At 65.7% G+C, this 43,781-nt stretch carries 46 protein-coding genes and 1 pseudogene; 20 read left to right on the top strand and 27 right to left on the bottom strand.

From position 1 onward, the window contains the following. Positions 1-163: 163 nt before the first annotated feature. The 3 genes from ACLP4W_RS05045 to ACLP4W_RS05035 form a co-directional block, all read right to left on the bottom strand. A complete protein-coding gene (locus ACLP4W_RS05045; RefSeq protein ID WP_442384725.1) occupies positions 164-979 on the bottom strand; it encodes a lysophospholipid acyltransferase family protein in 816 nt (271 codons plus the stop codon). Positions 980-1,143: 164 nt separating this feature from the next. Further along, the gene (locus ACLP4W_RS05040; RefSeq protein ID WP_442384723.1) at positions 1,144-1,608 is read right to left on the bottom strand and encodes a YbjN domain-containing protein; all 465 of its coding nucleotides are present in this window, start codon (positions 1,606-1,608) and stop codon (positions 1,144-1,146) included. A 139-nt stretch (positions 1,609-1,747) separates the two neighbouring features. After that, on the bottom strand, positions 1,748-2,155 hold the full coding sequence (locus ACLP4W_RS05035; RefSeq protein WP_442384721.1) for a nitroreductase/quinone reductase family protein: 408 nt from the start codon (positions 2,153-2,155) through the stop codon (positions 1,748-1,750). Between the two features lie 59 nt (positions 2,156-2,214). On the opposite strand from ACLP4W_RS05035, the gene ACLP4W_RS05030 reads away from it, so the two are divergent. Then, positions 2,215-2,814, top strand: coding sequence for a TetR/AcrR family transcriptional regulator (locus tag ACLP4W_RS05030; RefSeq protein WP_442384719.1), 600 nt, complete (start codon positions 2,215-2,217; stop codon positions 2,812-2,814). Between the two features lie 2 nt (positions 2,815-2,816). After that, on the top strand, positions 2,817-3,215 hold the full coding sequence (locus tag ACLP4W_RS05025) for a VOC family protein (protein ID WP_442384717.1): 399 nt from the start codon (positions 2,817-2,819) through the stop codon (positions 3,213-3,215). Positions 3,216-3,220: 5 nt separating this feature from the next. Here ACLP4W_RS05025 and ACLP4W_RS05020 read toward each other — a convergent pair whose 3' ends face one another. The 4 genes from ACLP4W_RS05020 to ACLP4W_RS05005 all read right to left on the bottom strand — a co-directional run bounded on the left by ACLP4W_RS05020 (position 3,221) and on the right by ACLP4W_RS05005 (position 6,339). Further along, entirely contained in the window at positions 3,221-3,673 is a 453-nt protein-coding gene (locus ACLP4W_RS05020) for a cupin domain-containing protein (protein ID WP_442384715.1), read from the bottom strand. 257 nt (positions 3,674-3,930) lie between these two features. After that, positions 3,931-4,626, bottom strand: a complete 696-nt coding sequence (locus ACLP4W_RS05015) for a TetR/AcrR family transcriptional regulator (RefSeq protein ID WP_442384713.1) — start codon at positions 4,624-4,626, stop codon at positions 3,931-3,933. A gap of 35 nt (positions 4,627-4,661) precedes the next feature. Then, positions 4,662-5,357: a TetR/AcrR family transcriptional regulator gene (locus ACLP4W_RS05010; protein WP_442384711.1), complete on the bottom strand. Its 696-nt coding sequence runs from the start codon at positions 5,355-5,357 to the stop codon at positions 4,662-4,664. Positions 5,358-5,466: 109 nt separating this feature from the next. Beyond that, the gene (locus ACLP4W_RS05005; protein ID WP_442384709.1) at positions 5,467-6,339 is read right to left on the bottom strand and encodes an alpha/beta fold hydrolase; all 873 of its coding nucleotides are present in this window, start codon (positions 6,337-6,339) and stop codon (positions 5,467-5,469) included. A 314-nt stretch (positions 6,340-6,653) separates the two neighbouring features. Here ACLP4W_RS05005 and ACLP4W_RS05000 point away from each other — a divergent pair, with 314 nt between their 5' ends. Then, positions 6,654-7,370: an SDR family oxidoreductase gene (locus ACLP4W_RS05000; protein ID WP_442384707.1), complete on the top strand. Its 717-nt coding sequence runs from the start codon at positions 6,654-6,656 to the stop codon at positions 7,368-7,370. A 13-nt stretch (positions 7,371-7,383) separates the two neighbouring features. Next, a complete protein-coding gene (locus tag ACLP4W_RS04995) occupies positions 7,384-9,096 on the top strand; it encodes an MOSC domain-containing protein (RefSeq protein ID WP_442384705.1) in 1,713 nt (570 codons plus the stop codon). 18 nt (positions 9,097-9,114) lie between these two features. On the opposite strand, the gene ACLP4W_RS04990 is transcribed toward ACLP4W_RS04995, so the two are convergent. The 3 genes from ACLP4W_RS04990 to ACLP4W_RS04980 are packed head-to-tail and all read right to left on the bottom strand — an operon-like array spanning position 9,115 to position 11,781. Further along, complete coding sequence (locus ACLP4W_RS04990) at positions 9,115-9,858, bottom strand: SDR family NAD(P)-dependent oxidoreductase (RefSeq protein ID WP_442384703.1); 744 nt, start codon at positions 9,856-9,858, stop codon at positions 9,115-9,117. A gap of 58 nt (positions 9,859-9,916) precedes the next feature. Continuing rightward, positions 9,917-10,723, bottom strand: a complete 807-nt coding sequence (locus tag ACLP4W_RS04985; protein ID WP_442384701.1) for a family 1 encapsulin nanocompartment shell protein — start codon at positions 10,721-10,723, stop codon at positions 9,917-9,919. Continuing rightward, positions 10,720-11,781 (bottom strand): Dyp-type peroxidase, encoded by a 1,062-nt coding sequence (locus ACLP4W_RS04980; protein WP_442384733.1) that lies wholly within the window; start codon positions 11,779-11,781, stop codon positions 10,720-10,722. The genes ACLP4W_RS04985 and ACLP4W_RS04980 overlap by 4 nt, the downstream gene beginning before the upstream one ends. A gap of 10 nt (positions 11,782-11,791) precedes the next feature. On the opposite strand from ACLP4W_RS04980, the gene ACLP4W_RS04975 reads away from it, so the two are divergent. The 5 genes from ACLP4W_RS04975 (at position 11,792) to ACLP4W_RS04955 (ending at position 17,465) form a co-directional block, all read left to right on the top strand. Beyond that, positions 11,792-13,063, top strand: a complete 1,272-nt coding sequence (locus ACLP4W_RS04975) for a M18 family aminopeptidase (protein ID WP_442384699.1) — start codon at positions 11,792-11,794, stop codon at positions 13,061-13,063. A gap of 11 nt (positions 13,064-13,074) precedes the next feature. Next, positions 13,075-13,422: a VOC family protein gene (locus ACLP4W_RS04970; protein WP_442384697.1), complete on the top strand. Its 348-nt coding sequence runs from the start codon at positions 13,075-13,077 to the stop codon at positions 13,420-13,422. A 62-nt stretch (positions 13,423-13,484) separates the two neighbouring features. Next, positions 13,485-15,782 carry a phosphoribosylformylglycinamidine synthase subunit PurL gene (gene purL / locus ACLP4W_RS04965; protein ID WP_442384695.1) on the top strand — a complete coding sequence of 766 codons (2,298 nt, stop codon included), beginning with the start codon at positions 13,485-13,487 and terminating at the stop codon, positions 15,780-15,782. Positions 15,783-15,799: 17 nt separating this feature from the next. After that, a complete protein-coding gene (locus tag ACLP4W_RS04960) occupies positions 15,800-16,426 on the top strand; it encodes an Rv0804 family intramembrane glutamic endopeptidase (RefSeq protein WP_442384693.1) in 627 nt (208 codons plus the stop codon). An 85-nt stretch (positions 16,427-16,511) separates the two neighbouring features. Further along, positions 16,512-17,465 carry a phosphodiesterase gene (locus ACLP4W_RS04955; RefSeq protein WP_442384691.1) on the top strand — a complete coding sequence of 318 codons (954 nt, stop codon included), beginning with the start codon at positions 16,512-16,514 and terminating at the stop codon, positions 17,463-17,465. Here ACLP4W_RS04955 and ACLP4W_RS04950 read toward each other — a convergent pair. From ACLP4W_RS04950 to ACLP4W_RS04940, 3 genes are all read right to left on the bottom strand, one after another. After that, on the bottom strand, positions 17,410-19,008 hold the full coding sequence (locus tag ACLP4W_RS04950) for a stealth family protein (RefSeq protein WP_442384689.1): 1,599 nt from the start codon (positions 19,006-19,008) through the stop codon (positions 17,410-17,412). The two genes, ACLP4W_RS04955 and ACLP4W_RS04950, sit on opposite strands and share 56 nt — an antisense overlap. A gap of 200 nt (positions 19,009-19,208) precedes the next feature. After that, positions 19,209-19,487 carry a hypothetical protein gene (locus ACLP4W_RS04945; RefSeq protein WP_442384687.1) on the bottom strand — a complete coding sequence of 93 codons (279 nt, stop codon included), beginning with the start codon at positions 19,485-19,487 and terminating at the stop codon, positions 19,209-19,211. Positions 19,488-19,496: 9 nt separating this feature from the next. Then, on the bottom strand, positions 19,497-20,711 hold the full coding sequence (locus ACLP4W_RS04940) for an MCE family protein (protein WP_442384685.1): 1,215 nt from the start codon (positions 20,709-20,711) through the stop codon (positions 19,497-19,499). A 19-nt stretch (positions 20,712-20,730) separates the two neighbouring features. On the opposite strand from ACLP4W_RS04940, the gene ACLP4W_RS04935 reads away from it, so the two are divergent. Together ACLP4W_RS04935 and purF are read left to right on the top strand one after the other, a co-directional pair. Continuing rightward, positions 20,731-21,120: a sterol carrier family protein gene (locus ACLP4W_RS04935; RefSeq protein WP_442384683.1), complete on the top strand. Its 390-nt coding sequence runs from the start codon at positions 20,731-20,733 to the stop codon at positions 21,118-21,120. A 138-nt stretch (positions 21,121-21,258) separates the two neighbouring features. Continuing rightward, positions 21,259-22,785: an amidophosphoribosyltransferase gene (gene purF / locus ACLP4W_RS04930; RefSeq protein ID WP_442384681.1), complete on the top strand. Its 1,527-nt coding sequence runs from the start codon at positions 21,259-21,261 to the stop codon at positions 22,783-22,785. Positions 22,786-23,076: 291 nt separating this feature from the next. On the opposite strand, the pseudogene ACLP4W_RS04925 reads toward purF, so the two are convergent. Beyond that, positions 23,077-23,187 (bottom strand): annotated as a pseudogene (locus ACLP4W_RS04925) (IS200/IS605 family transposase); the annotation flags it as partial. A 114-nt stretch (positions 23,188-23,301) separates the two neighbouring features. On the opposite strand from ACLP4W_RS04925, the gene ACLP4W_RS04920 reads away from it, so the two are divergent. Together ACLP4W_RS04920 and purM are read left to right on the top strand one after the other, a co-directional pair. Then, a complete protein-coding gene (locus ACLP4W_RS04920) occupies positions 23,302-24,519 on the top strand; it encodes an RNA-guided endonuclease InsQ/TnpB family protein (protein ID WP_442384679.1) in 1,218 nt (405 codons plus the stop codon). Positions 24,520-24,620: 101 nt separating this feature from the next. Continuing rightward, positions 24,621-25,715 carry a phosphoribosylformylglycinamidine cyclo-ligase gene (purM, locus tag ACLP4W_RS04915; RefSeq protein WP_442384677.1) on the top strand — a complete coding sequence of 365 codons (1,095 nt, stop codon included), beginning with the start codon at positions 24,621-24,623 and terminating at the stop codon, positions 25,713-25,715. A gap of 76 nt (positions 25,716-25,791) precedes the next feature. Here purM and ACLP4W_RS04910 read toward each other — a convergent pair whose 3' ends face one another. Together ACLP4W_RS04910 and ygfZ are read right to left on the bottom strand one after the other, a co-directional pair. Continuing rightward, positions 25,792-25,986, bottom strand: a complete 195-nt coding sequence (locus tag ACLP4W_RS04910) for a DUF3073 domain-containing protein (RefSeq protein ID WP_442384675.1) — start codon at positions 25,984-25,986, stop codon at positions 25,792-25,794. A 147-nt stretch (positions 25,987-26,133) separates the two neighbouring features. Beyond that, a complete protein-coding gene (gene ygfZ / locus ACLP4W_RS04905; RefSeq protein ID WP_442384673.1) occupies positions 26,134-27,228 on the bottom strand; it encodes a CAF17-like 4Fe-4S cluster assembly/insertion protein YgfZ in 1,095 nt (364 codons plus the stop codon). 194 nt (positions 27,229-27,422) lie between these two features. Here ygfZ and ACLP4W_RS04900 point away from each other — a divergent pair, with 194 nt between their 5' ends. Then, on the top strand, positions 27,423-28,271 hold the full coding sequence (locus ACLP4W_RS04900) for an aminodeoxychorismate lyase (protein ID WP_442384731.1): 849 nt from the start codon (positions 27,423-27,425) through the stop codon (positions 28,269-28,271). Between the two features lie 255 nt (positions 28,272-28,526). Here the strand turns inward: ACLP4W_RS04900 and ACLP4W_RS04895 are convergent, their stop codons facing one another. From ACLP4W_RS04895 to lmeA, 7 genes are all read right to left on the bottom strand, one after another. After that, complete coding sequence (locus ACLP4W_RS04895; RefSeq protein ID WP_442384670.1) at positions 28,527-29,195, bottom strand: FABP family protein; 669 nt, start codon at positions 29,193-29,195, stop codon at positions 28,527-28,529. 147 nt (positions 29,196-29,342) lie between these two features. Further along, positions 29,343-29,645, bottom strand: coding sequence for a DUF1416 domain-containing protein (locus tag ACLP4W_RS04890; protein WP_442384668.1), 303 nt, complete (start codon positions 29,643-29,645; stop codon positions 29,343-29,345). A 1-nt stretch (position 29,646) separates the two neighbouring features. Next, a complete protein-coding gene (locus ACLP4W_RS04885; protein ID WP_442384666.1) occupies positions 29,647-30,480 on the bottom strand; it encodes a sulfurtransferase in 834 nt (277 codons plus the stop codon). Between the two features lie 38 nt (positions 30,481-30,518). After that, the gene (locus ACLP4W_RS04880; protein ID WP_442384664.1) at positions 30,519-30,989 is read right to left on the bottom strand and encodes a DUF4395 domain-containing protein; all 471 of its coding nucleotides are present in this window, start codon (positions 30,987-30,989) and stop codon (positions 30,519-30,521) included. Positions 30,990-31,087: 98 nt separating this feature from the next. Beyond that, positions 31,088-31,177, bottom strand: a complete 90-nt coding sequence (locus ACLP4W_RS04875; RefSeq protein WP_414686096.1) for an Ms5788A family Cys-rich leader peptide — start codon at positions 31,175-31,177, stop codon at positions 31,088-31,090. Between the two features lie 29 nt (positions 31,178-31,206). After that, on the bottom strand, positions 31,207-31,638 hold the full coding sequence (locus tag ACLP4W_RS04870) for a thioredoxin family protein (RefSeq protein ID WP_442384662.1): 432 nt from the start codon (positions 31,636-31,638) through the stop codon (positions 31,207-31,209). Between the two features lie 102 nt (positions 31,639-31,740). Continuing rightward, positions 31,741-32,547 (bottom strand): mannan chain length control protein LmeA, encoded by an 807-nt coding sequence (gene lmeA, locus ACLP4W_RS04865; protein ID WP_442384660.1) that lies wholly within the window; start codon positions 32,545-32,547, stop codon positions 31,741-31,743. A gap of 182 nt (positions 32,548-32,729) precedes the next feature. Between lmeA and ACLP4W_RS04860 the strand changes: the two genes are divergently transcribed. The 6 genes from ACLP4W_RS04860 (at position 32,730) to pstB (ending at position 38,503) form a co-directional block, all read left to right on the top strand. Continuing rightward, positions 32,730-33,500, top strand: a complete 771-nt coding sequence (locus ACLP4W_RS04860; RefSeq protein ID WP_442384729.1) for a winged helix-turn-helix transcriptional regulator — start codon at positions 32,730-32,732, stop codon at positions 33,498-33,500. After that, positions 33,497-34,447 carry a mycothiol synthase gene (mshD, locus tag ACLP4W_RS04855; protein ID WP_442384658.1) on the top strand — a complete coding sequence of 317 codons (951 nt, stop codon included), beginning with the start codon at positions 33,497-33,499 and terminating at the stop codon, positions 34,445-34,447. Before ACLP4W_RS04860 ends, mshD begins: the two co-directional genes overlap by 4 nt. Positions 34,448-34,642: 195 nt before the next feature. Beyond that, positions 34,643-35,719: a phosphate ABC transporter substrate-binding protein PstS gene (gene pstS / locus ACLP4W_RS04850; protein WP_442384727.1), complete on the top strand. Its 1,077-nt coding sequence runs from the start codon at positions 34,643-34,645 to the stop codon at positions 35,717-35,719. 44 nt (positions 35,720-35,763) lie between these two features. After that, entirely contained in the window at positions 35,764-36,801 is a 1,038-nt protein-coding gene (gene pstC / locus ACLP4W_RS04845; protein ID WP_442384656.1) for a phosphate ABC transporter permease subunit PstC, read from the top strand. Further along, positions 36,798-37,712, top strand: coding sequence for a phosphate ABC transporter permease PstA (gene pstA, locus ACLP4W_RS04840; protein WP_442384654.1), 915 nt, complete (start codon positions 36,798-36,800; stop codon positions 37,710-37,712). The genes pstC and pstA overlap by 4 nt, the downstream gene beginning before the upstream one ends. 14 nt (positions 37,713-37,726) lie before the next feature. Continuing rightward, positions 37,727-38,503, top strand: a complete 777-nt coding sequence (gene pstB, locus ACLP4W_RS04835) for a phosphate ABC transporter ATP-binding protein PstB (RefSeq protein WP_442384652.1) — start codon at positions 37,727-37,729, stop codon at positions 38,501-38,503. A gap of 6 nt (positions 38,504-38,509) precedes the next feature. Here the strand turns inward: pstB and phoU are convergent, their stop codons facing one another. The 4 genes from phoU to ACLP4W_RS04815 form a co-directional block, all read right to left on the bottom strand. Beyond that, positions 38,510-39,166, bottom strand: coding sequence for a phosphate signaling complex protein PhoU (phoU, locus tag ACLP4W_RS04830; RefSeq protein ID WP_442384650.1), 657 nt, complete (start codon positions 39,164-39,166; stop codon positions 38,510-38,512). 58 nt (positions 39,167-39,224) lie between these two features. Continuing rightward, positions 39,225-41,420, bottom strand: a complete 2,196-nt coding sequence (locus ACLP4W_RS04825; RefSeq protein WP_442384648.1) for an LCP family protein — start codon at positions 41,418-41,420, stop codon at positions 39,225-39,227. 228 nt (positions 41,421-41,648) lie between these two features. Then, complete coding sequence (gene dusB, locus ACLP4W_RS04820; protein ID WP_442384646.1) at positions 41,649-42,782, bottom strand: tRNA dihydrouridine synthase DusB; 1,134 nt, start codon at positions 42,780-42,782, stop codon at positions 41,649-41,651. A 7-nt stretch (positions 42,783-42,789) separates the two neighbouring features. Continuing rightward, a partial coding sequence (locus ACLP4W_RS04815; protein WP_442384644.1) for an acyl-ACP desaturase occupies positions 42,790-43,781 on the bottom strand: 992 nt, incomplete at its 5' end.

Genomic DNA, 43,781 nt, shown 5'->3' with positions numbered 1-43,781 from the left:
GCGTCGAAACCGAACTCGCCGTCTGCGCCGGAAGGGTCGATGACCGCCACCTTCAACGTGTGCGTGTGCAGGTTCGGCGCCTCGCTGTAGAGCAGCATGGCGTCCATGCCGTTGAGTCTTTTCACACGCCCACCTCGCCGTGCCGACGCGTCGGATGAAATCGTTAGCCCAGGATGGGCAGGCGGCGCTGACCGGCCAGCCGCTTGAGCGCGGCCTCCATCACCGCGCGCACGTGGGCGTCGACCGTGTCGATGTCGGGGTCGTTGCCGAAGCGGGCGGTGACGTCGATGGGCTCGAGCACGTCGGTGACGATCTTGGCCGGCAGCGGCAGGTTGGGCGGAAAGATCACACTCAGGCCGAACGGGAATCCAAAGCTGAGTGGCAGAATGTCCAGCCGCGCCTTCGTGAGCCCTAACTTGCGGGCCAGCCAGTTGCCGCGGGTCAGGAACAGCTGGGTCTCCTGGCCGCCGATCGACACCGTGGGCACAATCGGCACCCCGGCTTCGATGGCGGTCCTGACGTAGCCGGTGCGACCATTGAAGTCTATGGTGTTCGCACCCATCGTGGGCCGGTAGGAGTCGTAGTCACCGCCCGGGAATACCAGCACCACCGCGCCCGAATGCAGTGCGGCGGAGGCGTTTTCGCGACTGGCTTCGATGACCCCGATGCGACGCAACCACCCGTCCAACGGGCCCATGAACACCCCGTAATGGGCCAGGATGTAGACCGGCCGGTCGTAGCCGAATTCGTCGTAGAAGGCCGGCGAGAAGACCAACACGTCGGGCGTGAACATGCCGCCGGAGTGGTTGGACACCACCAATACCCCTCCGGCCGGCGGGATGTTGTCCAGGTTTCGCACTTCGGCCCGATACCAGCTTTTGACCAGTGGCCGGACCGCTTTCTTGACCTGTTCGGTGAAGGCCGGATCCCATTTGGCGGTTTCGTGATTGTCGGTCGCCGCGCCGGTGCTGCCCTGCATGGTTCGTCCTCGAGTATCGCCGGTCGTGTTGTTGCTGTCTCTTGTTGATTGCCGGCGAGACATGGGTTCCAAACCTCAGCGCTATGCGACATACGTTACTCTCGATTTAGGAGAATGCGATATCCGTTTGCTGTGGGCGGGCCACGGCGCTCCGCAGCAGAAGCTCAGCCGGCGTCGCGCACCAGCGCCTGTGCGCTCGACGGTAAGTCCGCAACCGGGGTCAACGCACCAAACAGGTCGATCGCGGCCGCGACAGCGCGGTCGACGAAGGAGGCGAATTCCTCGAAGGTGACGTGCCCTTGGATCCGCTGGGATCTGCGCGCGACGACACCAATGCGCTGTGGATCAGTCGAGTCGTGCACGATCGCGGTGACTTCGTGGTTCTGCCGGTTCCATTCGTCGGCGAAATGCATCAGCCGTGGGCGGCCGGTGGCGGGGAAGAAGCACGGGGGAGCGACCCGAATGATCAGCACGTCGCCGTGCGAGATCTCGAGGTGGACGTGCAGCCGCCGCGGCTGGGCGTTGGCGACGTAGAAGTACTCGGCGTCGTGCGCGCCGCGGAAGAACCGCCGCCCGCGGGTGCACAGGTAGCGTTCGATCATCGTCGCGCAGCGCGACTCACCGGTCATGAGATCGATGGTGAGACCAGCGGCTTTGCGGATCCTTGGAACCGAGCCAGCAAGGACCGAAGAATTTGTTGAGAATTTCCTGAGGGGTGGCCCGGAACGGCGCGACTGCGGGTCGGCGGTCAAGGTCGAGGTGATCGGCTCATTGCGGGTCGAGCTCGATCCGTAGGGTCAGCAAGTCGGTGCCCAACGCGCGCACCATCGAGCTGTTGAAGCGTGGCAACGCCGCCAACCGGGCGTACGGGTCGTCGCCTGGCAACAGCAATGCGGTTCCCGCGCGCCAGCGACCCCGAATTCGAAGTCGAACTCTGTTGTTTGCCTGGATGTTTCGAACGTAGTCCGACGCTTCGCCGTGGTCGGACACGAGCCAGAACGCGGCGCCGTCGAGCCGCCCACCTACCGGTGTGCGTCGCGGCTGCCCGCTGATGCGGCCGGTCGTCTCCAGCAGCACTTGGGTGGGTAGCCGCCGGGTAATGGGGTTGGCGATGTGTCGGTGGAAGAAGCTGGCTCGGCGGCGTTTGCGTTCATTCGCGGTGGCGTCGGCGGTCATGCCCGATAAGCATTGTCGAGACTAGCAGTCTCGTCAATGGGCACGCTAACCTTCAGGCTGTGACGCCGACCCAACAAAGGCCCCACACCGGCAGCCGGCGCAACGACGCGGCCGAGCAGGCAATCCTGCGTGCGGCGGCCGAGCTGCTCGCCGCCGGCGACGGTGCGCTGATCACCGTGGCCGCCATCGCGGAGCGGGCAGGGGTCGGCAAGCAAACGATCTACCGCTGGTGGCCGTCGAAAAGTGCGTTAATGCTCGACGCGATGATCCACCGGGCGCAGCAGGTCGCCCCGGCGCCCGATAGCGGTGATCTGCACACCGACCTGCGCGTGTTCCTGCGGTCGACGTTCGCGGCCGCACCCGAGAACCGCAGTCTGCTGCTGGGCGTGCTGCGCGAGGCATTGGGCGACGCCGCCGCAATGGATCGACTCGCAACTTTCACGGCGACGCGGCGCGACGAGTTGGCTCAGATCCTCGACCGAGCACGGGCCCGCGGACAGATCCGCATACTCGAACGGTCCGAAACCGTTGTCGTCGACCAAGCATTCGGATTACTTTGGTATCGAATGATTTTCGCCCATGAGCCGCTCGACGAACCGGCCGCCGACGACGTGGCGGCCGCGCTTACAATGCAGCTTCGCACCAATCGGGAGGGCTGAAGGTGGGATTCGCGGTGGAACGACTCGACCATATCGTGTTGAATTGCAACGACGTTGAGGCCACGGCGTCATGGTACGAGCGGGTCCTCGGCATGAGCCGGGAGACGTTTGGGCCTTCCGACAGAACTGCCCTGCGCTTCGGGGATCAGAAGATCAACCTGCGCCCCGTCGGCGCGCTGGCCGACGATCCTGACTGGGTCACGGGGTCGGTCGAAGCGGCCGGTTCCGAAGACTTGTGCTTCATCACGCGCTGCGGCCCGGGCGACGTTCGCGCCCAACTCGCCAGCTGTGGAGTGGAAATCATCTCGGGACCGGTAACCAAGATCGGCGCGTTGGGACCGATGACCTCGCACTACTGCCGTGACATCGACGGCAATCTCATCGAAATCGCCGTCTACTGAGCGCGTCAGAGCGGATACAGCGCCGGCAGGTTGACCACAATGGCCTCTTGGGTGCTGCGCGCGATCACGACTTCCGCGGGTGTGTCCGGGTCGGGGTTTTCCTCCCGGTGGGGCAGGTACGGCGGGACAAAGATGTAGTCGCCGGGCGCGGTGGAGATGCGAACCTCTTGGACGCCGTCGTGGAACACGAACTCCGGATGGCCGCTACGTACGTAGATCGCGGTTTCCGATTCGCCGTGATGGTGGTTGGCCGAGACGGCTTGGGGTGACACGTGCGTCTCGCCCATCCAGATCTTCTCCGTACCGACCGACCGGCCGCTGAGGGCGGCAAAACGCCGCATTCCCTCTGATTGTGCGGTGTCGGAACTGATTTCCGACGCCTTGATATGGTGCACGCGGTTGCGTGCGACTTCCGTCGTCTCGTCGAAATCGGGATGGAATCCATCCGAGGTTGCCATCAGCGCTCCTGTAATCAATCCACCGATAAATCTCTAAAGGCTACGAGCTTGGTGCTTGCACTTGCCATGGTCGAAGATCCTTCGGTGTTGCTCAAGGCCGCGGTCGCGCGGGCGCGCCGAGCGTGAACTCATGGCGAAATTCTTGCGGATTTTTCGCCCTCAGATCACGCTCGGCGAAAGAAAACCGATGTGACGCCATGACGCTCATGTGGGCTAGGGAACCCAAGAATGTCCAGGGTGCGGGGAGGAGCAATTGGTCACGCGGCCGATGTCGGCGCGGGTCCGGATTTGGGTCGGCGCCGCGGCGAGGGGGATCGGCCTTTGCGGGGCTCGGGACGCACCGCGAAGGAACGCACATAGTCGACGGCGGCGTTGACGGCCATTCGCAGCGGCTCCGGGTCGGCGGTGGCGTACGTGATCATCGCGCCCCCCTGGTGCGCGGTGACCAGTGCTACCGCCAAGTGTCGCGGATCGGCATCGGGGCGCAAATCGCCGCGGCGCAGCATCGCCGTAAGGCCGTTCTGGAAGAGCTCGAGCCACCGGTCGTAGCCGTCGGCGACGTCGTCGCGAACTTCGTCGTCGGCGTCGATCAGCTCGCCGGCCAGCGAACCATAAACGCATCCGCCCAGCCGGTACACGGTGTCGATGTCGGCTACGCACGCGTCGGCCCATGCCTGCAGGGCCTCGAGACTATCGAGCGCGCCGAGCCGCGGCTGGGTATGAAACGCTATGACATCGTCGCGGCGCGAGGCGATGACCTGGCGGGTCAGATCGCGTTTGTCTCGGAAGTAGTGCGAGATTTGCGATCCGCCTACCCCGGCGGTTTTACGCACGTCGTCGATGCTGGTGTTGGCAAGACCGCGCTCGAATATGAGCCGGGCGGCGGCGCCCACGATGCGCGCTCGAGTCGTCAGTCCCTTGCGGGTGAAGCGCGGTGCGCTGTTTTCATTCACGTTGCCGACCTTGGCGGAGGTGAGTCACAGATGAGTCAGCCCGCCTTCCTTGTCGCGCGCTGGCCGCGGGGGCGCCGCGCCGGACGCGGGACCCGTTCGGCGGGGTCGGTCGCGAACATGCGCAGATAGTTGACCGCGAAGCGGACCGCGTCAGCGTGCGGCCATTCCGCCCGATAGGTGAAGGCCAAGGTGGCGCCTCCCTGGTGAGCGCTGACAACGACCAATGCCAGCTGCCGGGGGTCGGCATCCGCGACTAGAACGCCGCCATCTTTCATCCGCTGGATCGCCTGTACAAGCAGGTCGATCCACTGCCAATAACCTGCCGCCAACGTTTCGCGCGTGCTGTCGTCGGACTTCGCCAGCTGCGCGGCGAGGGCATGGTAGGTGGGCGTGCCGAAGTATCCGATCCGTCTGAGGTAGCGCATGTTGAGGTCAATCCAGCGCTCGAAGTCGTCAAACGAATCCAGGCCCCGCAGCTTGGGCTGCCGGTGAAAGTCCAGAACCACGCCGATTTGGTGCCTGATGACTGCGCGGATCAGTGCGCTCTTGTCAGCGAAATAGTGGGCAAGCTGTGAGCCGCTGACCGACGCCGCTCTCCGCACGTTCTCCATGTTCGACGCCGACAGGCCCTCGGTGACGATCAGCTGGGCGGCGGCCTGCACGATCCGGTCGCGGGTGGCGCGCCCCTTGGCGGTCAACCGTTGTTCGTCCTGAACATCGGGATGGGCCATCGTGCCAGGCTAACCTGCGAGCGCCTCCAATTATGGGATATCCAGCCCATTAACAGACGCGCTCGAGAAGCGTGCGGGTTGGACTGGAATGTGCCGCCGGCGGGCCCCGTCAGGCGGGCACGTCAACCCTGGCAAGGAAGTTGCGGATCAGCCCGGTGACTTCGTCCAGTGCGGACTCCAGCAGGAAGTGCCCGCCGTCGAGCAGATGAATTTCGGCACCAGGCAGGTCGTCGGCGAACGCTTCAGCACCGGCGGGGCCGAAGATCTCGTCACCGCGGCCCCACACCGCCAGCAGCGGCACCCGGCTGGCGCGGAAGTACTCGTGCAGGCGCGGGTACAGCGGCGAGTTGGTGGCGTAGTCCCGCAGCAGCTTCAGCTGCACCAGGTCGTTGCCGGGCCGGGATATCAGCGCGAAGTCGTGATACCAGGACTCGGGGTCGACGAGCGTCTCGTCGGCTACGCCGGTGAGGTACTGCCACCGGGTGGCGTCCAGGGTGAGGAACTGCCGCACCGCGGCCTCCGTGTCGGCTGTCTGGTCACGTTGATAGGCCTGCACGACCTTCCAGAAGCTCTCCACGAACCCGGCGTCGTAACCGTTGCCGTTTTGGCTGATGATCGCGGTAATCGCGGACGGCTGGCGAAGCGCCAGCCGCCAGCCAATGGGGGCGCCGTAGTCCTGAACGTACATGGCGTACCGATCGATACCGAGGCTGCGGAGCAGGCCCGCGGTCAGGTCGGTCAGCGCGTCGAATGTGTAATCGAACTCGTCGACGGGGGGCGCGTCGGAGAGCCCAAAGCCCAGATGGTCCGGTGCGATCACGCGGTAACGGTCGGCGAGCGCCGGAACCAGGTTCCGAAACATGTAGGAGCTGGTCGGAAATCCATGCAACAGAACCACGGCGGGCGCGCCCGCGTCGCCGGCTTCACGGAAGAACAGCCGATGACCGTCGAGGGTGGCGTAACGATGATGAACAGCCGGCATGAGATTCCTCCTGCACCATGTGTTCCAGGGTCGCGACGGAGATGAGGCAGGACGGCGCCGTTCTCCGGGGCGCCGGCCCCAAGCACATTCTGGGATGCGTATCCCAGTATGCACTAAAACTAGCGGCCCGCAATAGTGTCCGTAGCAGTTGACGCTCAGGCCGCTTCGGAATATTATGGGTCGAACATCCCATTTTGGGGGGGAGTATTGATCAAGGCCACGGCAGCCCGCGTGAGTGTCGGATTGGGAGCGCGGCCCAGATGGGTCCGCCCGGTCGGTCGCTTACCGGCAACCGGAACGAAGGAGTGGCGTCGGTGGGTAACGCGTTGCAGGACAGGACGGTCGTAGTGGTCGGCCGCGGCAGCGGGATCGCGCGTGCCGTTGCTTTGCTGGCGCATTCGGAAGGTGCGCGGGTGGTCGCGGCGGGACGGGACAAGGCCAAGCTCGCCAGCGCCTATAGCGGGAGTGACATCACCGCCGAGGCCGTCGACGTAACCGACGATGAGTCGATTGCCGCCCTCGCCGACCGGGTGGGCGCCGTCGATCACGTGGTGTCCACCGCCTCGGCCCGTGCCCGCGGAAAACTGGCCGACCTGGAACGCCACAACCTCCAGCAATCGTTCGACACCAAGGTCATCGGCCCCACCATGCTGGCCAAATACTTTGCGTCGCAGATCAATCCGGGGGGCTCATTGGTGCTGTTCTCGGGGGTTCATGCCTTCAAGCTCAACGTCGGCTATCTCGGGGTGGGCATCACCAATGGCGCCGTCGACTTCCTCACCCGCTGGCTCGCCGTCGAACTCGCTCCGATACGGGTCAACGCGATTTCACCCGGAGTTATCGATACGGGCGCTTGGGACTCACTTGGCGAGGACGGCAAGCGGGATTACTTCGAGCACATCGCCGCCCACAACCCGGCCAGACGAATCGGAACCCCGGACGACATCGCGGGAGCCGTGCTGTTCGCGATGACAAACACGTTCCTGACTGGTATGACCTTGAAGGTCGACGGCGGCGAGCCGCTGATCTAGCCGAGGAGACCCAGTGGGCAGGCTTGTTTCGGTCAATGTGGGCATGCCCAAGAACGTGCAATGGCACGGGAAGACCGTGTACACGGGAGTTTGGAAGGAACCGGTCGAGGGACCGGTCATGGTGCGCCGCCTCAACATCGACGGTGACGGCCAGGGCGATCTCGCCGGCCACGGTGGCGAGCAACGCGCCGTCATGGTGTATCAGATGGAGTCCTACGACTTCTGGAAGAGCTACCTGCGTCGCGACGACCTTGAACCCGGCCACTTCGGCGAAAACTTCACCGTCACCGGACTGGCCGATGATCACGTGTGCATCGGTGACCGCTATCGCATCGGCAACGCCGAGTTCGAAGTCACCCAGCCACGCGTCACCTGCTTTAGGGTTGGCCTGCGGCTGAACGAACCGGAAATGCCTAACCTTCTTGTCGCCCAGCATCGTCCGGGCTTCTACTTCCGGGTCATTACCGAGGGACGGGTCCGTGCCGGTGACGACATCGTGCGAACCCGCCGCGGCCGCCACGAACTCAGCGTTGCCGACGTCGACGCGCTGTTGTATCTGCCTAACCGCAACATCGACCAACTCCGCAAGATCGTCGACGTTCCCGCGCTCAGCCCCGGCTGGCAGCAGTCCTTCCGGGACATGCTGACGGCGCACCAGAGCTCCGCGGCCGCCACTGCACCGCCAGTCGGAGTCGAGCCGGGGTGGAACGGATTTCGCCCGTTGCGGGTCGGCGCAATACGCCGGGAGAGCCCACAGGTGATGTCGATACGTCTGGAGGCCGACGACCACCGCGCACTACCACCGCCGCTTCCCGGCCAGTACCTGACGGTGAGAATCCCCGGCGCCGGCGAGCCGACGCCACTGCGCAGTTACTCCCTCTCCGGTGACCCCGCCGCGGGCGTGTACCGGATCAGCGTCAAGCGCGAAGATCACGGCATGGTGAGCCAATGGCTGCACGGCCACATCGAGCCGGGGTCGCTCATAGAGGCCGCCGCCCCGCGTGGCGACTTCTACCTCATCGACGACAGCAATCCAGTCGTCCTGATCTCGGCCGGAATCGGCGTCACCCCCGTCCTGGCGATGTTGCACACGCTGTCGGCGGTGCACAGCACCCGCGACATCCGTTGGCTGCACACGACCCGCAACCGCGAAACTCAGGCTTTTGCGACCGAAGTAACCGATCTGATCGAGTCGTTGCCCCGTGCTCGGCAGCTGGTCTTCTACACCGAAACGCAAGGCCGCCTGGACCAAAAGTCGATCGCAACATTGGGCCTGCCGACCGATGCCACCGTTTACCTGTGCGGTCCAACGCAATTCATGTCCGACATACGCGACTACCTCGCCACTATTGGCTTTGACCCCGCAAGCATCCACAGCGAACTGTTCGGTGCCTTGCCGCCCATCAACCCGGGCGTCGTGGAAGCGGGGGAGCGCAGGCCGCCTCACCCACCCGCCGGGGCACCGGGCACCGGACCATCGATTACCTTCGCGCGCAGCGGGCTGACGGTCAACTGGTCACCCGATTACGGAAGCATCCTCGATCTTGCCGAAGCATGTGATGTGCCAACCCGTTTCGCGTGTCGGAGCGGTGTATGTCACGTGTGCACCACCGGAATCGTCGCCGGCGCTACAGTTTACGTCCAGAGGCCGCTGGAGCCGCCCGAGCAGGGAACGGTGCTCATCTGCTCAGCGGCTCCGGAAAGCGAAGTCGTGCTGGACCTTTAGCGACGCAACAAGCCTCTGCTAGGGTGCGATCGCCAGTTGCCCGCCGGTAGCTTGCAAGACGGCGCCGTTGATGTAGCTGGCGTCCTGTGAACCCAGGAAGACGACGGCGTTGGCGATCTCGCGAGTTTCGGCCGGCCTGCCCAAGGCGGTGGTTGCCCCGAGCCCTTCGACCAAGCCCGGCGTGACTTTCGTTCCGGGTGTGTCGGTCGGCCCCGCGGCCACCGCGTTCACCCGCACTCCCGAGTTACCGAACTCGTCTGCCCACACGCGCGTGAGCTGTTCGAGGCCGGCCTTGCTGGCTCCGTAGATACCGGCTCCGCGGGCCGGCACCGACGCGGCGACGGTGCTCAGATTGACCACAGTGCCCCCACCGCGCTGGGCCATCGCCGGCACCAGTTGCTGGACCAGGATGAACGGCGCGCGCAGGTTGATGTTCACGTGCTCGTCGAAGGCAGCGTCATCGGTGTCGGTGGTTCCCCCGAACTTGTAGATGCCGGCGTTGTTGATCAAGATATCCACTCGTCCCGCCTCAGCGGCCAATCGGCGGACATCGTCGGCGTTGTTGAGATCTGCGGCGATGAAACGCGCTTTTCCACCGGAATTTTCGATCTCACGCACGACCTCCGCGCCGCGCTCGGCGCTGCGTCCGTGTACCACGACCTCGGCACCGCGATCCGCGAGTTGGAGTGCTATTTCGCGGCCGATCCCCGACGTGGCACCGGTGACCAATGCGGTGGAGCCGGCCAGAGTTGCTGCTATCAAACCCTGCCTTCGAGAGAGAAGTTCACTTGATTTTCCGAAAGCAGCGGCCCGGCGACTTTTATTCCGACGAGCCGAGTGCGACCGACGCCTCGGCGGTGTAGCACAGGAACGTCAGTGTCTCCTGCAGATAGAGCTGCACCGTGTCGGCGTCGTGGCTCGTGTACCCGATCGCGACGTCGGTGCCCAGCTGCAGGTCGAAGTCGCCGCCGCGGGTGGTCAGCACGAAGGCGCCGTCGATGGCCGGCGCCCAGATGATGTCGCCGTCGACGAGCCGGTTCAGGTGCTCGCGGATGGGATATCCGTGTTCGGTGGTCTCACTGACCTTGGTGTACACATCGGCGGACAGCAGCACCGAATAAGGGCCGTCGACGCCGGCCAGCCGCAGTTCAGTCAATGCCTGCGAGATGGCATCGGGCATGTCGCGAGGATCCTCGGGCAACGTCAGCGGCTTGTTCGAGCTGGCGCTGCGGATGCCCTCGATCGACGCGGCGGCGTAGCCCTCGAAGATGGTGCGGTCCTCGACGAACGCCAGCTTCTTGGCGGCAGCCTTGACCGGGTCCCAGTCGGAGTCCTGTGCGCCACGCTCGACGTCGTCGATCTCCGAACGCGACAGCGTGAACGGAACACGCAGCCGGACAAGGGGTTTACTTGCCCGTAGATGAGCCACCACGCCGTCGGAGGGGGCCTTCACGTGGACCAGCCGGCCGGTGCTGACCGCCGCGGTGACCGGCCCGCCGGGCTCGCTGACGTCGACCACCCGGCGACCGGCGATATGGCGTTTGAACGTGCGCGTCGCCTCCAATTCGATTTCGGTCCAGGCGACGTCGGTGATCGGTGCCAGATCGCGGTAGAGGTTGTTTTTCATTGGGTGGTTCCTTTCAGGCTGCCGATCGAAAGTGAGCCGTCATCCGCGGCGGGTATGGCCGGCCGCTCCGTGGCCAGCGGCGCGGGCAGTGGCGGTGGATCGTCGAGGAAGTCGATGGTGGGGGTGAAGAACAGACAACCGGTCAGCGCGGCGGAGAAGTCCAGGATGCGGTCCGTGTTGCCCGGCGGGTCGCCTAGGAACATGTTGCGCAGCAGTCGTTCGGTGACTTGCGGCGTCCGCGAATAGCCGATGTAGTACGTGCCGAACTCGCCGGTGCCGAGTTCGCCGAACGGCATGTTGGCCCGCACGATCTTTAGCTCGTTGCCGTCGTCGTCGGTGATGACATTGACGGCGATATGCGAGTTGGACGGCTTCACGTCGTCGTCGAGCTCGATGTCTTCCAGCTTGGTCCGGCCGATCACCCGTTCCTGCTCGGTGACCGACAGGGAATCCCACGACGACATGTCGTGCACGTACTTCTGCACGTGGACGTAGCACGAGCCGGTGAAGTCGGGATCCTCGTCGCCGATCGTGGTGGCGCTGACGGCGATTGGGCCGTCTGGGTTTTCGGTGCCGTCCACAAAGCCCAGCAGGTCGCGATTGTCGAAGTAGCGAAACCCATGCACCTCGTCGACGACGGTCACCGCACCCGCCATCGACTTCAGGATGCGGCCGGCCAACTCAAAACAGACGTCCATTGTCTCAGCCCGAATGTGAAACAACAGGTCGCCGGGCGTGGACGGGGCGGTGTGCCGCGGTCCGGCCAGCTCCATGAACGGATGCAGTTCGGCGGGCCGCGGCCCGCCGAACAACCGGTCCCAGGCGTCGGACCCGATCGAGGTGACCGCCGACAGATGCTTGCTCGGGTCGCGGAAGCCGATCGCGCGTACCAGCCCCGACAGGTCAGGCAGCGCGTCGTGCACGGTCGCTTCGCCGCCATCCTCGATGGTGAGTTCGAGGAATATCGCGGCGGGCGTCAACGGCGCGAGAATGGGTTGCGGCTGAACCGGAGGCACTCTGCCGACCCTAGCGTGAACTGCACGGCCGCGAACAGCCATGATGTTGAACATGTCGGCCAGCGCCGCGGGTCTCTGCGAATTCATCGACGCCTCACCGTCGCCGTTCCATGTCTGCGCGACGGTGGCGGCCCGGCTACTCGCCGCCGGCTACACCGAGCTCCGGGAAGCCGACCTCTGGCCCGGTCAACGCGGTCGCTACTTCACGGTCCGCGCGGGCTCCCTTGTCGCCTGGAATTCCGAGGTGCCCGACGGACCGTTCCGGATCATCGGGGCACACACCGACAGCCCCAACCTGCGGGTCAAGCAGCATCCGGACCGGCTCGTCGCCGGTTGGCGGGTGGTGGCGCTGGAGCCATACGGGGGCGCTTGGCTCAACTCCTGGCTGGACCGAGATCTCGGTATCAGTGGGCGCCTGTCGGTGCGGGACGCCGCTGGGATCACCCACCGGCTCATCCGGATCGACGACCCGATCCTGCGGGTGCCGCAGTTGGCGATCCATCTGGCCGAGGATCGCAAGTCGCTGACGCTGGACCCGCAGCGACACGTCAACGCGGTGTGGGGCGTCGGCCAACAAACGGGTTCATTTGTGGATTACGTCGCCGAGCGCGCCGGGGTGAAGGGGGCCGACGTGCTGGCCGCGGATCTGATGACACACGATCTGACCCCGTCGACGGTGATCGGCGCCGACACCAGCCTGCTGAGCGCGCCCCGGCTGGACAACCAGGCCAGTTGCTACGCCGGGATGGAGGCATTGCTGGCCTCGGAACCGGCCGCGGCGCCGCGTGGCTTCTTGCCCGTGCTGGTGCTCTTCGACCACGAGGAGGTCGGTTCGTCCTCCGACCACGGTGCGCAGTCCAATCTGCTGAGCACCGTGCTGGAGCGGATCGTGCTCGCGGCCGGCGGCAGCCGCGAAGATTTCCTGAGCCGCCTGCCGGTTTCGCTGCTGGCCTCGGCGGACATGGCACACGCCACCCACCCCAACTACCCGGAGCGGCACGAGCCCAGCCACCCGATCGAGGTCAACGCCGGGCCGGTGCTCAAGGTGCACCCGAATCTGCGGTACGCCACCGACGGACGCACGGCGGCGGCGTTCGCCCTGGCTTGCCGCCAGGCCGGGGTTGGGTTGCAGCGTTATGAGCACCGCGCCGACCTGCCGTGCGGGTCGACGATTGGGCCGCTGGCCTCGGCTCGGACGGGCATCCCCACCGTCGACGTCGGCGCCGCCCAGCTTGCGATGCACTCCGCGCGCGAGTTGATGGGCGCTCACGACGTGGCGGGCTACTCGGCAGCCCTGCAAGCTTTTCTTTCGCCTGCGGCATAAGGTTCAGCGGTATGGCGCTCAACGTGGAGATGGTCACCTTCGACTGCAGCGATCCCGCGAAGCTGGCCGGCTGGTGGGCCGAGCAATTCGGCGGTACGACTCAGGAACTGATCCCCGGCGAATTCATCGCGGTGATCCGGTCTGAAGGGCCCCGGCTGGGGTTCCAGAAGGTGCCCGATCCCACCCCCGGAAAGAACCGCGTGCACCTCGATTTCAGTGTGGCGGATGTGGATGCCGAAGTAGCGCGGCTGACGGCCGCCGGAGCTACCGAGGTTGGCGGGCGCAAGCTCAGCGACAACTTCCGCTGGGTGGTACTGGCCGACCCTGAGGGCAACGTGTTCTGTGTGGCGGGTCAGTAACCCGCCGACCCTCGCTCGCTCGTGTTGGTCACAGGGGTAGCCCGCCACCCTAGACTGTCTGCGTGACTGTCTCCGGGACGAGCGTGCGCACCCACGCCATCGACACCGTGGAGCACGCCGCGACCACGCCCGACCAGCCGCAGCCGTTTGGCGAGCTGGGCCTCAAAGAGGACGAGTACCAGCGGATTCGCCAGATTCTGGGCCGCCGGCCCACCGACACTGAGTTGGCGATGTACTCGGTGATGTGGAGCGAGCACTGTTCCTACAAATCGTCCAAGGTTCACCTGCGCTACTTCGGTGAGACCACGACCGACGAGATGCGCGCCGGCATGTTGGCCGGGATCGGCGAGAACGCCGGTGTGGTCGACATCGGCGACGGCTGGGCCGTCACCTTCAAGGTGGAATCGCACAACCACCCGTCCTACGTCGAGCCCTACCAGGGCGCGGCGACCGGCGTTGGCGGGATCGTCCGCGACATCATGGCCATGGGGGCTCGCCCGGTCGCAGTGATGGACCAGCTTCGGTTCGGCGCCGCCGACGCGCCGGATACCCGCCGCGTGCTCGACGGCGTGGTCCGAGGTATCGGCGGCTACGGTAACTCGCTGGGCCTGCCCAACATCGGCGGCGAGACCGTCTTCGACGCGTGCTATGCCGGCAATCCGTTGGTCAACGCGATGTGCGTCGGTGTATTACGCCAGGAGGACCTGCATCTGGCGTTCGCCTCGGGCGTCGGCAACAAGATCATTCTGTTCGGCGCGCGGACGGGGCTCGACGGTATCGGCGGAGTGTCGGTGCTGGCCTCGGATACCTTCGACAGCACCGGATCTCGCAAAAAATTGCCCTCTGTTCAGGTGGGCGACCCCTTCATGGAGAAGGTGCTCATCGAGTGCTGCCTCGAGCTCTACGCGGGCGGGCTGGTGATCGGGATCCAGGACCTGGGGGGAGCTGGATTATCCTGCGCCACATCTGAATTGGCGTCGGCTGGGGACGGCGGGATGGCGATCCGACTCGACACCGTCCCGCTGCGGGCCAAGCAGATGACGCCCGCCGAGGTGCTTTGCAGCGAGTCGCAGGAGCGGATGTGCGCGGTGGTCGGGCCGGAGAACGTGGATGCCTTCATGGCCGTGTGCCGCAAATGGGAGGTGCTGGCCACCGTGATCGGCGAGGTCACCGACGGTGACCGGTTGCAGATCACCTGGCACGGCGAGACAGTCGTCGACGTGCCGCCGCGCACCGTGGCCCACGAGGGTCCGGTGTACCAGCGGCCGGTCGCGCGGCCCGAATCACAGGACGCCTTGAACGCGGACCGGTCAACGACGCTGCGGCGGCCGGCCACCGGTACCGAGCTGCGTGCGACTTTGCTTGCGCTGCTGGGCAGTCCGCACTTGTGCAGCCGCGCGTTCATCACCCAGCAGTACGACCGCTACGTGCGCGGCAACACCGTGCTGGCCGAACACGCCGATGGCGGCGTGCTGCGCGTCGACGAGTCCACCGGCCGCGGCATCGCGGTGTCGACCGACGCGTCGGGCCGCTACACGTTGCTGGATCCCTACGCCGGTGCGCAGCTCGCGCTTGCCGAGGCCTACCGCAACGTCGCCGTCACCGGTGCGACCCCCGTCGCGGTGACCAACTGCCTCAACTTCGGTTCGCCCGAAGACCCCGGGGTGATGTGGCAGTTCTCGCAGGCGGTGCGGGGCCTGGCCGATGGCTGTGCGGCCCTAGGGATTCCGGTGACCGGCGGCAACGTCAGCTTCTACAACCAGACCGGGTCGGCCGCGATCCTGCCCACGCCGGTCGTGGGCGTGCTCGGCGTGATCGATGACGTCGGCCGGCGCATCCCCACCGCCCTGGGCGGCGAACCGGGGGAGAGCCTGATGCTCCTGGGTGACACGCGCGACGAATTCGACGGGTCCGTCTGGGCGCAGGTGACCGCCGAGCATCTGGGCGGGCTGCCGCCCACGGTCGACCTGACGCGCGAAAAGTTACTGGCCGACGTGCTGGGCTCGGCGTCGCGCGACGGTCTGGTGTCCGCGGCGCACGACCTGTCCGAGGGCGGGCTTGCCCAGGCCGTCGTCGAATCGGCGCTTGCGGGCGAAACCGGTTGCCGCATAGTGCTTCCCGAGGACGCCGATCCTTTCGTGACGTTGTTTTCCGAGTCGGCGGGCCGGGCGCTGGCGGCGGTGCCGCGCACCGAGGAGAGTCGGTTCCGTTCGATGTGCGAGGCGCGGGGACTGCCCGCGGTCCGCATCGGCGTAGTCGATCAGGGTTCGGACGCGGTGGAGGTTCAGGGCTTGTTCACGGTGTCCCTGGCGGAATTGCGCCAGACCTCCGAGTCGGTGCTGCCGCGATTCTTCGGATAGCGCAGTAACGAATCCTGATGCCTGACGGATGTTTTCGTCGCCTCGGGGCGCCGGCGTTAGCCGCCGCCCTGGTCGGCTGGAGCTTTGTCAGTCCGCGGCTACCCGGTGTATGGCGGGTGGTGGTGCAGGCCTGTGTGGGTGGGCTGCTGGTGCTGGTGACCCGTGCCCCGCTGGGCCTGAGCCCGCCGCGGCTGTGCTCGGGGATGCGGCTGGGGTCGGCGGCCGGGGTGGCGGCGGGCAGCGTGATCGCGGCGACGACCCGAGTGCCGCCGGTGCGGCTGTCGATGGCCGCCCGCGAGCTGCCGGGATCGGTGCCGGGCTGGCTGTTGTTGCGGATACCCGTCGGCACCGTTTGGGCCGAGGAGGCCGCCTTCCGCGGGGCGCTGGCTCATGCCGGCTGCGGTGCCTTCGGCAAATCCGGGGGCAGGTTGTTGCAGGCCGCCGCGTTCGGGCTCTCCCACGTCGCCGACGCGCGTGCGGCGGGCGAGCCGGTGGTTCCTACCGTGCTGGTCACCGGTGTCGGCGGGTGGCTGTTCGGCTGGCTGGCCGACCGTTCCGGCAGCCTCGCCGCGCCCATGCTGGCGCATTTGGCTATCAACGAGGCCGGTGCGGTGGCCGCGCTGATTGTGAGGCACTCGGCGTGACGAGTGCCGGTAGCGCTCGGCGGCGCGGCTATACTTGTCAAGGTTTTGTTTGCAAACCGATCGACGGAGAGGGTTGGCACCTCAGGTGCACAGACTTAGGGCCGCGGAGCATCCGCGGCCGGATTACGTTCTTCTACACATCAGCGACACGCATCTCATTTCGGATGGGTCTCTTTACGGCGCGGTGGACGCCGACGGGAGGCTCGGCGAGCTACTCGAGCAGCTGAAACACTCCGGGTTACATCCCGACGTGATCATTTTCACCGGCGATCTGGCCGATGCCGGCGAGCCCGAGGCCTACCGTAAGCTTCGCGCTGTTGTCGAGCCCTTTGCCGCCGAGTTGGATGCTGAACTCGTCTGGGTGATGGGCAACCACGACAACCGGGCCGCATTGCGCAGCTCACTGCTCGACGAGGCACCGTCGATGGCGCCGCTCGACCGCGTGCGCATGGTCGACGGCCTGCGCATCATTACTTTGGACACCTCGGTACCGGGCCATCACTACGGCGAGATCCGTAAGGCCCAATTAGATTGGCTTGCGGGAGAGTTGGAAGTACCTGCGCCACACGGCAGCATTCTGGCCCTCCATCACCCGCCGATCCCCAGTGTCCTGGACCTGGCCGTCACGGTGGAACTACGCGACCAGGCTTCGCTCGGGCGGGTGCTCAAGGGCAGCGATGTTCGTGCGATTTTGGCGGGGCACCTGCACTACTCGACGAGTGCGACCTTCGTCGGGATCCCGGTGTCGGTGGCGTCGGCGACCTGCTACACGCAGGACCTGACGGTTGCCGCCGGGGGAACGCGCGGCAGAGACGGGGCCCAGGCCTGCAACCTGGTGCACGTATACCAGGACACCGTTGTGCACTCGGTGATTCCGCTCGGCGCCGGAAAGACCGTGGGCACCTTCGTCTCTCCCGCGCAGGCGCAACGCAAAATCACCGAGAGCGGCATGTTCATCGAACCGTCTCAGCGGGATTTGCTGTTCAGGCACCCTCCGATGGTGCTGACACCAGCGGTTCCGCAAACCCCAGCCGACTGACGTCCGCCGTCACCTTCTCCCAGGGCGCTGGGATGGGGAAGTAGCGCTCCAAGAAGCTGGTCACCCGTTCGGTCCGCTCGACCGCGGAGACCTCGGGGAAGCTGCCGTCGTTGAGGCAGAAGAAGTCGTATGCATGCTTTCTGCGCAGTTCGGGCAGCAAGTCGAGGCCGGCGTGCGTGGTGGTGTCCACATACAGCACTTTGGCTTTTTCTTGCTGGACGGCTCGTCCCGTCATCAGCGCGTAGTAATGGTAGAAGGAGTTGGTGACCGAGATATCGGTACTGGAACGGAACTGGCTCGCCTGAGTGCGGGCGAAGTCTTCGGGAAATTCTTGTTCCATTTGCTTCAGCACGCTTTTGCGCAACGGAACCGCGGTGTGTTCGAGATGGCGGGTGATGACCTGTCCGAACCGCTCGAGGATCAGCTGCCGGTTCACCCGCGCGGCATTCTCAAAGCCACTGCGCGCGGGATCGTTGGAGCCCAGCCCGATGCGGGTGTTGGCCTCGATGAACCGCGTGATTCCTCCTGGGGAGAAGAACATGGTGGCTTTGAGTGGTCGGCCGAAAAACATGTCGTCATTGGAGTACAGAAAATGCTCGCTCAGCTCTGCGATGTTGTGCAGTTGGCTTTCCACCGCGTGGGAGCTGTAGGTCGGCAAGGCCGCCGGGTCCGAGAAGTGTTCCTCGGCGCGCACGATGGTGATCTTTGGATGCTCGGCCAGCCATCCCGGCGGGCGTGAATCGGTTGCGATGAAGATCCGACGCACCCACGGTGCAAACATGTTGACGGAGCGCAGCGCGTACTTCAACTCGTCGATCTGCCGAATGCGCGCTTCGGCTTCGTCGCCCTCACCCACGACATACTCCGACATCTGTGCCGCTCGGCGCGCCCGAAACTCCGGATCGCTGCCCTCGACCCAGGAGAACACCATGTCGATATCGAACGTGACGTCGCTGGCATGCGGGGTGAACATTCCCGCAATGGTCGCCCACTTGTAGCCGTAGAACTTGACGGGTGCCGGCTTGATTTCACTTTGCGGCAGCACTTTCCGGGTCAGCGAGTTTTCCACCGGGCAGCGGACCACGGCCTCCTCGAAGACCCAGAATTGCAATTCCACGCCGAACGCGGGCCCGTAGCGCAGGCCACCCGGCGCGATCCGCCGCCGGTACAGCCGCACGATACGCGGATCGGGCAACTCGGATAGCCGGCCCTTGGCGATCAGGACAGGGGAAATTCCTTTCTCGTCAATCGTTTTGGCATACATGGGTTCGGTGGCGCAGGCCATTACGAGCGCGTGCTGAACCGCCGGGCGCAGATCGATGTTGATCGCGAGAATCGGCCGGTTTTTGTGGTTGCGGATCAGCAAGAACGGAATATCGGCCCGGGTCAACACCTTTCGTATGAAGACCAGATCCTCGATCTGCGCTTCGTGCGGGGTCAACCTGGATTCCAGGCGGGCGATCTTCCCCCGCCGGGTGACGATTATGGGGGCGAGGGGGGGCTGGGCGGGCCGGACGCCCTCGCGCGACACGGTCTTGGCCATCGGAAACACCGCCTTACAAAGTCAGTACGGAACCGGGAGAATCCCCCAGGTTGAGCGTCGGTACGGGGCGAAGGCCCCTGGCCAACCTGGGCTATGTATACATGGTGCCGGTAGAACGACACCTCTTGCAACGCAGCCCATTTAGTGATTTCTTGGACATCTGACGGCAACCTTGCCGTTGCAACAGTGTCACATCTTGTTCAATGGCGAAGCTGCTCGCCGCGCGCCGTCGCCGCAGGTCCCCAGCCCGCCGATCGTCGCGTTGATCCGGTCACCGTTGTCGCCACACCATGCCATGCCGGATCGGCAGCCGAGGCGCGACGGCCGGTATCCGACGCGCCGGTTTCTGAATCCTCTCCGGAGTCGCCGCAGCCGGCCAGGGACAGGATCGCCGCGGTCATCGCGAGCGTCACCAGCCGACGCGCGACGGCAGCGGTGCGGGCGGCAGACTCGGGAGCGGGGAAGTGTTCGGCTGTCACTGGGCCTCTTCAGGGGTTGATGGTGTAGTCGCCCACTTGGCGCCCCCACACGTAATCGACGACGAGCGGTGAACCGAGTTCTAAGTGGTTGTGGGGGGCAATGCTCGCGCCGGTGTCCATCACCAGCGTAGGCGCCGGCCACAGTGCTCGAGTGATCTTCTGCCAGCTGCCCGGTCGCCCATCGGGTCCGCCCCTGGCGTTTGTACGCGGCAAGTTCTCCGGCCAGACGTAAGGGTTGGGCGCCCCCGCGATCGCACCGCCCGAATGTGCCCCCAGCGAGTAGCCGTTGTTGCTGAGGTCGGCATAGATCTTGGGTGCTACGTCGTGGTAATTGCGGATGGTGCAAAAGATTTCGGGGCTGTACTCGTCAAGCAGCTGGCCGGTGGGAACCGGATCGACGGCCCCACGCGCCAGGTACGGGCCGCCTCGCCCGAAAACGTCGGCGCCGGTGTTGCCCGCTCCCGCCGCCGCCAGCAACGCCGCATCCAGATCGCCCTGCTGCCGGTTGAGCGTGCGCGCTGTGGTCACCGCACGTTCGAGTGCGTCCCACAAGTATGGTGCGGCGTCGGCGTAGGTGTCACCCGGGGCCGCCAACCGCTGAATGTCGGCGCGGATGCTGGGCATCTGCGGGTTCAGGTCATCGAGGATGGTGTCGCCGTTGATCAGCGAGGCGCCGAACTTTTCACCCAACCCGGTCAGTGCCTGTGCGGCCGCGCTGAGCGTCAGGTTCACCTTGACCGGATCGACCTTTTCGGCGATCGAGGTCAGCGTCTCGAACAGCGTGTTGAACTCGGTCGTCACCGAGGTCGCGTCGATCACGGTCGAAGGCGTGATCGATTGCGCCGCGGGGTTCTTCGGCGAGGTCAGAGCAACGTACTTATTGCCGAACACCGTGGTTGCCTTGACGGCGGCCGCCACGTTGGCCGGAACCAGCTTGAGGTATTTCGGAGTGACATCCAGTACCACCTTGGCGGCCGGCCTGCCGTCACGGGTGGTCTCGGAAATGCTAGACACTCGCCCGATCTGGACCCCGTTGTAGGTGACTTTGGAACTGGGGTCCATCACCAAGCCGGCCCGGGGTGCCACCATCGTCAACGTCGTTTTCGGTGTGAATTCGCCCCGGAATCGCCCGTACAGGAGAAACCCGACGAGCCCCGTGACCACGATCGTCACGAGGCCGACGGTCTTGTACGGTGGCCGCGCCCCCAAGCGATGACGCTGCATGATGGTGAGACCCTAAGGTATGGCCGCCCGTCAGAGAGCCGATCCGGCAAAGACTCGGCAGGCGGTGCTGGCGGTCGCCGACTGGTTGCGTGACGAATCTCGTCCGGCGCCCGACCGGGACGCTCTGGCAACGGCGGTTCGGCTCACCGCGCGCACCCTGGCCGTGGTGGCGCCCGGCGGCAGCGTCGAGGTCCGGATCCCCCCGTTTGCCGCGGTGCAATGCATTTCCGGTCCCGCGCACACCCGCGGCACGCCACCCAATGTCGTGGAGACCGATCCGCGAACGTGGCTACTCCTGGCCACCGGGTTGTTGCGGTTGGACCAGGCGAAGACCTCCGGCGCACTGACGCTGTCTGGCTCCCGGGCCAGTGAAATAGAGCACTCGCTGCCGCTTGTAGCTGTGAGCTGAATATAACTCTGAACTGCAGGTTTAGGGTTGAGCGGATGGTTTTTGGGTGCTCAACACGCCCGACGGATTCGGCGCCGCGGCCGTCGTGCCCGTAGACTCCGTTACGTCACCAATCGTTCGCCAGGGAGCCGCCGAACCGTGACCGTCCAGGAGCCCGAGCAGGACCTGAACTCCCCCCGGGAAGAGTGTGGCGTATTCGGGGTCTGGGCCCCGGGCGAGGAAGTTGCCAAGCTCACCTACTACGGCCTGTACGCGCTGCAGCATCGCGGTCAGGAAGCCGCGGGTATCGCCGTCGCCGATGGGTCCCAGGTGCTGGTCTTCAAAGACCTTGGCCTGGTCAGCCAGGTGTTCGACGAGCAAACGCTGGCGGCGATGCACGGCCACGTCGCCATCGGGCACTGCCGCTACTCCACCACGGGAGACACGACGTGGGAAAACGCCCAGCCGGTGTTCCGGAACACCGCGGCCGGCACCGGGGTCGCGTTGGGGCACAACGGGAATTTGGTCAACACCGCTGAGCTCGCCGCGCGTGCCCGCGACGCGGGGTTGATCGGCACCCGATGCCCGGCCCCGGCGACGACGGATTCTGACATCCTGGGCGCGCTGCTGGCTCACGGCGCGGCAGATTCCACCCTGGAACAGGCCGCGCTGGAACTGCTGCCGACGGTGCGCGGAGCGTTCTGCCTGACGTTCATGGACGAGAACACGCTGTATGCGTGCCGCGATCCGCATGGGGTGCGGCCACTTTCGCTGGGACGGCTGGATCGCGGCTGGGTGGTGGCCTCCGAGACGGCCGCGCTCGACATCGTCGGCGCCTCGTTCGTCCGCGACATCGAGCCAGGCGAATTGCTGGCGATCGACGCCGATGGTGTGCGCTCTACCAGATTCGCCAACCCCACCCCCAAGGGCTGCGTCTTCGAGTACGTCTACCTGGCGCGGCCCGACAGCACGCTTGCTGGCCGGTCCGTGCACGCCACCCGGGTCGACATCGGCCGTCGGCTGGCCCGCGAATGCCCGGTCGACGCCGACCTGGTCATCGGCGTTCCGGAATCGGGCACCCCCGCCGCGGTCGGATACGCGCAGGAGTCCGGCATCCCATACGGGCAGGGTCTGATGAAGAACGCCTACGTCGGGCGCACATTCATCCAGCCGTCACAGACCATCCGCCAGCTCGGCATCCGGTTGAAGCTCAACCCGCTTCGTGAGGTGATCCGCGGCAAACGGCTCATCGTCGTCGACGATTCAATCGTGCGGGGAAACACCCAGCGCGCCCTGCTGCGCATGCTCCGCGAGGCCGGTGCCGTCGAAGTGCACGTGCGCATCGCCTCGCCGCCGGTGAAATGGCCCTGCTTCTACGGCATCGACTTCCCGTCGCCGGCCGAGTTGATCGCCAACGCCGTCCAAGACAAAGAGGAGATGCTCGAAGCGGTGCGGCACGCCATCGGGGCCGACACGCTGGGCTACATCTCGCTGCGGGGCCTGGTCGCGGCCTCCGAGCAGCCCGCGTCGCGGCTCTGCACCGCCTGCTTCGACGGCAAGTACCCGATCGAGCTGCCCAGCGAGACGGCGCTGGGCAAGAACGTCGTCGAGCACATGCTCGCCAACGCCGCGCGCGGAGCCGGACTCGACAACCTGGCGCCCGATGAAATACCCGTCGTGCGCTGACGAGAATCTTGGGGCGCAAGCCTCAGACTTCAGTCTGGGATTAGCCCATCTCGTTTGTCGCCGGGCTAGCCCGGAGTTCAAAGTGGTCGGGCTTGGCCGTCGATGTATTGCTTGATGATCGACGACGGTGCACCTCCGCAAGAGACGCGAAGTAGCACGGCGACCCCAGGTGTCTGCGCATGCGGGCGCGGACACAGACTCCGGTGTATTCGCGCCGGACCGGGTAGGCGGTGCGGCCTTGAGCCGCTGCACCAGGCTTGAGATAGCCAGGGTTGGCGGGTAGGCGACGAGCAGGTCTACGTGGTCGACCTCGCTGTTGAACTCGACCAGCTCGACGTCCAATTCGGCGCACCCGGTGCGCATGGTGTATTCGCAGCAGGACAGCATTTCGCCGGTGAACACCGGACGGCGGCATTTGGCCACGAACACCGGGTGCGCATGCAGCACAGACACACGCTGTGGCGGGATCGCCGGTAGGTCTGCTGCAATGTCGGTGGGTGCCTCTACGGTGTGGTTGTGCTGGTGCGTTACCGATACCGCGTCGAACCGACACCTGCCCAAGCTGCAATGCTGGCACGGGTGTTCGGGTGCTGTCGGGTGGTGTTCAACGACGCACTGCGGGTCCGCGACGACGCTTACCAGGCCGGGGAGAAGCTATCGGGCAGCGAGATTCAGCGACGTGTCATTACGCAGGCGAAGACCACCCCCGAACGAGGCTGGCTGGCCGAGGTGCCCAGCGTGGCTTTGGTGCAGTCGGTGAACGATTCCCGCAGGGGATGGCGCAACTTCTTCGACTCGGCTGCCGGGAAACGCAAGGGTCGCAAGGTTGGCCGGCCACGGTTCAAATCCCGCAAGGATCGCCGGCAGTCGTTCCGGCTTACACGCAACGGATTCAACCTCAAGCCCAATGGCCGGTTGTTTGTGGCGAAGGTCGGCGAGGTGCGGGTGCGCTGGTCACGCGAGCTGCCAAGCGAACCTTCGTCGGTCACGGTGATCCGCGAACCGGACGGGCATTTCTACGCCAGCTTCGTCGTCGACATCGAGCCCACACCACTGCCGGTAACGCAGCGGGAAGCCGCAGTGGACGTGGGGATCACCCGGTTAGCGACGGTCGCCGACACCGAAGGGCAACGCACCGACGTAGAAAACCCGAAGCATTTGGGTCGCAAGTTACGCAAACTCGCACGGTTGGAGCGGGAGAAGTCCCGCCGGCAGAAAGGATCGAACAACCGGGACAAGACCCGGCGAAAGGTCGCTATCGCCCACAACCAGGTGGCGCGGGCACGGCGGGACTATCACCACAAGCAGGCTTTGGCGTTGGTACGCGAGAACCAAGTTATCCACGTCGAGGACCTCAACATCGTGGGCATGGTCGCTAATCGCCGGCTCGCCCGCGCCATCAGCGACGCGGGGTGGGGGCAGTTCGTGCGGATCATCGGCGAGAAAGCCGACCGCTACGGGCGCACAGTACATTCGGTGTCACGCTGGTTGGCGTCGAGCAAAACCTGCTCGGCCGCAGGGTGTGGGCGTGTGCTCGACGAACTCCCGTTGCAGATTCGGGAGTGGACATGCCCTGCGTGCCGGGCAGTCCACGACCGCGACCACAACGCCGCCAAAGTCATTCTCGCCGCCGGGCGGGCGGAGAGACTAAACGCCTGTCGAGCCTCGGTAAGTCCTCCCACCACTCGGGAGGTTCGGGGCGATGAAGCAGGAAGCACTCCAACAGCGGCGTAAGCCGCAACGGGCATCCCCGGATTTTCAATCCGGGGAGCACGTCAAGAACTTCAAAGACGTTTGATACCGGCGGTGAGCGGCGCCCGGTAGCCTTTATCGCGATGACGGATCCCGGAAAAAGCCCCGGACGAGAACCGGGCAGCCAGGCCATCACCTACGCGACGGCCGGGGTGGACATAGAAGCCGGTGAGCGCGCCGTCGACCTGTTCAAACCGCTGGCGACCAAGGCCACCAGACCTGAGGTGCGGGGCGGGTTGGGCGGTTTCGCCGGATTGTTCGCCCTGCGTGGCGGCTACCGCGAGCCGGTCCTCGCGGCCTCCACCGATGGCGTCGGCACCAAGCTGGCGGTGGCTCAGGCGATGGACAAGCACGACACCGTCGGCCTCGACCTCGTCGCGATGGTGGTCGACGACCTCGTGGTCTGTGGCGCCGAGCCCCTGTTCTTGCAGGACTACATCGCGGTCGGCCGGACGGTGCCAGAACGCCTGAGCGCGATCGTCAGCGGTATCGCCGAGGGGTGCATGCGCGCCGGCTGCGCGCTGCTGGGCGGCGAAACCGCCGAACACCCCGGTCTGATGGAGCCGGACCACTACGACATCTCGGCAACCGGTGTCGGTGTCGTCGAGGCCGACGAGGTGCTAGGGCCCGACCGCGTCAAACCCGGCGACGTCATCATCGCGCTGGGTTCTTCCGGTCTGCATTCCAACGGATACTCGCTGGCCCGCGCGGTCCTGCTGGAGATCGATCGGATGAACCTCGCGGGTTATGTCGAGGAGTTCGGCCGCACCCTGGGTGAAGAGCTGCTGGAACCCACCCGGATCTACGCCAAAGACTGCCTCGCGCTGACCGCCGAAACCCATGTCCGGACGTTCTGCCACGTCACCGGCGGTGGGCTGGCCGGCAACCTGCAACGCGTCATCCCGCACGGGCTGGTCGCCGAGATCGACCGCGGCACGTGGACGCCCGCACCGGTGTTCGCCATGATCGCCCAGCGTGGCCGGGTCGCGCGTGAGGAGATGGAAAAGACGTTCAACATGGGCGTCGGCATGGTCGCCGTCGTCGCTCCGGAGGACACCGACCGCGCGTTGGCCATCTTGACCGCCCGGCATCTGGACTGCTGGGTGCTGGGCACCGTCGGCAAGGGCGGAAAAGAAGGCCCGCGGGCCACATTGGTCGGGCAACACCCGAGGTTTTAAACGGCTGGAACCGGCTGGGACTAGCCGGGACTAGCACTGTGCCGATGCGAAGCGCATCGGCACAGTTGCGTGAGTTCTAGCGGCGCCAGTCGTCCCGGTCATCCCATGAATCGCCCGGGCCTGAATCGTCTGAGTCGTCCAGCTCGGCGGGTTCTTCGGTGCCCGTTCCTGACAGCTCGCGCTGAAGCCGCTGGAAGTCGGTCTGCGGGGAACTGTATTTGAGTTCTCGTGCAACCTTGGTCTGCTTTGCCTTAGCCCGGCCGCGGCCCATGGGGGAACCCCCTCGCGCAATAACGGAGCGGCCTAACAAGTAGGCGGCTCCGATCTCTTGGTCTCTTTATTGTCCTGCCGACAGTTTAACGTGCTTCGCGGTCGGGCGTCGGCGGCCCCTGCCCGCTGTGGCGGACTTCATCGCCGATTATCTCGCACCGCCCCGCAACCGTTCAACGGCTAACCGTCCCGCGCCGATGCGCTCGGTGGACGGCACGGAGTCGGCATCGATTGCCGCGGCGACGGCGGCCTCCGGGCCGGTTGCCAGTTCGGTGTCGGCCGGCAGGCCACGCTTGACCAGCGCCAGCGCCACCGGGCCGAGATCCACGTGCTCGACGACGGTTCCGAGCCGTCCGACGGCGCGACCGCCGGCGAGCACCGCATCACCCGTCGCGGGCCGCTCCACCGATCCATCGAGGTGCAACAGGACCAGCATCCGGGGCGGCTTACCCAGGTTGTGCACCCGCGCGACAGTCTCTTGCCCGCGGTAGCAACCCTTGTCCAGATGCACGGCCCCCTCACCGGGACCACCGATCCAGCCCACTTCGTGTGGGATCGTGCGCTCATCGGTGTCGACGCCGAGTCGCGGTCGCAGCGCTGCCACCCGGTGAGCCTCGTAGGCCCACACCCCAGCCGCCCGCACGCCGGCCTGCGCCAAGCGGCTCTGCCAGGCGGCCGACTCGCCGCGCGGTACCAGCAGGTCGACTTCGATCTGCCCGGTCGGGGCGCCGGGCATCCGTCGCACAAAGCCACCGCCGACGAGGGGAACTGCGGTCTGCACCGGGGGCAGAGCATCCAGGCCGAGCGCGTCGAGCACTGCCCGGTCAGCCAGCCACGGACCCAGCAGCGACAGCACCGCCACGTCGGCGCTAGCCGGGGTGACCTCGGACCAGAACACCATCTTGCGCAGGTACGCCAGCAGCGGGTCGCCCCGCCACGGTTCGGTGTCGAGGTAGGTGATGCCGCCCAGCTCGGTCTGGATCCAGTGGTCTTCGACCCGGCCCTGGCCGTCGAGGCTGAGATTTTGTGTGCTGGCGCCCTCGGGGAGTTCGCTGACGTGTTGGGTGGAGATGCTGTGCAGCCAGGTCTGCCGGTCGCCGCCGGTCAGCGTGAGCACCCCGCGGTGCGAGCGGTCCACCAGCACCGCGTCCGTTTCGGCCGTGCGCTGCTCGCCCAGCGGATCGCCGTAATGCCAGACTGCGCCCGCGTCGGGTCCGGGATCGGGTGCGGGGACTGCAGTCATGTGCGCCGCTCCTCCTCATCGCTTCGCTCTGCATCGTCGCCGGCGCGGTTCACACGTCAACTCTACGGACCCGGCACCGTCCTTCGCTGAACGTCACGCTGGGGTGGCTGTCGCCCCAGCGTCACGCTGGCGTGACCATCGAGCCCCCAACTGTCGACCCGATAGGCTCGTTGTCCATGTCGGGCCAGATGGGTGTGGTCGTCACGCTGGACGGCGAGATTCATCCGCCGGGGACGCCACTCCTGCACGCCGACGACCTCGCGGCGGTTCGCGGCGACGGCATCTTCGAGACGCTGCTCATCCGCGACGGAGGGGCCTGCCTAATCGAGTTGCATCTGCGGCGGCTGACCCAGTCGGCCAAGTTCACCGACCTGCCGGCGCCGGACTTCCCGAGTTGGCGGCGCGCGATCGACGTGGCCACGCGGCACTGGGCCGCAAGCACCGCCGAGGAAGGCGCGATGCGCTTGATCTACAGCCGCGGCCGCGAAAGCGACTTGGCAACGACGGCCTATGTCATGGTCAGCCCCGTTCCCGAACGGGTGACCGCCGTTCGTCGCGACGGGGTCGCGGCGGTCACCCTGGACCGCGGATTGCCCGCCACCGGTATCGATGCGATGCCGTGGCTGCTGGCCGGCGCCAAAACACTGTCCTACGCGGTCAATATGGCCGCGCTGCGACATGCCGCCCGCCAGGGCGCCGGTGACGTCATCTTCGTCAGCTCCGACGGCTACATCTTGGAAGGCCCACGCTCGACGGTGGTGATCACCACCGATTCGTGCCTGCTGACACCGCCGCCGTGGTATCCGATCCTGCGCGGCACCACGCAGCAGGCTCTCTTCGAGGTGGCCCGCGCCAAGGGTTATGACTGCGACTATCGCGCCCTGCGGATCGCGGACCTGCATGCCGCCCAAGGGATCTGGCTGGTATCAAGCATGACCCTGGCGGCCCGCGTGCACACGCTCGACGGTCGGCCACTGCCTCGATCCCCGATGGCCGCTGACTTCGCCGAACTGGTCGACGCGGCGATCGTCAGCGATCGCTAGGCGCTGAATTCTGTTGTGGGCTCGCAGGATGGCGGGTACGGTCGGCCGTACACAGGGAAGGAGGTGGTCCGCGAAATTGATAGCTTCATGGACATGTGAGGTGGCTACGCGCTAGCTGCATTGGCTCGGAAGAGTCGGCGTTGTACGCACGCTGGCGAATTCCCCGTAGCCACCCGGCCCCCGAGTTTCCGGTCAGTCCAACCGTGAGCTTTGCTCGGGGGCCGCTCCATGTCATCAGCTCCCCGCTCCTGGCCACTATCCGGCGAACCGCGACAGCCGCGCCGACAGATGCGGCACCAGCCCACCGTCGGCGTCCACCCGTTCCTCGACGTAAGCCAGGTCGCCGCCCTCGACGATGCCGTAGAGCCGCTTGGCGCCACCGACCAGCAGGCCCGACCGACTGCGGGCCAGCGCGTCGGTCACCAACTCCCACGACGACTGTGTTCGTGGCCGCCCGTAGAACAATTCGATATAACCGGCCGAATGCGCCAACAACAACTCGATCGCCTGGGACTCCGTCGGGTCGTCGGGGTCGCTGACAAAGCGCCAGAAGCCGCTTTCGCGTAAGCCCGGCTCCTGGTAGTTGCCCGTATCGTCGAGTCGCCAGGACCGGGCTTCCCAATTCAGGTAGTTGCCACCGTCGTGCGAGACCACGATTTGCTGGCCGAACCTGTAGTCGCCGTCGTTTCCGCGGCCCTCGCCTTCGCCGCGCCACACGCCAACCAGCGGCAGGAGTGCCAGCAGCGCGTCGTTCAGGCTGGCGCCCTCGCGTAGGTTCGCGGTGTCGGCGGGAACCGGCAGATCGTCGAAGGCGGGGATGTTGCGGGCCGCGGTCACCTTGGCGCGTTCGGCCGCGGCAGCTACCGCGCGGTCGCTGAAGCCCCCAGACCCCGCCGGTGCTTGAGGGTCCTCGCCGCGGGTCACGATTCGTCGGTGATGAGCCGGTAGAGCGTGTACAGCGCGAACCATGAAATAAGCACGACCGACACGACCAGCATGATCTCGAAAAAGAGCACCACGGGCACGAGTCTATTCGTCCCGGGGATTCCCCGGGTTACCCCGGTCGGGTCGTCAGGCGACCTTGACGTCCACCTCGTGGATGCCCGCGCCGGACGGCGTCACCACGGCGTCGCCGTTGCCGGCCGGGGACAGAGCACGAACCGTCCAGGATCCCGGCGCGGCGAAGAACCGGAAGTCACCAGTGGCCGATGCAACCACCTCGGCCGTGAACTCGTCCGACGAGTCCAGCAAGCGGACGAACGCGCCACCCACCGTCTGGCCGTCACGGTCCACCACGCGGCCGGTGATCACCGTTTCCTTCTCCAGGTCGACGCTGGCGGGCAATGCCAGCCCTTGCTTCGGTCCAGAGCACATATCAGCTTCCCAACTCGATCGGGGCGCCCACCAGGGAGCCGTATTCCGTCCAACTGCCGTCATAGTTCTTGACGTTTTTATGCCCGAGTAATTCCTGCAAAACGAACCAAGTGTGTGACGAACGTTCCCCGATTCGGCAGTACGCGATGGTTTCCTTGGTGCCATCCAGACCGGCGTCGGCGTACAGCTTGGCCAGCTCCTCATCGGACTTGAAGGTGCCGTCCTCGTTGGCGGCCTTGCTCCACGGGACGTTGATCGCGCCGGGGATGTGGCCCGGTCGCTGGCTTTGCTCCTGCGGAAGGTGCGCCGGCGCGAGGATCTTGCCGGAGAACTCGTCGGGGGAGCGCACGTCGACGAGGTTCTTGACGCTGATGGCCGCGATGACCTCGTCCCGGAAGGCCCGGATGCTGTTGTCCGGCGGGGCCGCGGTGTAGGAGGTGGCCGGCCTGGTGACCGCGCCGGTGGACAGCGGGCGCCCATCGAGCTGCCACTTCTTGCGGCCGCCGTCGAGCAGCTTGACTTTCTCGTGGCCGTACAGCTTGAAATACCAGTACGCGTAGGCGGCGAACCAGTTGTTGTTGCCGCCATAGAGGATCACGGTGTCGTCGTTGGATATGCCCCGGTCGGACAGCAGTTTGGAGAACTGCTGCGCGTCGACGAAGTCGCGCTTGACCGGGTCCTGCAAATCGGTGCGCCAGTCCAGCCTGATCGCGCCGGCGATGTGGCCGGTGTCGTAAGCGCTGGTGTCCTCGTCCACTTCCACGAAGACGACGTTTTCGGCGTCAAGATTGCTCTCAGCCCAGTCCGCGGAGACCAGGACGTCGGAGCGTGCCATGGTTTCGATCCTTTCGATTGCTTCTGACGAATGCCGGGTTAAACGGGACGGGACGCGGGTCGCAAGCGCGCTACCAGCGGGTAGATCTGGCACCCCAGGCAGATGCCGAAGGCCGCATTGAGGAACGCGGCCACCAGCGCGAACGCGGTGGCGACGACGCCTACCAAGAAAGCACCGGTGGCGAATCCGGCAGCGCCCACGACCGCGAAGATCAGGCCGACGAGCTGGGCGAACTTCAGCGGTGCGACCGGTTCCCGCTCCTTGACGGGCCCTAGCCGGGGCGCCACGACGCCGGCGAACACCCGTCCGTAGGGGTGCTGGCGCGGCCCGCCGCTGGCACCTATGGCAAAAATCACGGCCTGCACGCCGAGAATGACCGCAGCCGCCGGCGGACTGGCGGCTGAAACGACGAGTGCGAGGACCAAGACCGCGGTCGTAACCCAGGCGGCGAACCTGGGTCCACGAACGTCGACTTGGTCGGGCTGCGGGGCGGTGTTGCTGCTCGGCACGGTACTACTCCTAAGAATCTTGTTGCGCGGAAAACGGATGGAGGCACGCCGCGGTAGGGCTCCGAAGCTGCTCCGAGTGCGCGCAGGCGCGCCGCTACTCAGCAGCTACAGCAACAGCAACAACCCGCGATGCGGCACAGATCGACTGCGCGACGCTTGGTGAGCATGGGCTCGAGGCGGGCTGACACGTCGGCAAGCTTACCCAATGACACAGTGCTCAAGCCAACAGCGGTTCCAGCGCCGAGCGCAGGTCGGCGGCCTTGGGTACTCCGGAGGCCCGGTATCGCTGCCGTCCGTCGACATCGAAGATCAACGTGGTTGGCAGCGAAAGCACCGAAAACCGCCGGGCGGTAGCAGGATTGGCGTCCAGGTCGACCTCGACGTGGGCTACGTCGCCGAGGTCCTCGCAGACCTGGCCCACTACCCGTCGAACTCGATCACACGGTCCGCACCACGGGGCGCTGAAATGCACGACGGTCGGCCCGCTACGGGAAAGGCCCAGAGCGGCGCTGTCAACTTCATTGCCGTCGGCGTCCTGAGCCGATTCCGGATGAATCTCGCGGATATTTCCCGAGCGGCGGGTCAGCAGCCATCCGGCGAGGGTTGCCACGATGAGCGCCGCAACGGTCGCGATTACGACAGTGGTCATCTGCGCCGCTCCTCCTCATCGCTTCGCTCTGCATCGTCGTCGGCTCCGGTCATCTGCACCGCTCCTCCTCATCGCTTCGCTCTGCATCGTCGTCGGTGCGGATCATGATTGCTTAAACCCTTCGAGCGTGATGGTTACTCCGTAGGTGATGCCTTCGATGATGACGTCGGAGCCGCGCGCCCCCACGGTATGCGGCGCCACCCCGAACGGGAGCCGCTGATCGGGCAGCCTGGCGCTGAAGGCGTGCAGCACCGCCTCGCGCTTGTCGTCCGGAACGGTTTGGTTGGCGGTGTCGGGTCCGGTGAGGACGCCGGTGGGTGTGAACACCAGTGTCGCCTGGTCATCCGGGGCGATGGAAAGGTCTACCGAGACGCTGACCCGGTGGTCGAAATCGGCCGATTTCGGCGTGCCGCTGAATACCAGCCCGTGGCTGCCGGAGATGCCGGACTCGGTGGTGCCGCCGGTGGCGTCGTTGGTTTCCTGGGGGGGTGCCTCAACCATCAGGTCGCTCATGCCCATATAGCGGCCCAGGTGATTCGAGTCGATGATGATGCGGCTCTCCAGCTCACCTACCGGGAGCTTCGCATCGGGCCTGATCAGCCAGGACGCGTAGGTCAGGTCGATCGAATGCATCGTGGCCTCGAGGGTGGCCTTGCCGACGATCGCGTGATCGACGGCGTTGGCCTTGATCTCTAGCTGGTTGTAGTGGCGGCGCATCGCTTGCGGGAGGAACGGAAAAGCCAGGATGGCCGCGAACGGGTCCGAGCCCAGATTCGCCGCTTTTCGGACATTGGTTGACAGTCGGTATTCGACGTAGATGCTGGTGCCGTAGTCGACGCCGACAGCACCGAAGACGATGACGGCCAGTGCGATCGCCGCCGCCATCACACCGATCAGCACCCTGCGCATCCGGCTATTGTGGCCTAACCTCCGGCAACCGCTCCATCCCTGGCCATGCGGTGGCGAGGCTCACACTGCCCCATACGCGGTCCCAAAAAAGCAGGTGGCACGTTATCGTTAGATGACCTGGCAACTAACGCCTTGTGGCGTTTTGAATTTGGGAGATGCCGTTACCCACGAGCTGGAGGGGCTTGTTGGAGCTATTACTGCTGACCTCTGAGCTGCATCCTGACCCGGTTCTGCCGTCCTTGTCGCTGCTTCCCCACACCGTCCGGACGGCGCCACCGGAACCATCGTCGTTGCTGGAGGCCGGGACCGCAGATGCCGTTCTCGTCGACGCGCGCACCGACCTGTCGTCCGCGCGCGGTCTTTGCCGCCTGTTGAGCACGGCGGGGCGGTCGGTGCCCGTCCTGGCCGTGGTGAGCGAAGGAGGTCTGGTAGCGGTCAGCGCCGATTGGGGGCTGGACGAGATCCTGCTGCCCAGTACCGGGCCCGCCGAGATCGACGCCAGGCTACGGCTGGTGGTCGGCCGCCGCGGCGGGCTGGCCGACCAGGAAAGCGCCGGCAAGGTGAGCCTCGGCGAGCTGGTAATCGACGAAGGCACCTACACCGCGAGGCTGCGGGGCCGCCCGCTTGACCTCACCTACAAAGAATTCGAGCTGCTGAAATATCTGGCCCAGCATGCCGGCCGGGTGTTCACTCGAGCACAGCTGCTGCACGAAGTGTGGGGATATGACTTCTTCGGCGGCACGCGCACTGTCGATGTGCACGTGCGTCGACTGCGGGCCAAGCTCGGCCCCGAATATGAGGCGTTGATCGGCACGGTGCGCAACGTGGGTTACAAGGCCGTGCGGCCGGCGCGTGGCCGAGCGCCGATTGCGGAACACGACGGCGCCGACGACGACGAGTCCGACTCTGAGGATCTGCACGACCCGCTGGTCGATCCGTTACGCAGTCAGTGATCTCGCCCGACTGGCGCGCCGCACTCACCGCCGAAGAGCAGCGGGAAGTGCGCGAACTTGTAATGGCGGCAACCGAATTCGATGGGGTCGCACCGGTCGGCGAACAGGTACTGCGCGAACTCGGGCACGACCGCACTGAGCACCTGGTGATCGCTGGTTCTTTGCCGGGCGCCGCAAAAGAGAGCGCCGACGCGATCATTGGCTACCTCAATCTCAGCCCGCCGAGCGACATCGGTGCGGCAATGGCGGAATTGGTGGTGCACCCGCACTCCCGCCGGCGCGGTATTGGCGCGGCCCTGGGGCGCGCCGCATTGGCCAAGACCGGCGGGCACAACCAATTCTGGGCGCACGGCACGCTGGAGCCGGCCCGGGCGACCGCCTCCGCGCTGGCTCTGGTCCCGGTGCGCGAACTGGTGCAGATGCGACGCTCGCTGCGTGACACCCCCGACCCGGTGCCCGCGGTGCCCGCGGTACAGATCCGTACCTACGAGGGCACGGCCGACGACGCTGAGCTGCTGCGGGTCAACAACGCCGCGTTCGCCGAACACCCCGAACAGGGCGGCTGGACCGACGTCGAGCTCGCGGAGCGGCGTGCCGAGCCGTGGTTCGACCCGGCGGGCTTGTTCCTGGCGTTCGGCGCCTCCGGCAGCGATCAGGCGGGCAGGCTGCTGGGCTTCCACTGGACCAAAGTGCACCTCGATCAACCGGGCCTGGGCGAGGTCTACGTCGTGGGCGTCGACCCGTCGGCGCAGGGCGGTGGCCTGGGCCAGATGTTGACGGCGGTCGGTATTCGATCGCTGGGAGCCCGGCTGGCCGGTTCGGCCGAACCCACAGTGATGCTCTACGTGGAGTCGGACAACGTCGCCGCGGTGCGGACCTACCAACGTTTGGGCTTCACCGCCTACAGCGTCGACACCGCGTACGCGTCAGTGGCCGCCGCAGGCTGACCGAAAGCGGTGTGGACTCTGATTGTTCACTCTGCATTCATATCCAGGCGCTTCTGTTGGCTGCAACATCGCATACTTTCGCGGTGATTTGGCAACCTCGCCGGGGGGATGGCCAGTGGCACCGGCATTCGTTAGAAAGCGAGATCGGTGAGGCTCGACACGAAGCGCAGGGCGGTGGCGGCAGTGGCGTTGGCGATGGCGGTCAGCGTTGGGGCGTTGACCGCGTGCGGCAGCGACAACAACCGCGGCGGCGGTCCGGCCACAACTAACTCGGGACCCGCCGGCGCGGCGGGATGTGGCGGCAAAAACGACCTGACGGCGGAAGGCTCGACCGCGCAACAGAACGCGATCGCATTGTTCAATCAGGTGTGGGAACAGTACTGCCCGGGCAAGGTCGTGTCGTACAACCCGACTGGGTCAGGCGCCGGGCGTGAGCAGTTCATCGCCGGCCACATCGACTTCGCGGGAGCCGACTCGCCGCTGGTCGCCGATCAGATCGGCCCAGCTGCCAAACGCTGTGACGGAAACCCGGCGTGGGACCTGCCCCTGGTGTTCGGGCCGGTCGCGCTGGTGTACAACCTGCCGGGCGTTCAGGAGTTGGTGGTCAGCAGCGACACCCTGGCCAAGCTCTTCAGCGGCAAGATCACGGTCTGGAATGACCCGATACTGGCGGCACTCAATCCCGGTGTAGCGCTGCCCGCCACCAAGGTCGTGCCGATCTACCGGTCGGACTCGTCGGGAACCACCGACAACGTCCAGAAATATCTCACGGCAGCCGCACCGCAAAGCTGGACCAGAGGAGTCGGCACCGAGTTTCAGGGCGGTGTCGGCGAAGGGGCCGCGAAGTCGGCCGGTGTGGTTCAGGCCGTGCGGGCCACAGCGGGCGCCATCGGATACGTCGAGAAAGGCTTTGCTGATCAAGCCGGTGTGCCCTACGCCCAAATCGACACCGGCAACGGCGTGGTCCCGCTGACCAACGACACAGCCAGCAACGCCATCAAGACGGCCGGCTTCGTGGCCGACGGCAACGACCTGGTGCTGGATCTGGACTCTATGTACACCGCGCAGCAACCGGGCACCTACCCGTTGGTGCTGGCCACCTACGAGATCGTGTGCTCGAAGGGCTACAACCCGGACACCACCACCGCGATCAAGTCGTTCCTCACCGTGGCAGCCAACAACGGGCAGGCCGGCCTTTCGTCCGCCGGTTACGTTCCGCTGCCGGATAAAGTCAAGGAGCGATTGGTTACCGCGATCAACGCCATGCAGTAACCAGTGGGTTTAAGGAGCGACAGCAGAACTGTGCTGGGATCACAGTGACAACGCCAGACCCATCCGCCGCGGGTTCGGGTGCAGTCGTCGCTGCGCCCTTTCCCGAGTCGCCGGTGATACCCATCAGCCCGTGGGGGCGCGCCCAGCCGCGCATCGGCGACCGCGTATTTCGTTGGCTGGCGCGGGGTTCGGGTGTCCTGATCGTTGTCCTGATCGCCGCGATCGGCGCATTCTTGCTGCTACGTGCGGTACCGGCGTTGAAGCGCAATCGGGAGAACTTCTTCACCTACGGCGGCAACTGGGTCACCACCGATACTTCGGCGATGCACTTCGGCATCCGTGATCTGGCGCAGGTGACCGTGTTCGTGTCGTTGTTCGCATTGATCGTGGCTATGCCGATCGCCCTCGGCGTCGCCATCTTCATCACGCAGTACGCGCCGCGGCGGGTCGCCGGTGGGCTGGCCTACGCGGTCGACCTGCTGGCCGCGGTTCCCTCGATCGTCTACGGCGTGTGGGGCCTGCACGTACTGGCACCGCAGCTGCGACCCATCGCGACCTGGCTGAATCACACATTGGGCTGGTGCTTCCTGTTCGCCAGTGGCAACACGTCGCTGGCCGGTGGCGGCACGATCTTTACCGGCGGGATCGTGTTGGCGGTGATGATCCTGCCGATCATCACCGCGGTCACGCGCGAAGTGTTCATCCAGACACCGCAGGACCAGATCGAGGCCGCGCTGGCACTCGGCGCCACCCGCTGGGAAGTGGTCACGACAACCGTGCTGCCATTCGGGCGGTCCGGATACATCAGCGGCGCGATGCTCGGCCTGGGCCGCGCCCTGGGCGAGACGCTCGCGCTGCTGATCATCTTGCGGGGCACCCAAGCCGCGTTCGGCTGGTCGTTGTTCGACGGCGGCTCCACCTTCGCGACCAAGATCGCGGCCACCGCGTCGGAATTCGGTGATCAATACAAGTCCGGCGCGTATATCGCCGCGGGACTGGTCCTTTTCGTGCTCACCTTCCTGATCGACGCCCTGGCACGGGGCGCTGTTGTCGGAGCCGAGAGCACACGAGGCGGCCGATGACCTCCATGTTGGATCGCCCCCTCAAGGCGCGGACCTTCTCGGGGCTCGGCCGGCGTCGTCGGCTGGTGAACATCGTTGCGACCGTGTTTGTGACGCTGTCGATGGTGATCGCCCTGACGCCGTTGGTGATGGTGCTGGGCTCGGTCATCGCCAAGGGGTCCAAGGCAATCGCGTCCACCGAGTGGTGGACGCATTCGCAGGCGGGTATGACGGCATTCGTCGCCGGCGGCGGCGCCTACCACGCGATCGTCGGCACGTTGCTGCAGGGGCTGGTATGCGCCGTCATCTCGGTCCCGATCGGCATCATGGTGGCGATCTATCTGGTCGAATACGGTGGCGGCACCCCGCTGGGCAGGTTGGCCAGCTTCATGGTGGACATCCTGTCCGGGGTGCCCTCGATCGTGGCGGCGTTGTTCATCTACGCACTGTGTGTGGCGACGCTGGGGCTTCCCCGTTCCCAGTTGGCGGCGTCGTTGGCACTGGTCTTGTTGATGCTGCCGGTGATCGTGCGGGCCACCGAGGAGATGCTGCGGATCGTTCCGGTTGACCTGCGTGAGGCCAGTTACGCGCTCGGGATCCCGAAGTGGAAAACCATTGTGCGAATCGTCATTCCCAGCGGGCTGTCCGGCATCATCACCGGGGTCATGCTGTCGGTGGCCAGAGTGATGGGTGAGACGGCGCCTCTGCTGATCCTCGTCGGTTATTCCCAGTCGATGAACTACAACGTTTTCCGCGGGTTCATGGGATCGCTACCCGGCATGATGTACAACCAGACGTCGGCAGGCGCGGGCGTCAGCCCCATTCCCACGGAGCGGTTGTGGGGCGCGGCGTTAACCCTCATTCTTATGATCGCCGTCATCAATATCGGGGCCAGGTTGATCGCGCGAATCTGTGCCCCCAGGAAGTCGTAGGCAGGAGCATTCAAGTGGCCAAGCGGTTGGACCTCAAAGGCGTCAACATCTACTACGGGTCGTTCAAAGCGGTCGCGGACGTCACGCTATCCATTCTGCCCCGCAGCGTGACAGCGTTCATCGGCTCGTCGGGCTGCGGCAAGACGACGGTGCTGCGCTCGCTGAACCGGATGCATGAGGTCATCCCCGGCGGCCGGGTCGAGGGCAGCGTACTACTCGACGATCAAGACATCTACGGCCCGGGTGTCGACCCGGTCGGGGTACGCCGGGCGATCGGGATGGTGTTCCAGCGGCCGAACCCATTCCCCGCCATGTCGATTCGCGACAACGTGGTAGCCGGCTTGAAGCTGCAGGGCGTGCGCAATCGCAAGCTGCTCGATGAGACGGCCGAACACTCACTGCGCGGTGCCAACCTGTGGGGTGAGGTCAAGGACCGGCTGGACAAGCCCGGCGGCGGATTGTCCGGGGGGCAGCAGCAGCGGTTGTGCATCGCGCGGGCCATCGCCGTGCAACCCGATGTGTTGCTGATGGACGAGCCGTGTTCCGCGCTGGACCCGATCTCGACGCTGGCCATCGAAGAACTGATCAGCGAGTTGAAGCAGGAATACACGATCGTCATCGTCACCCACAACATGCAGCAGGCCGCCCGGGTGAGTGATATGACGGCCTTCTTCAACCTGGAAGCCACCGGAAAGCCCGGCCGGCTGGTCGAGATCGACGACACCGAGAAGATCTTTTCCAACCCGTCCCAGAAGTCGACCGAGGACTACATCTCCGGCCGGTTCGGCTAGCGGCGGCTATCTCTTCTCGTCGTCGGGAAGTGCGCCGGTCGCCTGGAAGATGACGCGCCGCGCCACCTCCACCGCATGGTCGGCGAAGCGTTCGTAGAACCGGCCCAGCAACGTCACGTCGACGGCGGTCGCCACGCCGTGTCTCCATTCCCGGTCCATCAGCACCGTGAACAAGTGGCGGTGCAGATCGTCCATGGCGTCGTCTTCTTCGGCGATCTGGGCGGCTTTCTCCGGGTCGCGCGACAACACCACCTCTCGTGCGCTATTGCCCAATTCGACTGCGACTCTGCCCATTTCGGCGAAATAGCCGTTGACCTCTTCGGGCAGCGCATGCTGGGGATGCCGTCGGCGGGCGATCTTGGCGACGTGCAGGGCCAGCGCGCCCATCCGGTCGATGTCTGCCACCATCTGGATCGCGCTGACGATAGACCTGAGATCGCCGGCGACCGGCGCCTGCAACGCCAGCAGCACGAAGGCGCTCTCCTCGGCTTGGGCGCTCAGCGTCGCAATCTTTTCGTGGTCGGAGATTACCTGTTCGGCCAGCACCAGGTCGGCCTGTAGCAGGGCTTGGGTTGCCCGCTCCATGGCCATCCCTGCCAGCCCGCACATTTCGCCGAGCCGCTCGGACAGTTCGGAGAGCTGCTCATGGTATGCGGTCCGCATGCCGCTTAGCCTACGTTCTCGGCGCCGAAAAAGTTGGGCGCGGCGGCGCCAAATGTGGTTACTCGCAGGTGGTGTCGGCGGCGTTGGTAACGGTGAGATCCTCGGGCAGCTTGGCCGGCGCGTTGCCGGAGCCGCGTTCTATCTGCATGCTCATCGACGAGCCGCTGGGTGCGGGAGTGGTGACCGCGTTGAAGTCCGGGCCGAGCACCACCTGCACGACCTGCCCATATCCGGAAACCCGCTGGACCCTTGCATTGGCGAACGACGACGCCACCGTTGCCGCGGCCTGCTCGTTGCCCGGCGAGAACAACACCGTCGTGGTGTTCACCGAACTCGGATAATCGTCCGGCGTCATCACATTGAAGCCGTTCTTCTTGAGCTGGCTGGTTGCGGTCGTCGCCAGACCGCTCTGCGTGGTCGCGTTGGAGACCCGCACCGTGACATCCCGCGGCGAGGTCGTGGTGACCTGCTGGTGCAGAGGCTCGGGGGTCGCGGTGGGCGTCGGCGCCTTCTTGGTGGTGGGCGCATTCGTCTGCCCGGAGGCCGGGCCCGAGTTAGGAGATGTTCCCAAACTCTTTGCGTTCTGGTCGTTTTCCTCCGGCAGCGGGTCGTCGTTGATGATGGCATCGAAAAGCGCCCGCATATCGTCCAAGCGCGGCGGCTCATCGCCGTTCTGATCCGTGACGCCGGTCGGCACGGTAACGAACGTGATGTGCCCGGCCGCCATACCCTGCAACGACTGTCCGAGTTGCACCAGGTCTTTGGTCTTGACGTTGTCGACGAAAGTGTCGCCGATGAGCATGTTCACGACGTTGTTGAGCTTGTTGAGGTCGAACAACGTGTCCTCGGAGATCAGCGACCGCAGCAGCGACGACAAGAACAACTGCTGGCGTTTGATGCGGCCGTAGTCACCGTTGGTCTCGGTGGTCACCTGGCGAGCCCGCACATAGTTCAACGCGGTTGACCCGTCGAGGACTTGGCGTCCCGCGTGTTCCAGGACCGTTCCCAGTTCGTAGTCATGCAGCGGGGTGCTGCTGCACACCTCGACCCCGCCCAGAGCATCGACCATCTTCGCGAATCCGGCGAAGTCGACCGCGATGAAGTGGTTGATGCTCAAACCGGACAGCTTCTGGATTTCCTTCACCAGACACTTCGGACCGCCGAAGGCGAACGCTGAGTTCAGTTTGGTCTCGGTGTAGACCATCTTGGGACCCCGGGTCCCGGTCTTCTTGTCATAGATGGGCCCGTACTTGCCGGTGTCTGGATTCCAGGCCTCGCATTGGAACGGGGTGATCGCCAGATCGCGGGGGAAGGACACCGCGACCACGCGTTTGCGGTTCGCCGGGATGTTGACCAGCATCACGGTGTCCGACCGAGCGCCATCGGCATCATCGGTGGTGCCGGCGCCCATATCGGCGTTTTCCCCGGCGCGTGAGTCGATCCCGACGATCAGGAAGTCTTCGTCGCCGTACTGCCCGTTGGGGTCGCGTATGTCGCTCGAGTTCGGGTCGAGCGCGCTGATGGTTTTGAGCCGCGCGCTCTTCGACGCGCTCCACTGCCATGCCCCACCCGTCAGGGCCAGTGCGAGCACGGCGAACAGTGCCGCCAGCGAGCGCCCGGCCAGCAGGATCGGGCGATGGCGCCGTTTGGGTTTCGGGTCGCGCGCCTCCGGCGCCCCGTCAGTGGCCTGGGCGGACGACGCCCGGCTGCGCGTCCGCAGCAGCCGGCGCGACGTGGTCGGCACCTCGATCGCGCCGGATTCGGACTCGTCGTCGTTCGGGTAGTCGGCGAGGTCGGGAATCTCCGAGACGACGTCGAGCGAGTAGGCCCGGGTCTCGATTACCTGTGTGTCCTGCTGGTCAACGGGCAGTTCCGACGCATCCTCGGAAGTTTCGGCGTCGGAGGCCACGTGATGGTGACTGGTCCGGTCATTGATCTGGGCGCCGACCTTGGCGATCAAGTCAGCGACGGTGAGTCCCCCGCTGGTGTGACATCCGGCCTTTCCGCCTTCGGCTGCTTGGGATCCTTGGGATTCGATAGGCTCGACGGGGGGCGCGACGTCGGGCTCCGGGGAGGTCTCGAGGCCCTGCTCGGCCTGCCAGCGGTGAACGTCGTGATCGGAGGGCGGTTTCGAGAACCGCTCCCACGGCGCGGCCCCCTGCGCCGGCTGCGGGTTTGGGGTGGCCGGTTGGCCGTTGCCCGCGCCGGGGGTGCGCCGAGGGTCAAGAGTGGCGTCATTGCCGCCGTCACTCATGTCCTACCGGCCTCCGAAGCTCTGATGCGGACGTTAGGGGTGTCCGTGCGCACGTATCAGCGCAGCGCTGCCATTATCAGCGCTGCAACCCGCGCTACCCGTGGGTCGCACGGCGTTCGTCGCGCTCGTGCAGCGGCACCGAGAAACGACCGCCGCCCAAGCGCAATGCAGCAAGGCTCACATCGTACTGAGTTATCGCTCCGGACGCGATTTCGCGCCTGTTCCGGCTCAGCCACCCGAGTGCATGACGTCCGCCCCGGCCGGCACCGTGCAGTCGTCCGGGTCGGTCAGCCAGCCTTCGGGCAGGGCCACGCGGGCGGGTGAACCCTGCCGGCCCCGAGGGCCGGTCGCCGCGTCCGGAAACGGGACAGCGCCGTCCAACCGGTCGAGCAGGGAGTCGAGTTCATCGAGCGTCTTGACCATCGCCAGCGCCCGCCGCAACTCGGATCCGGCCGGGAAGCCATGCAGGTACCAGGCGACGTGTTTGCGGATATCGCGCATGGCCTTGTCTTCGCCGAAATGCGCGGCCAGCAACTGGCCGTGCCGGCGGACGATGTCGGCGACCTCGCCGAGCGTGGGAGGGGCCGGGGGTGGGCTGCCGGTGAACGCGGCGGACAGCTCGGCGAAGAGCCACGGCCGGCCCAGGCAGCCACGGCCGATGACGACGCCGTCGCATCCGGAGCTGGCCATCATCGTCAGCGCGTCACTGGCATCGTAAATGTCGCCGTTGCCGAGCACCGGAATCGTCCGCACATGCTGCTTGAGCTGCGCGATCTGTTCCCAATCGGCGATGCCGGAATAGCGCTGAGCCGCCGTGCGGGCGTGCAGGGCGACCGCGGCGGCCCCTTCGGCTTCGGCGATGCGGCCGGCATCCAGGTGGGTGTGGTGTTCGTCGTCGATGCCGATGCGGAACTTGACGGTGACCGGTATTTCGGTGCCTTCGGTGGCACGCACGGCCGCGGCGACGATCTGGCCGAACAGCCGCCGCTTGAACGGCAGCGCCGCCCCTCCGCCGCGCCTGGTGACTTTGGGCACCGGGCATCCGAAATTCATGTCGATGTGGTCGGCCAAGCCTTCGTCCGCGATCATCTTGGCGGCCGCGTAGGTGGTGGCGGGGTCGACGGTGTAGAGCTGCAGCGAGCGCGGCGACTCGTCCGGAGAGAACGTCGTCATGTGCATCGTGACGGGATGGCGCTCGACGAGCGCACGCGCGGTCACCATCTCGCAGACGTAGAGTCCGCTGATTGTGCCGACCTTCGACTGTTCTAGTTCACGACACAGCGTCCGGAATGCGACGTTGGTCACGCCGGCCATCGGGGCCAGCACGACCGGGCTGGCGAGCGTGATCGGACCGATGCGCAAGGCCGGGCTACCGACGGCTGAAGACCAGCTTGCCTGCGGTCTTATGCAGTTCGAATGCCGTCGTCTTCTTGCCGGTGCGGGCTTCCCGCTCGAGTTGGCGCTGCTTGGACACCTCGAACTTGTCGCAGGCTGCCTCGAGTTCCTTGATCAGCACCCCCAGGTCGTCACGAAGCGCGGCGGCTTCACCGGTGAAGTCCTCACGTTCGAAGATCCGCCATTTCTTCAGCACCGGCATGACGACCTCGTCGAGGTGGATGCGGATGTCGTATACGCCGCCGACGGCGATGAACACGGCTTTGCGGCGGAACTCGGGCACCTGGAAGCCGGGCATCTGGAAGTTGCGCAGGATCTTGTGCAGCGACTTCATCGCCTGATTGGGCGCAGCCTCAAACCCGGCCTCGCTGACATCACGGTAGAAGATCATGTGCAGGTTCTCGTCGGCCGAGATCTTGGCCAGCAACTGGTCGGCGATGGTCTCGTTGCAGGCTTTACCGGTGTTGCGGTGCGAAATCCGGGTCGCCAATTCCTGGAACGTGACGTAGATGACCGAATCGAACAGGCTCTCGGCGAACAGGTCGTCTCGAACCTGGTGGTTCTGGCCCGGGCTGAAGCCGCGGTTCACCACCTCGATGCGTAGCTTCTCCAATTCGACCGGGTCGACCGCGCGGGTCACCACCAGGTAGTCGCGCAGCGCGATCCCGTGCCGGTTCTCTTCGGCGGTCCACCGGTTGACCCACTGGCCCCAGGGGCCGTCCAAGCCGAAGTTCATCGCGATCTCGCGGTGATACGACGGCAGGTTGTCTTCGGTCATCAGGTTCTGCACCATCGCCACCTGGGCGAGGTCGGAGAGCTTGGACTGCTCGGGATCCCAATCCTGCCCGCCGAGCGCATAGAAGTTCTTGCCGTCCGACCATGGGATGTAGTCGTGCGGGTTCCAGTCCTTATGCATGCTCAGGTGCCGGTTCAGGTTCTTCTCGACCACCGGTTCAAGTTCTTGCA

Source organism: Mycobacterium sp. (assembly GCF_052145595.1).
Taxonomy (GTDB): domain Bacteria; phylum Actinomycetota; class Actinomycetes; order Mycobacteriales; family Mycobacteriaceae; genus Mycobacterium.
This window is presented reverse-complemented; position numbering and strand designations above follow the sequence as displayed.

What these genes read in the sequence shown, in the direction of transcription:
- ACLP4W_RS05045 (WP_442384725.1), bottom strand. Translation starts at nt 979, where the DNA reads ATGCAGGGCAGCACCGGCGCGGCGACCGACAATCACGAAACCGCCAAA.
- ACLP4W_RS05040 (WP_442384723.1), bottom strand. Translation starts at nt 1,608, where the DNA reads ATGACCGGTGAGTCGCGCTGCGCGACGATGATCGAACGCTACCTGTGC.
- ACLP4W_RS05035 (WP_442384721.1), bottom strand. Translation starts at nt 2,155, where the DNA reads ATGACCGCCGACGCCACCGCGAATGAACGCAAACGCCGCCGAGCCAGC.
- ACLP4W_RS05020 (WP_442384715.1), bottom strand. Translation starts at nt 3,673, where the DNA reads ATGGCAACCTCGGATGGATTCCATCCCGATTTCGACGAGACGACGGAA.
- ACLP4W_RS05010 (WP_442384711.1), bottom strand. Translation starts at nt 5,357, where the DNA reads ATGGCCCATCCCGATGTTCAGGACGAACAACGGTTGACCGCCAAGGGG.
- ACLP4W_RS05005 (WP_442384709.1), bottom strand. Translation starts at nt 6,339, where the DNA reads ATGCCGGCTGTTCATCATCGTTACGCCACCCTCGACGGTCATCGGCTG.
- ACLP4W_RS04985 (WP_442384701.1), bottom strand. Translation starts at nt 10,723, where the DNA reads ATGAAAAACAACCTCTACCGCGATCTGGCACCGATCACCGACGTCGCC.
- ACLP4W_RS04980 (WP_442384733.1), bottom strand. Translation starts at nt 11,781, where the DNA reads ATGGCTGTTCGCGGCCGTGCAGTTCACGCTAGGGTCGGCAGAGTGCCT.
- ACLP4W_RS04975 (WP_442384699.1), top strand. Translation starts at nt 11,792, where the DNA reads ATGTCGGCCAGCGCCGCGGGTCTCTGCGAATTCATCGACGCCTCACCG.
- ACLP4W_RS04970 (WP_442384697.1), top strand. Translation starts at nt 13,075, where the DNA reads ATGGCGCTCAACGTGGAGATGGTCACCTTCGACTGCAGCGATCCCGCG.
- ACLP4W_RS04960 (WP_442384693.1), top strand. Translation starts at nt 15,800, where the DNA reads ATGCCTGACGGATGTTTTCGTCGCCTCGGGGCGCCGGCGTTAGCCGCC.
- ACLP4W_RS04950 (WP_442384689.1), bottom strand. Translation starts at nt 19,008, where the DNA reads ATGGCCAAGACCGTGTCGCGCGAGGGCGTCCGGCCCGCCCAGCCCCCC.
- ACLP4W_RS04940 (WP_442384685.1), bottom strand. Translation starts at nt 20,711, where the DNA reads ATGCAGCGTCATCGCTTGGGGGCGCGGCCACCGTACAAGACCGTCGGC.
- ACLP4W_RS04935 (WP_442384683.1), top strand. Translation starts at nt 20,731, where the DNA reads ATGGCCGCCCGTCAGAGAGCCGATCCGGCAAAGACTCGGCAGGCGGTG.
- purM (WP_442384677.1), top strand. Translation starts at nt 24,621, where the DNA reads ATGACGGATCCCGGAAAAAGCCCCGGACGAGAACCGGGCAGCCAGGCC.
- ACLP4W_RS04910 (WP_442384675.1), bottom strand. Translation starts at nt 25,986, where the DNA reads ATGGGCCGCGGCCGGGCTAAGGCAAAGCAGACCAAGGTTGCACGAGAA.
- ygfZ (WP_442384673.1), bottom strand. Translation starts at nt 27,228, where the DNA reads ATGACTGCAGTCCCCGCACCCGATCCCGGACCCGACGCGGGCGCAGTC.
- ACLP4W_RS04890 (WP_442384668.1), bottom strand. Translation starts at nt 29,645, where the DNA reads ATGTGCTCTGGACCGAAGCAAGGGCTGGCATTGCCCGCCAGCGTCGAC.
- ACLP4W_RS04885 (WP_442384666.1), bottom strand. Translation starts at nt 30,480, where the DNA reads ATGGCACGCTCCGACGTCCTGGTCTCCGCGGACTGGGCTGAGAGCAAT.
- ACLP4W_RS04870 (WP_442384662.1), bottom strand. Translation starts at nt 31,638, where the DNA reads ATGACCACTGTCGTAATCGCGACCGTTGCGGCGCTCATCGTGGCAACC.
- lmeA (WP_442384660.1), bottom strand. Translation starts at nt 32,547, where the DNA reads ATGCGCAGGGTGCTGATCGGTGTGATGGCGGCGGCGATCGCACTGGCC.
- pstS (WP_442384727.1), top strand. Translation starts at nt 34,643, where the DNA reads ATGGCGGTCAGCGTTGGGGCGTTGACCGCGTGCGGCAGCGACAACAAC.
- pstA (WP_442384654.1), top strand. Translation starts at nt 36,798, where the DNA reads ATGACCTCCATGTTGGATCGCCCCCTCAAGGCGCGGACCTTCTCGGGG.
- phoU (WP_442384650.1), bottom strand. Translation starts at nt 39,166, where the DNA reads ATGCGGACCGCATACCATGAGCAGCTCTCCGAACTGTCCGAGCGGCTC.
- ACLP4W_RS04825 (WP_442384648.1), bottom strand. Translation starts at nt 41,420, where the DNA reads ATGAGTGACGGCGGCAATGACGCCACTCTTGACCCTCGGCGCACCCCC.